Origin of the sequence: Streptomyces sp. NPDC005423 (genome assembly GCF_040606415.1) — a bacterium.
GTDB lineage: Bacteria > Actinomycetota > Actinomycetes > Streptomycetales > Streptomycetaceae > Streptomyces.
Genome location: NZ_JBEXET010000022.1, coordinates 55,013 through 111,751, shown reverse-complemented (window position 1 = coordinate 111,751; position 56,739 = coordinate 55,013). Strand labels below are relative to the sequence as shown.

The window sequence follows — 56,739 nt, the reverse complement described above, 5'->3', positions numbered from 1 at the left end:
GTCTGCGCCTGGGCCGGCGTACCACTGGACGAGGCCGACGCCGAGCCGATGGCCCGCGACCTGGTCGCCATGGTCGACGGGTTCGCCACCCTCGGCCCGCGCCACTGGCGCGCCCGGCGGGCCCGCGGCAGGCAGGAGGACCGGCTGGCGCTCCTTGTGGAGGACGTGCGTTCCGGCCGCACAGCGGCTCCGCGGGACTCGGTGCTCGACCGCGTGACCAGGCATCGCGACGCCGACGGCAGCCTGCTCGACGCCAGGACGGCCGCCGTGGAACTGCTCAACGTCATCCGCCCCACAGTCGCCGTGACCTGGTTCGCCGCGTTCTCCGCGCACGCCATGCACCGGTGGCCCGTCAACCGGGAGCGGCTGCGCACCGACGACGCGACCTTCGCCGCCGCGTTCGTGCACGAGGTACGCCGCTTCTATCCGTTCGCCCCGTTCCTCGGCGGCCTGGCCGCCCGCGACCTGTCCTGGCGCGGCGAGACGCTCCCGGCCGGCGGCATGGTCCTGCTGGACGTCTACGGCCAGAACCATGACGCGGAGCTGTGGGGTGACCCGTACGCCTTCCGTCCGCAGCGGTTCCTCGACCGCCCCGTCGAGCGCGACGAGCTGATCCCCCAGGGCGGCGGCGTACCGCAGACCGGCCACAGGTGTCCCGGGGAGGGTCTCACCATCGGGCTGCTGGAGGCACTGGCCGTACGGCTGGCGCGGCTGGAATACAGGGTGCCGCCGCAGGATCTGAGTATCCCGCTCGGGCGTGTACCGACGCGACCGCGCAGCGGCTTCGTCCTGAGCGACGTACGGGAGACGGCCGACTCCATCCCCGCGACAACGGCCACCGCCACCACCACGGCGACCGCGCACCGGTGAGGGCCGCCCCCGGCCCGACCGCAGCAGACAGAGGAGTTGAGCGACATGACGAACCCGCGTGAGCACGAGACGTCCCTGCTGGAAGAGGTCACCGGCGAGCGGGACGTCCATCCGGAGGAGGACGCCACGCGAGACCAGGAGCGGCCCCGGACGTCCGACAGCGAGGGTCAGCAGGACACACAGTCCGCGCACGACGCCGCGTCCGCGTCCTCGTCCTCGGAGGAGCGAGAGAAGGGAGGCGCATGACCACGTCGATCGCGGACCAGCATGCCGCCGCGCTGGGCGGTGGCGGCAGCATCCTGGTGCGACAGCGACGCGATCACGCGGAGCTCGACCGGTTGATGAACCGCTTCCTCGCCGCCGATACACGGCAGCCGGAACGCGACGCTGCCTGGCAGGACATCGTGCAACTGGTGTTCAGCCACGCCTTCGCGGAGGAGGCCGTCCTCTGGCCCGTTCTGCGACGGATCTCGTCCGACGGCGAGCAGCTCACCGGGCAGGTCGAAGAGGAACACCAGGCGATCAACGAGCTGGTCGCCCGGATCGAGAAGACCTCTCCGGACGATTCCCGGCACGTGGAGTGGACCGAGCAGGCCTTCTCGCTCATCCGTGAGGACATCCGCGACGAGGAGGACGCGCTGCTGCCCCGCATGCGCGAGGCCCTGAGCGACCGTCAGTTGAGGCTGGTCGGCGCCGTCTGGGAGGCGGTGCGGATCAGCGCCCCCACCCATCCGCACCCCGGTGTCTCACGCCGTCCGCCCGGCAACGCCCTGAGCGGACTCCCGCTCAGCGCCTTCGACCGCCTCCGCGACCTGGCCCCCTTCGCCAGTCCCCGCGCGCGCCGCGTCGGCGTGGCCGTCACCGGGGTACTCGCGGCGGCGGGCACCTTCGTTCTCGTACTCCGTGCGGCACGTCGAGGAGCCACCGGCTGAGCACACGCCTTCTGCGCGCCGGCCACCGCGTGTCCCGTCGGCGCACAGCCGAAGCCGGGGAACGCTGAACTCCCTTGTGGATCGGCCTACTTGCTCTCCAGCTTCCCCAGCGGGTCGGGGCTCTGCTCCAGCTCCGTGGCCGCCGCCTTCCAACTGGTGTCATCGGCCTGGAAGGCGTCCCGCAGGAAGGCAGAGCTGAGTCGCTGGATGAGTGCGACACGCGCGGGGTTCTCGTCCGTCGTCTCGGTGGCCGAGTATCCGGTGATGCCTCCGAGCGAGTGCTCCGCCCCGAACAGCGTGAGCAGGCTCTTGTCCCCGGGGCTGTAGGTGTAGGGGTCGGTGAACCAGTCCGGCCCGCGCGTGGAGAGCATCGACTGGTCGTGGTCGCCCGCGACGATGAGAGCCGGCGGAGTCATGGTGTCGAAGGACGGCTTCATGAAGGGGAAGTGTTCTTCGGCGAAGGGGCTGAGGGCGTCGCCGAGGCCGGTCAGGGCGAGCAGGACACCCGCGCCGACTCGGCTGTCGGACAGGTCCTCACCGGGGACGCCGTCGGAGTCCAGGACGCGCGCGCCCAGCAGCGCGCTCGCGGTCTGGGCGCCCCAGGAGTGGCCGGCCACCGCGATGTGGTCGCGGTCGAGCCGCCCGCGCAGACCGGGCACGGAGGCTTCCAGCACGTGGAGTCCGTCGAGAACGCGCGTGAGGTCCTCGATGCGGATCCGCCAGATCCGCGGGGTGCGGGGGTCCTCGGCGGGAATGCCCAGGGTCCGGGAGTCGAGGTGGGTGGGCTGGAGGACGACGAAGCCCTGAGCGGCCCAGAAGTCCACCAGGGGAGCGTAGTCGTTCATCGAGCAACCGAAGCCGTGCGAGAAGACGATGACGGGCAGCCCGCTGCCGGTCGCCGGGGCGGAGACGCGGACCTGGAGGTCCTCGCCGCGGCCCGGTGCGGCCAGCACGACCGGCCGCGCGGACACCACCATGGTGGGCGCGCCGGCGCTCTCTTGTGCTTGTGCGGCTGTGGAGTGGGACATGGAGGTGCCTTTCACGCGGCTTCGAAGGATTCAAAGGGCTCGGTCGTTTCGGTTCGTGCGGCGCGGAGGCCGACGCGACGAAACGGAACCTCGCTCCGCTTACGATACGGAACGCAGTTCCGTTTCGCAACGCGCGATGGCCGCATCCGGTGACCGGAGGGTCGGGGGCGGTCTGCGGCTTGATTCCGGGCCCGGCGTGCCGGACTCGTCCGCGGCGGGATGTGCGGCCGGCCGTGGGCTGTTCGAGGTATATCCGTTCGCTTCGCCCGTGTCTCTCAGCAATTTCTGACGATTCGTGACATTGATTACGTGCTTGGCCGATAAGTACGAAAATCATCCCGGCTCGAAGGAGTTCCGCATGACCATCTCCTCGTCCCTCCGCTCCCGCGGCGTCCGTGGGGGCGCTGCGGTGGCCGTCGCCGTCATCGGCGTCACCCTCGCCGGAGGGGGAGCCGCTCACGCCGCCCCCGGCGACAGCGGCGACATCGACATCCGCTCGATCGACTGGCACTCGCGCGGCGGCGACGGTGTCGAGGTCTGTGAGTTCGTCCTCGCCGCCAGCAACTTCGAGTCGCTCCCGGCGGTTCCGTGGACGATCACCGCGCAGCCCCCGACGGTTCCGCCCGGTGACACGCTGCAGAGCACGCTGCCGCTGATCAACGGCGCGGCGCGCAGCGCGAAGTACCTGCTGCCGCAGGGCACGTACCAACTGGTGTGGACCACCCCGTCGGGCCCCAAGCAGAAGAGGTTCCTGGTCGACTGCCACCGGCAGGCCCATCACCACCGGGAGTCGGCGGAGACCGGCCCGGGCAGGGATTCCCAGGCCAACGGCGAGCACCGCCGGGACTCCGAGTCCCAGGCCAACGGCGAGCACCGTAGGGACTCCACGGAGATCGCCCCGAGCCGGGAGTACCAGCCCACCGGCGCGGTCCCGGCGGGCGGCGGCGGTGTCCCGGAGATGCAGAACGTCAGCTCCGAAAGTCACTCGAACATCGGCCCCGCCGCCGCGCTGACCGCAGGCGGGGTCGGCATCGCGGCGCTGGTCATGGCCCGCCGGATCGCGCGCCGCCGTGCCCGCAACGAGGCGTGACGCAGCAAGCCGGCGGCCCAGACGACGACGGGGACCCAGTCGTGCGTGCCGTTTGTCGATGACGTTGTGCGCGACCTTCTCGCTGGTGGCCGGCGTCGTCTGGGCGAGTTCGGACTCGTCCGAAGGCCCGTCGGCCACCGCTGTCCGCAGCGCCGACGCCGCGGGGGGCGGCGTCCGGCCGTCCCGCCAGGTCACCCACGCACCGCTGGCCCGCTCCCGGCCGGTGAAGGTCACCATTCCCGCGATCTTCATCGAGGCCCCGGTCATCGGCCTGGACCTCGACGGGAAAAGGCAGTTGGGCGCTCCGCCGCTGAACAGGCCGAAGGTGGTGGGCTGGTTCCGTAACGGCTCGTCACCCGGTGAGAAGGGAACCTCCCTGCTCGTCGGCCATCGCGACACGAGGACCGGACCGGCGATCTTCCTCAACCTCAACGCCCTGCACCGGGGCGATACGGTGCAGGTCACCCGGGCCGACCAGACGGTCGCCGTCTTCACGGTCGACGAGGTGGAGAAGTACGCGAAGGACAAGTTCCCGAACGACAAGGTGTACGGCACCTCCGGCCGCCCCGAGCTCCGCCTCATGACGTGCGGCGGAAGCTTCGACAAGAAGCACGGCTACTCGGCCAACGTCGTGGTCTTCGCCCACCTCTCCTCGCTCAAGAAAGGCGTGGCCTGAGCACGAACGGTGATGCGCGAGCGGCCGGCACCTCAGAGACGAGGCAACCGGCCGCCCGGCGAACCCAAGACGAGCCCGCACACCTCGGCCCCGCCCGTGACGGCCACCGTCCGCGGGCCACACGCTGCGGGATGCCCCTCCGCGACCCGCCGGACCCCGCTGGTCGCTCCCAGGCACCGCGGGCGCGGCGGAGTCTGTCGGCGCCACGGTCCAGACTCCCGATCACGAGTCCGGGTCCGGGTCCGGGTCCGTGGAGAGAAAGCCCTTGCGTCCATGAGCGTCCACCTGCATTTTCGAGCCGCTCCCGCAGAGGCGATCGTCGAGGACCATGCCTGGCTGACGCGGTTCATGCTCGCGGCCTGGGAGCGGCACAGCGAAGAGTTCGACGCCGGCATCGCGACCTCGATCAACAAGGACTTCGACCATGTGCACCTCCTCTACACCGGTGCATCGGAAGGCGCCTGCGGGGAGCCCGACTCCCTCCCGATCGAGGGCGGTCACGTGGTCCGCGACCCCACCGACGCCAACCCGCCCTTCCTGATCCTCGGCCCGGCCCAAGTCCGTGCGACGGCGGCTTTCCTCCGGACGGTCTCCTTCGACACACGCTGGAACGTCGGCGTCCCCGAACTCTCCTCGGCGATCCCCGCATGGAACGAAGCGCGGGAGCGAAACCTCTACCGCGACTACCATCATGACCTGCGCGACTTCTACCAGACGGCGGCTTCCGCCGACAAGCGGTGATCAAGGGCCTCTGGCTCTGACGACCCGGCACCCGACCGAGGAGCAACGCCGCTCGCGAGCCTCCGGGCGCCGGGCCGACATCAGAAGCGCCGACGGCGGACGCGGTTCCGCCGAGTCGAAGGTGGAGCGGCCTCTGTCGCCTCTGCCTTGTGTCTCCGGCAGCGGGGCGGGAAGATCACTGCGCCGCCGGATCACGAGGGACAGGCGGCCGGGCGGTGGGGGAGTGCTGTGACAAAGACGACGCGTCTGCTGGGGGAACCCGACCCGGCGGCGAGACGCCAGGTGATGGCGGTGCTGGTGACCCTCGTGGTCGTCATGTCGGTGGGCCGGGCGATCCAGTGGTACACGGAACGGGACGTGGTCACCGGCAGCCGAGGTCCCTTCCCCGCGGCCCTGGGGACCGAGGCTCCGATCGCGCCGTCCCGTGTCGCACACCATCCCCAGCGCCCGGCTGCGCTCGTCCACGGCCTGTTCATCGACCCTACGGGCTCCGGCGTACGCGCCCTGAACTACCGTACGGGCAAAGAGTATTGGCGCTACGAGCGGCACGACGAGGGCGCCGACGATCCCGCCGTCGAGGCATCGGCCGACACGGTGGTGGCCTGGTTCGGCGACGGCACACTGGTCGGCATCGACCTGCGCACGGGGAACGTGCGGTGGCGTGCGGACTCCGCGCCCGACGGCTTCCAGCAGGTGCACGTGGGCGCGGGCCGGGTCGTCGCACAGAGCCCCGGCGGTGTCACCGCCTTCTCGGAGCGCAGCGGGGCGGAACTGTGGCAGCTCAAGCCTCCCCGGTCCTGCGGGGACCCCACACCCTGGACCGTCGTCGATCTGCCCCAGCACCTGACCGCGGTCGAACTCGGCTGCGCGTCCCCGGACGATCAGGACGGCGTAGTGGTCGGTGTCGACAACCGCACGGGCACCCAGCTGTGGAAACGCGGCGTGCGGCAGGAGCTCCACCGGGCCGACGACCACACACTGGTCGCCGTCGCCCCGCACACCTCGGGCGAGCGGGGAGAGAAGGACCGCGTCCAAGTGCTGGACGTCGACCGGAAGGGCGCCACCGTGCGCACCGCATTCACCAGCGGCTCCTGGTCCCCGGACGACGCGGGAGACGGCGTCATCGTCTCCAGCGCGAACCCCGGGGCGCCGGAAAGCGGGGACGCCACCGTCCTGACCGGCTACGACACCCGGGTCGGCAAGCGGGTCTGGGAGCGCCGGGTCCTGGCCGGCTGTTCGTTCGGCACGGCCAAGCTCGCCGACGGCCGGGTCTACGTCGTCCAGAACGCGACGATCCCCGGGGGGAACACCGGCCGGGTGCTCGATGCCGACCTGCTGGTCCTGGACGGCCGCAGCGGACGCCTGCTGCACACGCTGCGTCTGCCGGACCTGACGGTGCCACGCGACGTCGACCTGCCCGACCTCTCGGTCCACCGGGTGAGTGACGGCGTCGTCGACCTCGGGTGGCCCGAGGCCGACGACGTACTCACGGTGACCTGAACGCGGGAATCCGGGTGCCCGTGTTTTCGGCGGGACCGGCGCAGGGCACGCGCAGAGGGTGTCACCGACCTGGACCGGCTGGGCGAGACAGTCTCTTTCGGCCGCCCCGCCACTCAGGGACCGGACCGGTCAAGGAGGCCGTCCGCAGGCTGCTGCTGGACTGACCGTCCACCCGCATGGTCCGGGCGCGGCGTGCCGCGGCGGCTGTGCCGTCCGTCGAGAGGGCCCAAACCCACCAGCGGTCCAGGAGGGCCGGTGAGAGTCGTTCGGCGCCGAGGAGCGCGGGCCAGCGCAGGACGTGTGCCTGGGCCGACACCTTGGCACCGCCGCGTACCGGATCGACGGCGATGACCGGCGTGCCGGCCCGCAGGGCGAGCACCAGGCCGTGCAGCCGTGTGGTCACCACCAGGTCGAACCCGCCGACCAGAGCCATGAACTGGTCCGCCGTGGCGCAGAGCCGCCAGTCGTCCACGGCCAGCCGGGTGTCGGTCTCCACCCGGGCGCAGTCCTTCTCCCCGATCCAGCCGGTCACCGCCGCTGCCACCTCGCCGTGGCGGCGCCGGGTGCCGTACTCGCCCCGGCCGTACGTCAGTGCCGGACCGACCACCGGCGGGACCGCCCCGAGATCCAGGCTGGGCACGATCCCGCGGCCGTCCCGCGCGAGCACCTGGTCGAAGCCCGTGACAGCGGGGTCGGCAGGGTCGACGACGCTGACACCCACGGCGATCCGACGGCACCGCGCGAACCGGGTGTGCAGGTCGGTGAGCTGTCTCCCGTGCAGCGGCCCGCACGCGAAGACAAAGGTGTCGTACTCCGCGGGCTCGGCCGCCTCCAGCGAAAGGCTCTCGGGGCGGAAGTGGGGACGCCAGGCGGTGTCGTGGGCCAGGCCCGCCCGGGTGAGCGACGCGGACACCTGGCGCTCGGCCAGCGCGTCCCCCGCGGTCACCTCCCCGTCGACGAAACTGAACCAGCCCGTCAGCAGAGTGCGGCCGGGGCGCTTCTCCCGCGCTCCGAGAGCCTTTGTCAGTACGGCGGAGAGATCGGGCATGTTCCCGCTGCTTTCTTCGGTCCGGGCGACCCACTTCTCCCGTGGCCCGCGTGGAGGGGTACCCCATCGGGCGCGAGCAAAAGAATCCGAGCCGCCTCCTCCCGAGGTGTTGGCGCGGTGCGCTTCTCGTGTGCCGCGCCGTGGGTACTCGCGAGGCGCGGCCCCGGCGGGGTGCGAGTGGAGGGAGGCGGGCATGGAGTGGATCGAGCGCGCGGCCTGCGTGGGAGAGGACCCGGAGCTGTTCTTCCCGGTGGGAAGAAGCGGGCCCGCGCTGCGGGATGTCCGTGAGGCGAAAGCGGTGTGCGCAGGCTGTCCGGTCGTGGCCGAGTGCCTGTCCTGGGCCGTGGCCACCGGCCAGACGAACGGGGTGTGGGGCGGTCTGACGGAAGTTGAGCGGGCCGAACTGTGCCGCGCCCGGAGCGCGTTGGGCGCGGGGCGGGCGCGGCTCGATGACGGGGGAGGCCCCTGACCGTCCGGATCGGGCACGCGCTGGGGCACGCGCCCCGGCGCGGTCGGACAGGACCGGTTCCGGGCACCGTCTCGCAGCCGTCGGCCCCGAACGGGCCGTCCGTGCGCAGGAGTTACGGCGGCACCCGGTCCGGCGGATCGCGGCCCGTACATGAAGAGCCGCGATCCGCCGGGGAGTTGCTGTGACCGGCCCGGCTTCTACTTGCCGTATCCCGCCGCCGTGATGTTCGCCTGTACGGCGTTCTCGGTGGCGTCCGACGGATAACCGGACGTCATCACACCCTCGTAGAAGGTGCCGGTCGCCCCGTGGCTGTTGTCGCCGCCGATGCCGAGGATGATGGCTCCTTCCTTCTTCATCGGGTTGTAGCCCGAGACGTTGGGGCGGACGCCGTTGTAGAAGGTGGACAGGCCACCGGACTGGGCGTTGCCGCCGCGGATGGCCCAGGTGTTGGCGCCGCCCTTGATGACGGCGGTGAGGTAACGGGAGCTGATCGACGGATCGTTGGCGTTGTAGTGCTGGTTGACACCGGAGAACAGTCCGTTCTCGAGGTCGGCCATGATCCAGGGGCCGTTGCCCGAGCCGTAGCCCCAGACCTTGATGTTGCCGAAGTAGATCGCCTCCATCGTGCCGTTGCCGTTGTCCCGGCTGTTGGTCTCGGCGTTGCCGTAGTCGAAGCAGCAGCCGCCGTTGTAGTGCGTGCCGTCGAGGACGGCGTACATCCCTTCCGGCTGGTCGCCCTTGGCGACACCGTTGGTGGCGTTGTTCCGGTAGCCGGTGCCGGCGGCCACGTAGACGCCGTACGCCTTGTGACCTGCGACCGTGGTGGGCGCGGCGGTCGCGTTGGCGAGGTTGTCGTAGCCGCCCGCGGCCGGGCCCGAGAAGCCGCCGGGCGGTGCCTGGGTGAGACGGTTGTTGCGGCCGGACTGGTCGTAGATGACGGTGATGACGCAGTTGGTGCCGGAACAGAACGAGTCCTGGGTGGCGGCGTTGGCGGCCCCGCCCGCGCTGAGCACACCGATGTCCCGGGTGGCGTTGTCCGAGGAGCGGCGGACCTGGTACAGCGGGCCGTTGTAGGAGGAGTACAGGGCGCGGGTCGTGCTGTGCGCGGCGACGCAGGGGGTGCCGCCCGCGGCGTAGAGGTCACAGGGCTGCGAGGTGGCGGCGGCCGCGGCGGGCGCGCCGGGAGCGGTGCCGGTGAGCAGGCCGACGCTGAGCGCGGCGGCCGCTCCGGTGGCGAGCAGCGTGGTTCGCAGGAGCCGGGGCCGTGGGGTGCCGGACATGGATGAACTCCCTTGCAGGTGGGGGGTGTTGTCGAGACCGTGGCGTCGGAGGAGCCAGGACCGTGCTGGGCGGAACGGTTGGGTGAGGACGGGCGGAGCGGGTGCGCACGCGGACAGCTTTGGAATGACGTGCGCATGACAGTTGAGGGCATGCGGAACTCCGGGCGTGGGACCGTCATCGGCTTGTCACCGGCTTCGGTGCAGGCCGGTCTCCGACCTTGCTGTCCGAAATTCCGAACGCCACTCGGGGTGTCGGACACTCTGGATGATAGGAATCCCACCGCGATCGTCAATGCCTGCCGCGCGATTTGCGCAATCCGGGCCGGGGAGCGCCTACCGGACAGGGCGGCCGAGAGGACGGGAGGGGGAGGTGTCGGTCACTCCGGTGGCTCGTCCCCGCTGCCCGGCCGGGCCGTGTGGTCGGGATGGCCGGTGGTGCGTCGCGCCTCTTTCATCCGAGCCTCGTGCAGATGCCTGCGGCCGGCGGCCAGCTCATGGACGGCTTCCTGTTCCAGCGAAGTGAACGGCTGATGGTAAGTGGTGTCGTACGCCTCGATGATCTGGAAGGTCCAGTGCCCAGGTATGACGTTGCGGCCCACCAGTTCCGACTGCACTTTGTCGGCCCACTCGGGGTGGCCCGCTTCCCGCAGCAATTCGACCGCTCGTTCCACTTGGAAGTCCGCCGTGCCGGTCAGCTGATGAAAGCTGTAGAGGTGGCCTCGGGCCCGTTCGGTGGTCTCCAGTGCCTTCGAGAGCGCCCCCAGCGCCTGCACGGTCTCCTCGCTGACACCGTCCGGGCGCTGGTGGGCTCCGTCCGGTCCGTGGGGATTGCTGTCCATGGCTCTCTCCGTGTGCGACGTCGGTGAGAAGTGCCGGTCCCGAATCCGGTACCGATGCCCGGCGAGTGCCCAGTCGGAGGCGCGCTTATCACGTGAAGTGCGCATCCGGTGGGCCCCCGCCCCCGAGCCGGGCGAGACGTACGACAAGAGCGTCACCATCACCAATACCGGCACCGAGGCCGCGCACGACGCGGGGGTGACCGGCGTACCCGTGGGAGCACCTCCGCTGCCACAGGGTGCTGCCGGTGGCAAGAACCTCGTCGTCCTGGTGTCCGTCAGCTGGCCCGCAGTTCGAACCAGTCGAAGGCGGCGCTGCCCCGGGTGGCGTACATACCGAAGACGCGGCCGGTGAAGCCGCCGGCGACCTCGGTGGTCAGGTAGCGCCCGTCGAGTTCGGCGAGGATCTCGAAGTCGCCGTCCTCCGTCTCGTACCCCAGGCGGAGGGTGTCGGGACCGCCCACCCGGAGGCCGGAGGCGGGGTCCCGCTCCGGGTCCGTGCTGCGGGCGGTGACCGTGGGCGGCAGGACGTCGGAGGTCGTGACGTCGATCCGCAGGGTCAACGGGCCGTCCCCTACGGCTCGTTCGGCGAGCGCGTGACACAGCGGGCCGATCCGCGCGATCGCGCGGACCGTACCGTCGGCCACCTCGACCTCGTAGTGGTGCGCCTCGTCCAGCCGTACCGCGATCCCGCCCCGGCCGCCGTCGGCGACGTCGGCCAGCGCGCGTGCGACGCAGTCGGGGTCGCGCTGACGCCGCCCGACGAAGAGCGCGCCCGGTCTGTCCAGACTCTCCGCGCGGGCATGCAGCACCAGGTGGCCGGGGCGCTCGTCGAGGCGGACGGCCTCGGGGTCCTGCCGCCGCGGTGTCACCCAGTCGAGGGCGAGAGCGGGGGAGTCGAAGTCGTCACGGTCCGCCTCCCGAGGCCAGGGGTGCGGTGTCAACTCGGGTGCTGTGGCCCGCAGGTCGAGCGGACCGGGCAGTGGCCACCCGTCCTCCCAGCGCACCGGAACCAGGAACGTCTCCCGGCCCATGCCGTGGTACATCGGTGTGTCGCCGCGGGGCCTGGTGCCCAGCAGGACCATCCACCAGGTGCCGTCGTGCGCCTGCACCAGGTCGCCGTGGCCGGTGTTCTGCACCGGATGGCCGGTACTGCGGTGGGACAGCACCGGATTGGCCGGGTGCGGTTCGAACGGCCCCGGCAGGGTGCGGGCCCGGGCGAGGGACAACGCGTGGCCGCGTTCGGTGCCGCCCTCGGAGAGCAGCAGGTACCACCACTCGCCGACCCGGTACAGGTGTGGGCCCTCGGGATACTGCAGTCCGCTCCCGGACCACATCGGCACCGGCTCGCCCAGCAGTTCGCCGGTGTTCGGGTCGATGCGCACGGCGCGGATCCCGTCCGCCGAGAAGACGCACCAGCAGGTGCCGTCCTCCTCCCAGGAGAGGGAGGGGTCGATACCGGGGATGTCGATCGGCAGCGGTTCCGACCACGGCCCGGCGGGATCCTCGGCCGTCACCAGGATGTTGCCCGCCCCGGCGACCACGGTCGTGATCAGCCAGAACCGGCCGTCGTGGTGGCGCAGCGTGGGCGCGTACACGCCGGTCGAGGACGGCGCCGTGTCGGGCAGCGCCAGCTGCGAGGGCCGGTCCAGCGCGTGCCCGATCAGCCGCCAGTGCACGAGGTCTCGGCTGTGCCGGATCGGCACACCGGGTACGTACTCGAAGCTGGAGGTGGCCACGTAGTAGTCGTCACCGACGCGGCAGATGCTCGGGTCCGGGCTGAAACCGGGGATGACGGGATTGTCGAAGTACGCCATGTCCGTCCTGGCAGTCGATGGCAGTCGGCGGCGACCGGGCGCGGCACCGTGGAAGCGGGCCGCGTGACCTGGTTCGTTGAAGCGCTTCGACCGTCGCATGCGAGTGCCTGACCTGTCAACGGATGGTGCGGGAGCGGGCCTTGGTGCACAACGCAACCCGCCCCAAGGACATGACTTCCTCACTGCCCGCTCCTCGTGACCCGCAGGATCGTCGCGGTGTCAGCCGCGAACATCGAAGCGCTTCAACCCCAGCAGGCGACCGGGCATCACGACCCTGAACGGAACCGCACCACCTTCGTCAGCGGCCACCACCCCTCCACCACCGCCACCGACGCGGCAGCGCTCTCACCGCCACTGACCGCGGGCGGCGGGGCGGGATCACACGGGTCGGCCGCCGACGACTCCGTGGGCCCAGTTCAGGGAGTCCGCGAAGATGTTCTCCAGCTGGTCGTCCGGCAGCCCGTGCCAGACGTGGTCGGCGCCCGGCAGCAGGCGGAGTTCGGTGGGGACGCCCGCCTCCGTCAGCCGTTCGGCGAGGCGCCTGGAGTGGGCGGCGTCCACCATGGAGTCGGCCTCCCCGTGTGCCACGAAGAACGGCGGCGCTCCGCGTCGCACCTGCCGCAAAGGGCTTGCCTGTACGGCGAGTCGGGGCACGTCGGCCGGTGCGGCGCCGAGCAGCAGGGCGTCGGGGGTGTGCGGGTTCTCCGCGTTCAGGGTGAGATCGCTGGGCGCGTACCAGACGACGGCGCCGGTGATGCCCGGCAGGTCGTCCGCCAGGGCCAGCAGCGCGGCGAGGTGGCCGCCGGCCGATTCGCCCCACACCACGGTGCGGGTGGTGTCGAGGCCGAGTTCGGCGGAGCGCCGCCCGAGCCAGCCGAGGGCGTCGCGCAGGTCTTCGATCTGGGCGGGGAAGACGGCTTCACCGCTCAGCCGGTAGTCGACGGACGCGACGGCGAAACCGGAGGCGGCGATGCGGGCCAACGGGCCGGGGTGCCAGGAGCGCAGGCGGTAGCCCATCTCGTCACGGCGCCCCCTGCGCCAGGCCCCGCCGTGGACGAGAAGCAGCAGGGGCAGCGGGCGCGTGCCGGTCTCGGTCGGGAGCCAGAGGTCGAGTTCGAGGGGACGCGCTCCGGGCACCTCCGCGTAGGGGACGCCGCGCAGCAGCCGTACGCCGTCCCCGACGGGCGCCGCGGGTGGCAGCGGAGCGAGGTCCGGGTGCGGAGCCGTGATGAGGGATCGCAGGTCCTGGGGCGCGGCCATCAGTCCCGCCACTGGTGGTGGGGCAGGAACTGGATGTCGTACTGCTCGGGCAGCGTGCCGAATTTGTGCGGCTCGGGTACGTACGGTGCCTGGGGGAGTCCGAGCGCTTCCGTGGGGGTGCCCAGGTTCTCGAAGAAGCGCTCGAACGTGCCCGTGGGGCCGGAGGCGACGCCGACGATGCGGCTGCCGTTGCGTTCGATGCGGTAGGCGTGGGCGCAGTTCTTGGGGACGAAACCGAAGTCCCCGGAGGTGAGCAGCTTGGAGTGCTGCGTCCCGCTGCCGTCCTCGACGAAGAGCCGTACCGCACCGTCCGTCACGAAGAAGACCTCGTACGTGTTCGCGTGGCTGTGCGCGGGGATGGTGTCGCCCTTCGGGCCCTCGCAGGTGAAGAAGTTGAAGCTGTTCTCGGTCTGCTCGCCGCCGGCGTACACCGTGAACAGGTCGGTGAAGAGGTGGGCGCGGTCGCCCATGCCCTTCTCGATGAAGTAGGGCGTTCCGGGGTCGGGCGGGATGTGGGAGGCGCGGCGGTAGCGGGTGGCGTACTCGATGGTCACGGGTTCTCCTCGGTGCCGGGCGTTGAACGTCAGGCTGCCTGACGTAAACCGTCAGGTAGCCTGACATGAAGGGATCACGCGGGGCAAGACCTATGCTCTGCTCCCGTCGGGAGAGGGGGAGCGCATGAGTGCCGGACGCCACAATCTGCCGCAGCTGCTGGGGGGAGCCCGCCGGTGGTTCGACGAGGGTCTGCTCGCCGCTCTGGAGGCGGAGGGGGCGGAGCCCGTCTCGGTGGCCCAGCTGCACGTCTTCACCGTTCTCGACGAACCGGGGACGACCGTCGCCGACCTGGCCCGGCGCATGGGGGTGGCCCGGCAGACGGCGCACCAGGCGGTGCACGGCCTCGTCGCCGCGGGCCTGCTCGAACAGGTACCGGACCCGCACTCCGCGCGCCGGCGGCTGATCCGGCGGACGGCCAAGGGGCGACGCGTGCACGAGCGGGCGGAAGCCGCGATCGAGAACCTGGAACGCGCGCTGGTCTCGCGTATCGGCGCTGACGGCGTGCTCGCCCTGCGGGAGATTCTGGAGCGGCCCTGGGGGCAACCACCCCGCGGCCGCCACCCGGGCACCTGACGTCGACCGACCGGGAGTCGAGGCGCGGGCCCCTCTCGAATTGAACGTTTCAATTGCCGTCGTGATGTGGGTAGTTCGGAGATGCGAGGCTCAGGCGGCTGGCGCCATCGGCGTTTCTCGGCTCAAATGGCGTGCCCCACCAGGGAATTCGCTTCAATCGTCCGGCCTGCCTCGATCAATTCCTGTGCAAGGCCTTGACGTTCACCATGACCGACCCTAGCGTCTGCGCCTGCGAGATAAAACGATTCAATGCGGTGCGGTACGGCGCTGACGACGCTTCGTCCCTCGGTGGTGAAGCGGCGGCTGTCCGTGCCGCGTGCCCTCAGCCCGTGCTGAATCCGCTGAGTCCTCCGCGCTCTCCGTCCCCTCCGTGGAAGGAAGTCCGCACGTTGCCCGCCCCACGCGACACCGTCGGCCCGTCCCGCCGCCAGATCCTGTTCACCGCCACCACAGCGGTCGCCGTCACGGCGGCCGGCCCCGGCGCGGTCGCCCGCGCCGCCTCGCCCGCCGAGCCGTCAACCGACCCGCTCCCCGGACTCCGGCCCACCGGCGCGGGCGGACCCGCACTCGCCGCCTTCGGCCTGTCCGAGGTGCGGCTCCTGGACAGTCCCTTCCTCGCCAACATGGGCCGTACCTGCGCCTATCTGCTCTATGTGGACGGCGACCGGCTCCTGCACACCTTCCGTACGACCGTGGGACTGCCCTCCGGCGCGGAACCCTGCGGCGGCTGGGAGGCCCCGGACGTCCAGCTGCGCGGCCACACCACGGGCCATCTGCTCAGCGGTCTCGCCCAGGCCCACGCCGGCACCGGGGACGCCGCCTACGCGGAGAAGGGCCGCGCGATCGTCTCGGCTCTCGCCGAGTGCCAGCGGGCGGCGCCGGGCGCGGGCTTCCACGCCGGCTACCTCTCCGCGTTCCCCGAGACGGTCTTCGACCAGCTGGAGGCGGGGGGCAGGCCCTGGGCGCCGTACTACACCCTGCACAAGATCATGGCCGGTCTGCTCGACCAGTACCAGCTCTCCGGCAACGACGAAGCCCTGGACGTGCTGCGGGCCATGGCCGCGTGGGCAGACACCCGCACCGCGCCGCTCTCGTACGCGATCATGCAGAACCTCCTCAAGGTGGAGTTCGGCGGCATGAACGACGTGCTGACGCGGCTCCATCTGGTGACCGGCGACCCGGCGCACCTGCGTACCGCCCGGCGCTTCGACCACGAGGACCTGTACGCCCCGCTCGCCGCCGGGCGCGACGAACTCGCCGGGCGGCACGCCAACACCGAGATCGCCAAGGTCGTCGGCGCGGTGCCGTCCTTCGAGGCGACGGGGGAGCGGCGCTACCTGGACATCGCCGACACCTTCTGGACCACCGTCGTACGCCACCACTCCTACGCCATCGGCGGCAACTCCAACCAGGAGCTGTTCGGGCCGCCCGACGAGATCGTCAGCCGGCTCTCCGAGGTCACCTGCGAGAACTGCAACAGCTACAACATGCTGAAGCTGGGACGCCGGCTCTTCCTGCACCGCCCCGACCGCACGCGGTACATGGACCACTACGAGTGGACGCTCTACAACCAGATGCTCGGCGAGCAGGACCCCGACTCCGAGCACGGGTTCGTCACGTACTACACCGGTCTGTGGGCCGGCTCCCGGCGTGAACCCAAGGGCGGTCTCGGCTCGGCCCCCGGCAGTTACAGCGGCGACTACGACAACTTCTCCTGCGACCACGGCACGGGCCTGGAGACCCACACCAAATTCGCCGACTCCATCTACTTCCGCTCCAGCGGTCCGACCGCGCCCACGCTCTATGTGAACCTCTTCATCCCCTCCGAAGTCCGCTGGCAGCAAGGTGGCGTGACGGTTCGTCAGGAGACGAGGTACCCGGAGGAGGGCAGCACCCGGCTGACCGTCACGGCGGGCGGGGGACGCTTCGCGCTGCGGATCCGGATCCCCTCCTGGGTCGCCGGCACCGGGCAGTCCGCGGTGCTGAAGGTGGGGGGCCGTCCGGTCACCACGCGACCGCGTCCGGGCACCTACGCCACGGTGGAGCGGACCTGGCGCACCGGTGACACCGTCGAACTCACCCTGCCCAGACGGCCGGTGTGGACCGCGGCGCCCGACAACCCCCAGGTGCGATCGGTGTCGTACGGCCCGTTGGTGCTGGCCGGCGAGTACGCCGAGACCGGGCCGGACACGCTGCCCACGATCCGCCCCCGGTCGCTGCGGGCCCTCCCCGGAACCGACACCCGCTTCACCGTGTCGGCCGACGGCCGGTCCGTCGGTCTGCGCCCCTTCCACCAGGTGCAGCACCAGCGCTACAACGTCTACTGGGCCGTGCCCCCGGACCCCGGCCGCGAACGGGACACCGCCCGTTACCCGTTGGACGAGGGAACGGGGAACCCGGCCGACCGGACCGGTCACTTCGGCCCGGCCACCCTCGCCACGGGCGCGGTCTGGGCCGACGACGGCACGGGCCCCGCCGTGTCACTGGACGGGACCGGCGGTCATGTCGCCCTGCCCGCCGGGATGTTGACGGCTCTGGACCAGCTGACGATCAGTGTCCGGGTCCGCGTCGACACGCTCGCCGCCTCCGCCCGCGTCTTCGACTTCGGCTACCACAAGGACACCTATCTCTTCCTCGCCGCCACCACGGGCGCGGGACGGGCCCGCGCCGCGCTGAAGATCGCCGGTATGGAGCGGGAGGACTTCATCGACGCGAACGGCCCACTGCCCGTAGCCCGTTGGACCCACGTGGCGCTGACCCTGGGCGGCAACACCGGCGTGGTCTACCTCGACGGCGTCGAGTCCGGACGCAACCCCGCCATGGTCGCGAGCCCCTTGCTGCTCGGCGTGACCACCCGCTCCTACCTCGGCCGCTCCCAGAACAGCACCCATCCCCGTCTGCACGGCGCCGTCCGTGATCTGCGGGTGCACAACCGGGCGTTGACGGCTGCCGAGATCGCCCGGCTGGCCGCCGGCTGACCCGTCCGGTCCCTCTTCCCCGCCCCGCTCCCGCGCTCTCTTTTCCCGCGCCCCTTTTCCGCGCCACCTTTCCGTTCCGCACAGCTCTGCCCGCACAGGCACAGGAGTTCCCGCATGTCCGACAGCACTCCCCAAAGCCCCCTGTCCAGACGGGGGTTCGTGGCCGCGGCCGGCGTCGGCACCGCCGTGGCCGCCGGTCTGCCCGGCCTCGGCCTCGCCGTCCCCCCGGCCGCCGCCGCGCCCCGGAACGCGCCGCGACCCGGCTTCACCGACCCGCCCAAGGACAGCCGCCCCACCGTCTACTGGTACTGGAACGGCCCCGTCACCCCCGAACTCGTCGACCGGCAACTCGCCGACCTGCGGGACAAGGGCATGTACGAGGTGGTCCTGTTCTCCTTCGACAACGACGCGATGCGGCCCGTCTTCTTCACCGAGGAGTGGTTCGACATCGTCGGGCACGTGCTGCGCACCGCCGAGGCGACCGGCATGCGGGTATGGCTGTTCAACGACGACCACTTCCCCAGCGGCCGGGCGGGCGAGTACATCGTCAAGGGCGGCACGGTCGGCTCCCGCACCTACGCACCCCGCCCCGATCTGCGGCTCAAGGCACTGTGGCGCTCCACCACGGTGGTCCAGGGGCCCGCCCGCGTCGACCTGCGCCGCAGCACCGGCGTGGGCGTGGAGGCCGCTCACCTGGTCGCCGACGCCGCCGTCCTCGACGGCGCGACCGTCCTGCGCGGCGGCGAGGCGTGGACCGACTACACCGTCACCGCCTCCGCCAAGGCGGAGCACACCGCCGCCGGTCTCGTCGTACGGGCCTCCGCCGACGGCCTCGACGGCTACGCGGTCGCCTTCGACCAGACCGGCGTCGTCACCGTGCTGCGCCTCTCCCGCGACGCGGACCCGGTCCAACTCGCCCGCAGCACACGCACCGACGGCTTCAACAAGACCAAGTACCACACCGTCGTGGTGACCGTCCGCGGAGCCTCCCTCTCGGTGACGCTCGACGGGCGGGACAAGGGCACCGTGACCGACGACCGGTACGCCGCCGGAGGCGTCGGGGTGCGGGCCGTGGGCGACGAGCGCGGCCTGTGGGACAGCCTCGCCGTCACCGCGGCCGACGGGGGCAGCCTCTACACGACCACCTTCGCCGACGGCGCCGCCGCCGGAGACTTTCCCGATCGGGCCTCGCCGGCCGCCCGGGCCGTGGCCGGAGCCGCGCGCCCCGTCGGCACCACCGAAGCGACCGACGTCGTCGACCTCACCGCACGACTGTCGGACGACGGCAACTGGCAAGTGCCGGAAGGCCGTTGGCAGATCGACCTGTTCGGCGGCACCCCGCTCGTCGACGACACCCAGGGCTACAGCCGCAGTTACGTCGATCTCCTCGACGACGAGCCCGTACGGCTCTTCCTGGACATCGTCCCGGGCGAGTACCACCGCCGCTTCCGCCGCTACTTCGGCACCGTCGTCCCCGGCTTCTGGGACGACGAGCCGTTCTTCGCCTCAGCCGAAGCCCACTTCAACCGGCTGCCCTGGTCGCCGACGCTGGACGGGGCGCTGCGCGCGGTGGGCGTCGAGCCCGGCGTGGCCTACGCCGCCGCCTTCGACGACCTCGGCCGCAGCGGCCGTATCTCCCGCGGCCTGTTCTGGCAGGCCGTCTCCAACCGCTTCGCCCGCTACTTCCGCGCCCAGGCCGGCTGGTGCGAGCAGCACGGCGTCAAACTGATCACCAACCCGCTCTACGACGAGACGTCCCCCGCCAAGCGGGTCCGCAGCACCGGCGACCTGCACAAGGTCAACCAGTGGGCGCAGGTGCCCGGCGGTGACATCATCACCGCCGAGTACGTGCCGGGGGAGCAGACCATGCTGCCCCGCAACCCCGTCTCCGTCTCCCATCAGATGGGCCGGGAACGGACGTTGATGGAGATGTTCGGCAACATGGGCTGGCAGGTCACGCCCGGTTTCGTGCACGCGACGGTCGGCGCGCAGGCCGCCCGCGGGGTCAACCTGACGGTCCTGCACGCTCTGTGGACCGACGAGAACGTCGTCTACTTCCCGCCGCCGTTCGGCCCTCGCGCGCCCTGGTGGTGGTCGATGCGACCGCTCGCCGAGTGGATCGGCCGGGTCATGGAGGCGGGGCGCGGCACCTCCGCCGCGCGGACCGCGCTGCTCCAGCCCCAGCGGGCGGCCGAACAGTGGGCCGGCACCGACCGGCAGAGCGAGGTCGACGGCGCCCTCAGCGACGCCGCCTACGCGCTGGAGCGCGCCCAGGTCGACTTCGACCTCCTCCACGAGGGCGCCCTGAGCGGCGACCCGGACCTGCTCGCCCACGCTTCGGTGCGCTCCGGCCGGCTGACCGTGGGCGCCGCCCGCTACGACCTGGTCGTCGTGCCGGTGACCCCGACCCTGGACACGGCGTCCGTGCGTGCCCTGGACACGTTCGTCCGGGCGGGCGGCACCGTCGTCGCCGTGGGCGCGCTGCCCGCCGACGAGGCCGACGGCAACGACCGCTCCCTGGCCCGCACCCTGCACGACCTGTTCGGTGACGCTCTGCCGGGCAGGCGTGCCCTGGGCAGCGGGCTCGCGCTGCGCGTCGCCGACGTGAGCGCCCTCGGTGCCGCCGCCCACGAGGCCGGAGCCGCGGCCGCCGTCCTCGAACCGGCACGCGACACGATCCGGGTGCTGAGGGTCACCCGGGGCACGGACACCGCGTTCCTCCTCAACAACGAGGGCGCCACCGCCGTCGCGACCACGGCCGTCCTGCCCGCCGAGGGCGTGCCGCACCTGTGGCAGCCGGCCACCGGCGCGACCGCACCGGCATCCGTCTACCGCGTCAGCAAGCGCGGCCTGCACCTCCCCCTCATCTTCGAGGCGTACGAGACCCGCATCGTCATCGTCCGCCGGAGCGCCGAGACCGGGCCCCACCTCACGGACGCCTCCGTCGACGTCCTCTCCGTCGAACGGCACGGTGCTTCCCTGCGCGCCACGGTCGAGGTCTCGCAGCCCGGCAGCTACCCGCTGACCGGCACCGACTCGGGCCGCACCTACCTGGGCACGGTCCACGTCGACGACGCGCTCGCCCCGGTGCCCGTCACCGGCGACTGGACCCTGTCCCTGGACCGCGACGGCGACACACCGGTCAGCGGCCCCCTCGGCAGCTGGACCACGTACGCCCCGCTGTACTCCGGCACCGGCACCTACACCACCGACATCGACGTCGACCGCTCCGTCCTGGACGGCAGGCGTGTGCTGCTCGATCTCGGTGAGGTGCGGGACGTGGCCGGCGTGACCGTCAACGGCCATGCCCAACCCCCGTCGCTGTGGGCGCCGTTCGTCACCGACGTCACCGAGAGTCTCGTCCCCGGCCGTAACCGCCTCGTCGTGCGGGTCTCCAACACCCTCTCCAACGAGCGCAACAAGCCGCTGCCCTCCGGTCTGCTCGGCCCGGTCAGCCTGCGCTTCCGGCGCCGGACCATCGCCACGCTGCACCGCGTCTGACGGACGACCCGCGCCCGCGATCCGACCTCCCGAGGACTGCCATGCCCCAACTCCCGTCCACGCGACGGAACAAGCCCCGCCCGCGTCGCCTCGCCCTCCTGCCGGCCGCCGTGCTGACCGCCCTCCTCACCGCCGTCTCCTCCACCGTCCCGGCCGCCGCTTCGACCACCGGCGTGCTCACCCCGGCGCATCCGCGCACCCAGCACCTCGACGAGGCGCTCGGCATCGACGACACCACCCCCGACCTCAGTTGGCAGACCATCGCCCGCACCACCGGTGTCCTGCAGAGCGCCTACCGCGTCCAGGCGGCCACCTCGCCCGAACGGCTGCGCTCCGCCCGTCCCGACCTGTGGGACTCCGGCAAGGTCGCCTCCGCCGTCCCGCAGACCACGTACGCGGGCCGCACACTCGGCTCCCGGACCCGCGTGTACTGGCGCGTGATGCTCTGGTCCGACTCCCGCCAGAAGTCCGGCTGGAGCGACACGGCCGTCTTCGAGACCGGCCTGACCAAGGCGTCCGACTGGCAGGCGCAGTGGATCACCCACCCCCAATGGCGGCTCAGTGAACGGGAGATCGAGCCGGTCGTCGTCAACTTGCCCCGCACGACGGCCCGTTACGTCCGTCTCGACGTCACCCGCCTGGGACTGCCGCTCAAGGAGAGCGTCGACGCGCGCACCTGGCGACTCCAGCTCGGCGAGATCGACGTGCGCGACACGCAGACGTCGGCGACCGGTCTGGCTCATGGCGCGGCGGTCACCGCCTCCGAGACCAACACGATCCGCAAGACCTACGAGCCCGCGCTCGCCGTCGACGGTCTGACCAACAGCGCCCTGCAGACCGCCGCCGGATACTCCAGCGCGGCCCACACCTCCGCCGACACCTCGGCGGCTCCCGTCACGCTCACCCTCGACCTGAGGACGACGAAGACGTTCGACCAGGTGGCCCTCTACCCGCGTGCCGACGTCCTCACCGACGTCGGCCAGGTGCCCGGCTTCCCCACCGACTACGCCCTGTCGGCCTCCGACGACCCGGCCGGCCCCTACACCACGCTCTCCCACGTCACCGGCCAGCAGCCGCCGAAGCCCTACCTGCCCGCCGGACTGCCCCTGCTCACCGACGACTTCACCCTGCCCCACGGCGTCCGCAGCGCCCGGCTCCACATCGCCGGACTCGGCGTCTACGACGCCAGCCTCAACGGCCGCCCGGTCGGCGACGCGGTCCTGGAGCCCGCCAACACCGACTACCGCGACCGGGTGCAGTACGCCACCTACGACGTCACCGACCGGCTGCGGGCCGGCGCCAACACCATCGGCGTCGCCCTCGGCAACGGCATGTCCAACGTGATCAGCACCGCCGACCGCTACCGCAAGCTGTACGGCGACATCAGCGACCCCAAGCTGATCGCCCAGCTGGAGATCACCCTCGCCGACGGCAGCGTCCGCACCGTCCGCAGCGGCGACGACTGGCGCACCGCACTGGGCCCCACCACCTCCAGCAACTGGTACGGCGGCGAGGACTACGACGCCCGCCGCGAGCTCCCGCACTGGAACGACCCCCAGGGCGACCGCGGTTCATGGCAGCACGCGGTCCCGGTCGCCGCCCCCGGCAGCACGGACGCGCCCGCCACGCTCAGCGCCCGCGAGACCGAGCCGATCCGCGTCGTCCAGACCCTCGTCGGCAAGCAGGTCGACGGCGCCGACGGCAGCCGCGTCTTCGACCTCGGCCGCACCATCGCGGGCTGGCCGGAGATCACCGTCAGCGCGCCCGCCGGAACCGAGGTCCGCGTCTACCCGGCCGAGAGCCTCAAGGACGGCCACGCCTTCCAGTCCATCAGCAACGTCGGCGCCCCGCTGTGGGACAGCTACACCACCCGCGACACCGAAACCGCCACCTGGCACCCCGAGTTCAGCTACCACGGCTTCCGCTACCTGGAGCTGAAGGGGCTGCCCGCGGGCGCGAAGGTCACCGTACGGGGCGAGGTCCTGCGCACCGACAACACCTCGGCCGGCACCTTCACCAGCTCCGACCCCCTGATCAACGGGATCCACGGGCTGATCCGCGGGGCCGTCGAGGGCAACATGATGAGCATCCTGACCGACTGCCCGAGCCGCGAGAAGCTCGGCTGGCTCGAACAGGACCAACTGGTCTTCCCCGCCCTCGCCGCCAACTACGACATGCAGTCCCAACTCCGCAAGATCGTGCGGGACATGGCGGACGCGCAGACCGCGGACGGGCTGATCCCCAGTACGGTCCCGGAGTACACCAGCCTGCCGGGCGCCTACCGCAACGACTCCAACTGGGGCGGCGCCTTCGTCCTGGTGCCCTGGCAGCTGTACACCACCTACGGCGACCGTTCCACCCTGAGCACGTACTACCCGCGGATGCGCCAGTACGCCGCCTTCCTCCAGACCCAGGTCAGCGGCGGCATCCTTGACTACGGCCTCGGTGACTGGTTCACCCCGGACCGGACCTTCCCGCGCGCGGTCGCCAGTACCTACGGCTACTGGCGCGTCGTGGACGCCCTCGCCCGGATCGCCACCGTCCTCGGCGACGACACGGCCGCCCAGGAGTACCGGGCGAAGGCCGACACCGCCGTCCACGCCCTGACAGCCACGTACTACGACTCGGCGACCGGCACCTTCGGAGGCGGCGGCCAGGGCGCCGAGGCACTCGCCCTGGACATGGGCGCCTACCCGGCGGGGGAGAAGGACCGGCTGCTGGCCCACTTCACCGGCTCCGTCGAGAGCGCCGGCTACCACCTGCTGCTCGGTGAGATCTCCCTCCCGGCCGCCTTCCGCGTGCTGTCCGCCGCCGGCCGCGACGACATCGTCCAGCACATCGCCACCCAGACCACCAGCCCCAGCTACGGCTACCAGGTGGTCGCCGGCAACACCACGCTCGGCGAGTCCTGGGACGGCGGCCCCGGGCAGTCGCAGAACCACTTCATGCTCGGTGCCATCGACTCCTGGTTCACCAGCCGCCTCGCCGGTATCGCCCAGACACCGGACTCCGTGGGCTACGCCGAACTGCTCATCGACCCCGCCGTCGAGGGCGGCCCGACCTCCGCGTCGGCCTCGTACCGCACGCCCTACGGGCGCGCCCGTACCGACTGGACCCGTAGCGGCGACCGGTTCCGCCTCACCGTCGACGTCCCGGCCGGCAGCACCGCCGAGATCCACGTACCCGCCGACGGCGGCCGTGCCACCGCGCCCCCCGGCGCCCGGCTCCGCGGCGCCACGGCCACCGAGGCCGTGTACGCGGTCGGCTCCGGGGACTGGAACTTCGGTTCGGTACTGACGAGATAACCACCAGCGCACGACGCGGCCGGCAGATGCGACAGCCGGCCGGGCCCGGACCGTCTCCACGGTCCGGGCCTTCGTGCTGAGCAGGTGACAGCGCCGGCGGCCCGCCGTCGTACCGAGGCGGTCGCACTTCCCGCCGCCGATGATTGTCCAACAATCGAAAGCACGGGACGGCCCTCGTCCCTCCCTCAGAGGTTTTTCTTGCAGGCATCTTGCCAGCACATGTCCCACGAGTTACGTTCGCTGCAGTTCTTGTCGGACAATCCAGGTTCGGAAGCTGTTCAACTGAGCCTGCCGACAGGTGACTTCAGCCGTACGCGCGCCCCCTGAGCCCTCCCCGCGGGGCCCGGGGCCGACCGCGCCCGGCGTATCCATCCACCGCACGCACGATGGGCCAGGCCGCCTTTTCGAGGAGTAGGCCGAGGAGACGAAGATGTCGACCAAACAGCGCGCCCCGCAGACGGAAGCCCTCCGCTTCGAGAACGTGACCCTGGAGTTCCCGGGCAGCCACCGGCCGGCGATCAGGGACGTGTCCTTCCAGATCGACCGCGGCAAGTGCGTCGCCGTGATCGGGCCCAGTGGGTGCGGGAAGAGCACCCTTCTCAACCTGGCCGCCGGCCTGCTCGCCCCGACCAGGGGCCGGGTCTACTTCGGCGGCGAGGAGGTCAGCGCCGTCAACGCGGAGGCGGCCTACGTGACCCAGCAGACGGACCTGCTGCCGTGGCTGAGCGTGAAGGCCAACATCGGCCTGGCCCTCAAGTTCCGCAAGGTGCCCAAGGCGGAGCGCGAGGAACGTATCGCGCACTGGGTCGGCGTCGTAGGGCTCACCGGGTTCGAGAACCACTACCCCCGCGAGCTGTCCGGCGGTATGCGCAAACGCTGCGCGATCGCCCGGGCCCTGATCTACGAGCCCTCCATCGTGCTGATGGACGAGCCCTTCGGACCGCTGGACGCCATCACCCGGCTCAAGCTCCAGCAGGAACTCCTCAACCTGTGGCAGGAGCAGAAGGGCACCCTCGTCTTCGTCACCCACGACCTCAACGAGGCCCTCTACCTCGCCGACGAGGTGGTCGTGATGTCCGAGGGTCCGGGCGTCGTCCGCCGCATCCTCCCCGTCCCCTTCGGACGCCCCCGCACCATCGGCTCCCTCATCGAGTCACCCGAGTTCGCCGAGCTCTACAACGACCTGTGGAGCCTTTTCAAGTCCGACGCGAAGGCGACCGACGCCGCCCAGCGTTCCTGAAGCGAGGTCCCCACCTTGATATCCATCGCTGAGAAGATAGCCGTGCCGAGCCCGCCGGACCGGGTCTGGGAGATCATCTCCGATCCCTCGGCCGTCGTGTCCTGCATCGGCGGCGCGGAGCTGGGCCAGTCCCACGACGACGGTTCCTTCGACGGCGTCCTCGTCGTCAAGTTCGGCGGCATCCGGGTCAGGTTCGCCGCCCGCATCACCCTGGAACTGGACGAGGCCGAGCGGGAGGGCCGTCTCACCGCACGCGGCCGGGACGGGCAGGGCGCCACCCGGTTCAGCGGCGGAGCCGTCTTCCGGGTGAGCGACGACCCCGCCGCCGACGGCACGCAGGTGGCCGTGACCGGAGAGATGAACCTCTCCGGGAAGCTCGCCCCGCTCATCGAATCGGGCGCCGGTGTCGTGGTGACCCGGATGACCCGGGAGTTCTCCGCGGCGCTCATCGAACGCTGCGCCCTCCCGGACCCCACCGCCCCCCTCGCCACCGTTCCCCTCTCCGACATCTCCGGCTCCACCGCCCCCGCCCCCACCGCCGACGGGTCGCACACCGCCGCCGTCCCCGCCGCGCGCCCCGGCCTCTGGCGCCGGATCCGCGACCGGCTGACCCGTCTGTTCGGCCGCGACCGCTCCCTCCCGGCGGCCGGCGCCCAGCCCGTGTCCGAGTCCGTGTCCACCCCGTACCGAGGAGAACGTCCGTGACAGCCCGGCTCAACAAGGTCATCGCCCGACTCGCCGCGGGACGGCACGTCTTCGCGTCGTTCTCCCCGGCCGACCCCGCTGCCGCGCTCGACTTCGCCACCACCTCCTACGACGCGCTCGTCTTCGAGACGGAGCACAAGCCGTGGGATGCCATCGCACTGCGCGACAGCTTCCAGTACCTGCTCGACCGGCGTCAGATCCGCACCTCGGACGAGCCGGGTCCGGCCCTCACCCCGATCGTGCGGATCCCCGTCAACGGGGCCGAGAAAGCCCAGTGGCACGCCAAACAGGCCCTGGATCTCGGTGCGTTCGGCATCGTGTGGCCGCACATCACCACCGTGGAGGAGGCCCGCAACGCGGTGGCCGCCTGCCGCTATCCGTCGCTGCCGGACCAGTCCCGCCACGAGCCGGCCGGTCTGCGGGGCGACAGCCCGAGCGCCGCCGCCCGCTTCTGGGGCATCTCCAACCAGGAGTACTACGAGCGCAGCGACGTCTGGCCGCTGGACCCGGACGGAGAGGTCCTGGTGGCCCTCATGATCGAGGACCAGCGGGGCATCGCGAACCTCCCGCGCATGCTCGACGAGGTGCCGGGCATCGGTCTCGTCATCATCGGCGAGGGCGACATGAGCCAGGAGCTCGGCATCCCGCGCCAGTACGACCACCCCGAGATGCTCGCCTGCAAGCGGCGCGTGCTCGACGCCTGCGACGCGCGGGGCGTCCCGGTGGGCCACCCCCACGTCACCGCGGACAACGTCAAGCGGGTCCTCGACGACGGCTACCGCTTCCTCATGACCGCCCCCGTGCGCACCTACCCGGGCCTGGAGCTGGGCCGTTCCCTCGTCGGCCACGCCTGACCACCGCCCCGGTCGCGTGCCCGCCGCCCCTGCCGTGCCCCTCCCCGCCCCCACCCGCAAGGAGCCACCATGCTCATCGACTGTCACGGTCACTTCACCACCGCACCTCCCGCACTCGGCCGATGGCGGGAGAAACAGATCCGGGCCTACGAGGAGTCGGGCGCCCGAGTCTCCGCCGACGAACTGACCATCGGCGACGAGGAGATCCGGTCCGCGATCGAACAGGGCCAGCTCAAGCTCCAGAACGAACGCGGCACCGACCTGACGCTGTTCTCGCCCGGCGCCGGGAAGATGGCGCACCACTACGGCGACGAGCGGACCAGCCTGGACTGGTCCCGGGTCGCCAACGACCTGATCGCCCGGGTGTGCGGGCTGTTCCCGGGCAAGTTCATCGGCGTCTGTCAGCTCCCGCAGTCGCCAGGTGACGCGCTGGAGGCGTCCGTGCGCCACAGCGTCGCCGAACTGGAGCGCTGCGTAACGGAGTTGGGCTTCGTAGGCGCTCTGCTGAACCCGGACCCGTCCGACGGCAACTGGCAGGCACCGCCGGTCACCGACAAGGTGTACTACCCGCTGTACGAGAAGATGGTGGAGCTGGACGTCCCGGCCATGCTGCACGTGGCGATGTCCCGCAACCCCGCCATGCAGGGCACCTGCGCCCACTACCTCGCGGGTGACACCGCCGTCTTCATGCAGCTGTGCATGTCGGACCTGTTCAAGGACTTCCCGACCCTGAAAGTGATCATCCCGCACGGCGGCGGCGCCGTCCCCTACCACTGGGGCCGCTACCGGGGCGTCATGCAGGACCAGGGCCGGCCCCCGCTGGAGGAACTGGTCCTGCGCAACGTCTACTTCGACACCTGTGTGTACCACCCGCGCGGCATGCAGCTGCTGGTGGACGTGGTCCCCGCGGCCAACGTGCTGTTCGCCTCCGAGATGATCGGCGCCGTCCGCGGCGTCGACCCCGAGACCGGACACCACTTCGACGACACGAAGAGCATCCTCGACTCCGTCACCGGCCTCGCCGACGAGGACCGCCGGCTCATCGAGTACGGCAACGCACTGCGGGTGTTCCCGCGCCTGCTCCACGACAAGCACCTGGCGAGTTCGGAGGCGACGGCCCGATGAAGGTCTACGAAGCGATGGCCGAGGCGTTCGTCCAAGAAGGCACCCGGGACGTGTTCGGGATGATGGGCGACGCCAACATGCACTGGATGAACGCCCTCGCCGAGCGCGGCGTACGGCTGCTGGAGGTGCGGCACGAAGGCTCCGGCCTCGGCATGGCCGACGGCTGGGCGCGAGCGGCCGACCAGCCCGGAGTGATCACCACCACCAGCGGTCCGGGTGTCGCACAGCTCGCCACCTCGATGATCGTCGCGGCCCGGGCCCGCACCCCGCTGATCGCCTTCTGCGGAGAGACCGCCTGGGGCGACAGGGCCGCCGCCCAGTACCTCGACCAGGGCCGCTTCGCCGCCGCCATCGAGTGCGCCTACCTCCACCTCGACCGGGCGGACCAGGCGCAGGAGGTCGTCCAGCGCGCGTTCCACCTGGCCCGTACCGAGTCGCGGCCGGTCATGATCAGCGCGCCGATGGACATCCAGACGCACGAGTTCGACGAAGCCCTGGATTTGCCGTACGTGCCGTCGACCCAACTGATCGACCACCAGCGGCCGTTGCCCGACCCCGGGCGGATCGCGCGCGCCGCCGACGTGGTGCAGGCGAGCAAGCGGGTCGTGATCATCGCGGGGCGCGGCGCGCGCCAGGCCGACGCCGGCGAGGGCGTGCTGCGGCTCCAGGAGCGCACCGGCGCGCTGCTCGCCACCACGCTCCAGGCGAAGAACTGGCTGCGCGAGCGGACCGAGCACCACGTCGGCATCTCCGGGCTGTTCGGCAACCGGGTGGCGATGGAACTGCTCCAGGAGGCCGACTGTGTGATCGCGGTCGGGGCCAGCCTCAACCACTACACCACCGAGGCCGGTTACCTCTTCCCCGAGGCGAAGTACGTCCAGATCGACACCGCCGAACACCTGGTGATGGGGAACGGCGCCGCCGCCGACGTCTATGTGCGTGCCGACGCGGTGACCGCGCTGGACGCGCTGGAGGCGGAACTCGCCCGCCGTTCCGTGCGCATCGAGGGCTTCCACACCGCCGAGATCCGCGGCCGGCTCGCCGCCCCGCTCATCGACCCCGCCGACTTCGTGCGGGAGCCGGGCCGGATCGACCCGCGCGAGGCGATCACGGTGCTGGACGAGGAGCTTCCCGGCGAGATCGACCTGGTGCTCGGCAGCGGCCACCAGACGGACTTCGGGACCATGCTCTTCCAGCGGTCCCGCGAGATCGTCTCCAACTACGGGATGTTCGGCGCGATCGGACAGGCCCCGCTGCTGACCATCGGCAAGATCGTCGCGGACGGCGGCCGGCCCTCCTTCGTGGTCGAGGGCGACGCCAGCTTCCTGATGCACCTGCCGGAGTTCGAGACCGCCTGCCGCTACGGACTGCCGCTGCTGGCCGTCGTCATGAACGACGAGGCCCTGGGCGCCGAGTACCACAAGTCGGCGGCCAAGGGACTCGACCCGGAGCTCGCCGTCATCCCGACGCCGGAGCTGGGCGCGGTGGCGGTGGCCCTCGGCGGGGCCGGCGCGACCGTCCGTACCACCGCCGAACTGCGCGCGGCCCTCGCCGAGTACCTCCGCGAACCCCGCCCGACCGTCATCGACGTCCGCATCACCCGCAAGGTGCTCAGCCCGCCCTACCGGCGCCTCTGGTACGGCGAGGACGTGTGAGCGGGGCGAGGAGGCAGGAGTCCGTGACCGTGAACACCCCATCCCCGCAAGGCGGGACGCTGGACGTCCTGCTCGGTGAGTACCCGCACACCCGCCCGCTGCGGGACGGCACGATCCCCGTCGAGGGTGTCGAGTGCCGCTTCCTGTCGGCCTCCCCGCTGCACTCCGCGTTCCCGCGGATGGTCGGCGGCCTGGAGTTCGACGTCTGCGAGATGCCCGTCGCCACCTATCTGCTGGCCCGTGAAGCGGGTGTGCCGGTCACCCTCCTTCCCGTCGTCCTGATCGGTGCCTCGCACCACCACTCGCTGACCCGGCTGCCCGACGGCCCCGAGCTGGACCCGCGCCGGCTCGCCGGCCGGCGGATCGGGGTGCGGTCGTACGGACAGACCACCGGGCTGTGGGTACGGGGCATCCTGCGCGAGGACTACGGCGTCGAGGCCTCGGACGTCACCTGGGTCACGACCGAGGACGCGCATGTCGCCAGTTATGTGAACCCCCCGAACGTGGAACGGTCGGCGAGCGGCGGTGTCGCGGCCCTGCTGCGGGCCGGTGACGTGGACGCGGCGGTGCTCGGCCCGCGGGCCATCGGCGTCCAGGGCGTCCCCCTGGTGCCGGTGATCAAGGACGCCGAGGCAGCGGCCGAGGCGTGGATGGAGCGGCACGGGACCGTACCGGCCAACCACCTGCTGGTCGTCCGCGACGACGTCCTGCGCACCCGGCCCGACGCGGTCACCGCCCTGTACCGGGCGCTCGCCCGGAGCATCGACGAGACCGCGGACGAGCGGGACCTCGCCACCCCGGCGGGCCGGGCGGTGACCGCCGGCTGGAGCGACCCGCTCGACCGCTGCCTGGAGATCGCGGCCCGTTACGCCCTGGAGCAGGGACTGGTCCGCACCCCCGTCGACCTGGCCCGCATCCACCAGGACACGGCGTTCCTCGGCGGCTGAGCGGTCCACCCACCCACCACCAGAAAGGAGGAGAGGCGATGGAAGGCAAGGACGACTCGGAGCTGCGGGTACGGCCCTCGGCCCCCACCCGCGAACCGGAACTGTGGACGCCGCAACTTCAGGCCAAGGTCGACTGGCGCCGTGACGCGGCCGACGAGCCGCTGCGCGGCGTGGTCACGTCCGACGGACCGGTGCCGGACCTCTACCCGCTGACCGCGACAGGCGTCGACACCACCGGGATCCGCGAGGCGACGGCCACCTACCTGCGCGCACTCACCCCCAACGAACTGCACGACGCGCGTTTCCCGATGCGCGACGTGACCTGGCGCCACTGGAACAACGGCGCCCGCTACTTCCTGCGCCATGGCCTCTGCCTGGAGGAACTGGACGACGCCAAAAGGCAGTTCGCCCTGGACATCCTCCGCGCATGCCTCAGCGAGGCCGGATACCGCCAGGTCCTCGACCTGATGCACCTCAACCTCACCATCGGCGAGATCCGCGGCGAGACCGACAAGCTCAACGAGTGGCTGTACTGGTTCAGCGTCTACGGCGACCCGCTCGGCGACGGCCCGTTCGGCTGGCAGCTCGACGGCCACCACGTGAACGTCAACTGCGCACTCGTAGGCGACCAGTTGGTGCTCACACCGACGTTCCTGGGCGCCGAACCCGCGACCGCCCACGGCGGCAGGTACGCCGGGACGACCGCGTTCCGTGCCGAAGAGGCGGCCGGAGCCGCGCTGTTCGCCGGCCTGTCGGCACCGCAGCGGCAGCGGGCGACGATCGCCGCCGACCTGCCGGAGGAACTGTTCGTCGGCGCGTTCCGCGACAACTTCGAGCTGAACTACGCGGGCATCCCGCTCGGCGCGCTCACCGCCGACCAGCGGCGGGCGGCCCGGGAGCTGATCGCCCTCTACACGGACCGGGCCGCCCCCGGCCACGCCAAGGTCCGGCTGGACGAAGTGCTGGCCCACGAGGGCGACACCTGGTTCGGGTGGGCCGGCGACCCGGACGGCGTCTTCTACTACCGCCTGCACAGCCCGGTGATCCTCGTCGAGTTCGAGCACATGGCCGGCGTGATGTACGCCAACGACCATCCGACCCGCCGGCACATCCACACCATCGTGCGCACCCCCAACGGGGGCGACTACGGCGCCGACCTGCTGCGCCGGCATCACGAACGTTTCCATCTCCTGAGGAGTCAGTCATGAAGGTGGTTCTGGGCCGCGACGACCTGGCCGCAGCGGCCGAGACGGCCGTCAAGGAGACCGGGACGCCGTTCGAGCGGCTGGACATCCGGCCGGTCCACAAGGCCTCACGCGGTTTCCTCGACGGCGCCGGCGCCGATCTGTGCGAACTCGCCATCGTCACCCTGCTCCAGGCGGTCGCCCAGGGCCGGAAGGTACTGCTGCTGCCGGTCACCGCCCTCGGCCGCGACCAGCACCAGACGCTGGTCACCCTGGGCCGGCTCACGGTCCACGACGTCGAGGGCCACACCGTCGGAGTCCGCGCCTGGAGCCAGACCACCGGCGTATGGGTGCGCGGCTTCCTCACCGAGCAGTACGGCGTCGACCTGCGCACGATCGACTGGCGGACCTACGAAGGCGCCCACGTCGACGGCTACGACGACCCGTCCTGGGTCACGCGGGCCCCCCAGGGCGCCAAGCTGCCAGCCGACTTCCTGCAAGGACGCGTCGACTTCGGCATCATGGGCAACGAGCTGCCGGCGGACGACCGTATCCGTACCGCCATCGACGACGCCCGCGCGGTGGCCGCCCAGTGGGCGGCGAGCACCGGATTCACCCCCGTCAACCACGTCGTCGGCATGACCGAGACAGCCGCCCGCGAGCACGCGCCGGCCCTCCTCGCCGCGTTCGACGCGATGCGTACGGCGGCGGCAGCGGCGCCGACCGCCGCGGTCGACCCGGTCGGCTTCGCGGCCCTGCGCGCCCCGTTCACCAGGGCCGCCGCCTACGCCCTGGAGCAGGAAGTCATCCCGCGGGCCGTGGAGTTCGACGAGATCGTCGACCGCACCTGCGCCGCACTGGGTGTCCCGGCGTCCCGCCTCGGCGGCTGACCCCCGCGCCGGAACGCGCCGCAGCGCCCGCTCCCCCCACCGCATGAGAGAAAAGGCAGGAAACGCAGGAAATGCAGCAGACGCAGAAGCTCTCCCTGGTTCTCGGAGACTACGCGCACGCACGTGACATCCCCGCCCCCGTGACCGACGCGGCCACGTACACGGTCGAGGAGGTGGAGGTCAGGCCGGTCATCGGCGCCTACCGCCGCATGATCCGCGACCTGGAGTTCGACGTGTGCGAACTGGCCCCCGTCTCCTACCTGATGGCCCGCCAGGCCGGTGTCCCCCTCACCGCGGTCCCGGTGTTCCTCAACCGCCGCTTCCACCACGGCGACATCCAGTGCGGCGCCCGGTCCGGCATCCAGGTGCCGCGCGACCTCGAAGGCCGGCGGGTGGGCGTGCGCGCCTACTCCGTCAGCACCGGCGTCTGGGCACGCGGCGTCCTCACCGAGGAGTACGGCGTCGACATCGACAAGATCACCTGGGTGGTGGACGACGACGACCACGTCGAGGGCCGCGTCCCCTCCAACGTGGAACGCGTCACCGACGGCCGCTCGCTCGGCGAACTGCTGCGCGCCGGCGAGATCGACGCGGCGTTCACCGGCAACGCCGGCACCGGCCGGGCGGGCGCCCCGCGCACCGGCTGGAGCGCCGCACCCGAGCCGGGGACGACCGACGGCGACACCCCCTACCCGCTGTTCCCCGAGGCGGACCTCCTCGCCCGCGATCACTACCTGCGCACCGGCGTCTACCCGCTGCACTCCCTGATCGCGCTGCGCGCCGACCTCGTCGACCGCGACCCCTCCCTGCCCACCGCGCTGTACGCGGCACTCACCGAGGCCAAGCAACGGCGGGTGGCGGCGGACCCCGACTGGACCCAACTGCCCCGGTTCGCCCGCCAGGGCGCCCAGATCGGCGGCGACCCGGTGCCCTACGGCGTCGCCGCCAACGAACCCAGCCTCGCCGCCCTCGTGCGCTACTCGCGCGACCAGGGCCTGCTGGACGCCGACTTCCCCGACGACCCGCACACGCTGTTCGCCGACGGCGACTACCCCGACGCCTGACAGGAGCGAGACGCCCATGAACAGCACCGACACCACCGACAGCACTCACGTCACCGACATCATCGACACGCACTGCCACGTCATAGCCGAGGACCAGGGCCGGTACCCCTGGTCACCCATCGGCGGCAAGGCGTCCGCCTGGGCCACCTCCCGGCCCGTCACCGCCGAGGGCATGGCCGGGCACATGGACGAGGCGGGCGTCCAGCGGTCCGTCCTCGTCCAGGCCACCACCGCCTACGGCTACAACAACTCCTACGTCCTCGACAGCCGCGCCGCCCACCCGGACCGGTTCATCGCGGTCGGCACCTTCGACCCCCTCGCCCCCGACGCCCCGGCCCGCCTCGCCACGGCCGTCACGGAGCAGGGCCTGGCCGGCGTGCGGCTGTTCACCAGCGGCAGCACCGTACCCACCCAGGGCGAGTGGTTCGCCGCACCGGAGTCGTACGCGTTCTGGAGCGCCGCGACCGAACTGGACGTCACCGTCTGCCTCCAGATGCGGCTGGGCCCGGCCACCCGGCAGCTCGCCGAGGTGCTGGAACGGTTCCCCGGTGTCCGGGTCCTCCTCGACCACATCGGCTACCCCGACGTCGCCGGCTCCCCGTCACAGGCCGGCAAGGAGGTCGCCGAACTCGCCGACCACCCCAACCTGTACCTGAAGCTCACCCACCGCAATCTCGAACCGCTGCACGCGGCGGGGGAGGAGGCGATCGAGTTCCTCAGCCCGGTGGTCGACGCGTTCGGCGCCGGACGTATCGCCTGGGGATCGAACCTGCCGGCGGCCGAACAGTCGCTGACCGAACTGGTCGGCCTGGCCCGCACGGTGCTGGCCCCCCTGCCCGCCACCGCCCGGGAGGAGATCTTCGCGGGGACCGCGCGGCGGCTCTACCCCTCCCTGGCCGGATAGGGGCTGACCTGCCATGCACTCGGTTAGGGTTCCCGCCTCGGCTCTCAATCCCAAGGAACGAAAAGGCGGTCAAGGTGGACTACGACGGCGAGGGTGCCGCATCCGAGGCGAGAACGTCCGGTACCCGGCAGAGCCAGGCGTACGAGGGACTGCGAACCCTCCTGCTGTCGGGGAGCATCCCGCCCGGCGCACGGCTGACCGAGGCGGACCTGACCCGCATGTTCAACGTGTCGCGCAGCACCATGCGCTCCGCGCTGGTGCGGTTGGCGCAGGAGGGGTACGTCACCAGCGAGGTCAATCGCGGGGTGCGCACCCGCAGCTTCTCCGTGGAGGAGGCGGCGGACATCCTGGAGGCCCGCGAGACGCTGGAGTCGGCGCTCGCCGGCAAGGCGGCGGAGCGGGCCACCGCCGAGGAGATCGAGGACATGCGCCGCACCCTCCAGGACATGGAGGAGGCGAAGGGACGCGGCGACCAGGACGCCTACTCGCGTGGCAACCGGACCTTCCACCAACAGGTCAAGTACGCCGCACACCAGGCGACCCTCGCCCGCGCCTACGACACGCTGCTCTACCCGCTGGTGATGCGGCAGTACCGCAACCTCTCCGCCCAGCACCCGCGAACCGGGTCGATGGAGGAGCACCAGGCCATCTTCCTCGCCATCCTCACGCGCAACCCCGACGCGGCCCTCGCGGCGATGCGTCATCACGTCGGCTCCGCCCGCAGGGCGCTGCTGCTCGACAAGTCCCTGGCGCCGCCCGTCACTTGACGACCGGCCGGGGCGGGAAGGACGTCATGCGTCATCTCGTGGACACCGAGGCGGGCTCCGTCGAGGGGGTGCCGTGCCGGGACCGCTCCGTCATCGTCTTCCGGGGCATCCCCTACGCCGCACCGCCGGTCGGTGACCTGCGCTGGCAGCCGCCCCAGCCGCCGCCGCGCTGGGAGGGTGTCCGCCGTGCCGACCGGTTCGGGCCCATGTGCCCGCAGCCGCCGGCCGCCGCGGCCGCCACCGGCGTCGACGTCCCCATGAGCGAGGACTGCCTGAACCTCAACATCTGGACGGGCGCACCGTCCCGAGCGGAACCGCGCCCGGTCCTCGTGTGGATCTACGGCGGCGGCTTCAGGGAGGGCACGGGGGCACACCCCCGTTACGACGGTGAGAACCTGAGCCGGCAGGGCCTCGTCGTCGTCACCTTCAACTACCGCCTGGGCGCCTTCGGTTTCCTCGCCACGACCGAGCTGAGCGAGGAGTCGGGACACGGTTCCTCGGGCAACTACGGGGTGCTCGACTGTGTCGCGGCACTGCGCTGGGTCCGCGACAACATCGCGCGCTTCGGCGGCGACCCCGGCAGCGTCACCGTGGCGGGCCAGTCCGCGGGGGCGGGCATGGTCAACTTCCTGGCCATGTCCCCGCTCGCCAAGGGGCTCTTCCACCGGGCCGTGGCGCAGTCCCACGCCCGGTACGCCAGGGACCCCGAACTCCGCTACCTCGCGACTTCCTACCGCCTTCCCGCCGACGCCGTGGAGGCCGGGGAGCGCTACACACGGGCGCACGGCGCGCGGACCGTGCGGGAGCTGCGGAGCCTGCACTGGCGGAAGCTCGTCGACGGGAACCACCCCGTGGACACAGCGGTGGAGACCGGCGGCCCGGCGAAGCCCCCGCTCTTCCGTCCCGTCGTCGACGGCTGGGTGATCCCCGCCGGCTACGCCGAGACGTACGGCCAGGGCAGTCAGAACGACGTCGACTACCTCGCGGGGAACAACCTCGACGAGGGCGGCGCCGTCCCCGAGACGATGGTCGACGCCCTGCGCGCCGACCGCCGGCCGGCCCGCCCCGGAGCACCACCGGTCCAGTTGACGCTGGCCCGGTACACCGAGGCCGCCCGGCACAGGTTCGGCACGCTGGCCGAGGAGTTCCTGCGGCTGTACCCGGCCGCGACGGACGACGAGGCCGTGGCGGCGGGCAGCCGGGCCGCACGCGACAACTCCCGTCTGTCGACCCACCTTTGGGGCACGGACTGGACCCGCCACACCACCCGCTCCCTGCACACCTACTTCTGGACCCACCGCACCCAGGCGCCCGGCGGCGGCCCCCGACAGGCCTCCCACGGCTCCGAGATCGACTACGTCTTCGGCAACCCCCGGGGCACCACCGCGACCTGGACCGAACAGGACCACGAGGTCGCCCGGACCCTCTCCTCCTACTGGACCAACTTCGCCGCCACCGGTGACCCCAACGGCCAAGGTCTGCCCCACTGGCCCGCATTCGCCCCCGACGCCGGCTCCGTCATGGAGATCGGCGCGCGGTTCCGGCCCGTCCCCGTCGCGGACCCGGTCCGCACCGATTTCTGGCTCCGCTTCTTCCGCGCCCAACAGGCCTGGTGAACAGGTGAACAAAGGAGTTCCCATGAGACGCCGTACGACCGCTCGCTGCCTCGCCCCCGCCATCGCCGTGACCCTCGGCGCCGTCCTGCTGACCGCGTGCGGCGGCAACTCGTCCTCGGTCGGCGCGGACGGCAAGACCACCGTCTCGGTGGGTATCAGCGGCAACGTCTTCGACCTGTCCATCCGGCTGGCGGACGCGAACGGATACTTCGACAAACAGAACATCAAGATCAAGTACGTGACGCTGACCGCCTCCACGGGCACCGCCGCCCTGGAGTCGGGCTCGGTGCAGTTCCTCAACTCCAGCCCGACCGGTTTCCTGTCCGCGCTCTCCAAGAAACTCCCGGAGATCTCGATCGCCACGAACGGCGGGGGCAACCCGCTCGGCGTGGTCGTCAGCGACGAGTTCGCCAAGAAGCACCACCTCACCGCCGACACCCCGGCGGACCAGGTGGCCAAGGCCCTGGCGAGTTCGACGGCCGGTGCCAGCTCCGCCAACACCAAGGCCGAGGCGGGCATCTTCCTCAAGGCCCACGGCGTCGACCCGGGCAAGGTGAAGTGGGTCTCCCTGCCCAGCCCGGCCGCCGACAAGGCCGCCCTCACCAAGGGCGAGGTCGACTGGTTCATCACCTCCGAGCCGATCCCGCTCCAGGTGCAGCACCAGGGCGACGGCGTCGTGGTGGCCGACTCCGCCAAGGCGCCCCAGTGGGCCTACGCACAGGCCGGGTACGGCCAGGTCGTCGTGGCGAAGAAGAGCTACGCGAAGTCCGACACGGCCCTCGTGAAGGGGTTCGCCACCGCCGTCCAGCAGGCGACGGCCTACCTCGGCGCGCACAAGTCCAGCGACGGGAAGGTGCTGGCCGCGGCGCGCAAGACCCTGCCGGGCACCCCCGACGACGTACTGACCGCCTCGGTCGACCAGGTGAAGTGGCCCACCAGCGCGAAGCAGGACGCCGCCGGCTGGAAGAAGACCCTCACCTTCGTCAGGGACGGGATCGGCGCGGTGCCCGACGCGTCCATCTCCTCCGACGACTGGACCAACATCTACCTGCCGTGACACGGCCGGAGACCAATGGAAGGGAGCAGACCATGGCAACCCTCACCGACAAGGCCGTGACCGGGCCCGACACCGACACCGCGGCACCGGCCGCGAAGAGGGCGGGCGCCCGTCTGCGGAGCACCGGTTCCGTCATCGTGCTGCGGCTCCTGGTGATCGTCGTCGCCCTCGTGCTGTGGCAGGTGATGAGCGGTTCCGTCGTGCCCGAGTACGCGGTCAGCAAGCCCCTGGACGTGTACGACGCGCTGACTCACATGCTCGGCTCGGCGAGCGGCTGGAACGACATCAGGGTCACCACCGTCGAGGTGCTGGCCGGCTTCGGCCTCGGTGTCGCCGCCGGCACGGTGATGGGCCTGGTGCTGGGCTCCTTCCCGCTCCTGGGAAGGGTGCTCGAACCGCTCGTCGCGGCCGTCAACGGCATACCGAAGATCGCGCTCGCCCCGCTGTTCCTGCTGTTCTTCGGCATCGGCCCCTGGTCGAAGATCACCATCGCCATGACCGGTGTCGCCTTCGTCGTCTTCTACAACATCTATCTCGGTCTCAGGCTGCGCGAGCGCGAACTCGTGGAGGTGGTCCAGGTGATGGGCGGGCGCAGGCACCACGTCCTCGGCTACGTGACCCTGCCGACCCTCGCCGCGCCGTTCTTCGCCGCGCTGAAGACGGGCGGCCCGCTGGCCATCCTCGGTGTCATCGGCGGCGAGTTCATCGCCTCCTCCGAGGGGGTCGGGCACGAGCTGTTCACCGCCGCGCAGAACCTCGACGCGGCCGCCGAGTTCGCCGGCCTGATCGTCCTGGTCGCAATCACCCTCGCCCTCAACGCGGTGCTGAGCGCCCTCGACGGATACGCCCTCAGGCGCCTCGGCCTCGCGGGCCGCCGCCGGGCGCAACCCAAGAGCTGAACTCCCGGCCCGCGCACCAAGAAAGGGACCACCTCGATGAAGGAAGCCCCGCCTCCACCACCGTCCGCCGACCGCGGTGACCGCTCACCGCGGCGGCCCTCCCGCAGGGCCGTGCTCACCGCCCTCACCGCCGTCTCGGCGGCGACGGCCGCACCGCTGCTGTCGGCGACCCCGGCCGCGGCGGCGCGAGCCGGCCGCACCGACGACCTGCTCTACATCGGCACCTGGGGCCGGAACCAGGTGCACGCGGTGCGCTTCGACCCCGTCCGCGGCGCCATGACCCCGCTCGGGTCCGTGGCGGAGGTCAGCTCCAGCTGGGTCGCGGTCCACCCCTCCCGGCCGGTCCTCTACGTCGCCGGAGCCGAACAGGGCGGTCTCATCCGTTCCTTCGGCATCGACGACAGCACTGGCGCCCTGCGGCGGACCGGTGAGATCGGGACGGAGCCCGTACCGACCGGCAGCGGCGGGCTGTCGTACATCGGGCCCACCGGGGACGGCGAGGCACTGCTGGTCGCCGACTTCGCGGCGGGCTCGGCGGCGACCGTCTCGCTCACCGCGGACGGCGGGCTCGGCGCGGTGGCCTCCAGCGTGCGGGACACCGGCTCCGGCCCCAGCCCACGACAGGCGGCCCCGCATCCGCACCACGTGGTCATCGACCCGAGCCGCCGGTTCGCCCTGGTCGCGGACTTCGGCGCGGACCGGGTGTTCGTCTACGACTACGACCGGGCCACGCACCGGCTGTCGGCCGGCTCGACCGGTCCCGGCTCCTTCGCCACGGCACCGGGGTCGGGCCCGCGGCGGCTGGTCTTCCACCCGGACGGGCGGACGGTCCACCTGCTCAGCGAGCTCACCGCGGACCTCCGGGTCCTCAACTGGGACACGCACCAGGGGGTACTGACACAGCGTCAGCTCTTGACGACGAACGCACCGGACCACGCCGGGGCGACGAGCGCCGCCGAACTGGCCGTCAGCCGAGACGGCCGGTACGTCTACGTCTCCAACCGCGGCGACAACGCCCTGGTGGTCTTCGCGGTCGCCCGGGGGACCGGCCTGCTCACCGAGGTCCAGCGCCTGCCCTGCGGGGGTGTCACACCGTGGAGCATGACCCTGCACTCCAGCGGGCGCTGGCTGTTCGTCGCGAACGAGGCGAGCGGCAGCGTCAACCTCTTCCGCGTGCACCCGGGTTCCGGCCGGCTCACGGACACCGGCACCTCCGTGGCCGTACCCAACCCGGACTGCGTCAGCGTCCGCCACCCGCACGTCGGCGACACCGGGCCGACCCGCTCCTGACGTCAAGTCACCGACAGGCGCCGCCGGTTCACCGGTCGGCGCCCGGAGGCAGTGGTGGACGGCTCCTGCCCCGGCGGCGCCGACCGTGTGTCAGGCGTCGTAGTGGATCGTGCCGCGCAGAGCGGGTCCGCCGCCCTCGCAGTGCTGCACGAAGGTGGCGGCGAACGCCCTTGTCGCGCCGTCGTCACCGCGCGCCAGCTTGGTCACCTTGAGTTCTCCGGAGACGGTGTCGCAGCCGCGTCCGTCGCCGGAGACGTCCAGGCCGGCGACTGAGACGGCGTGACCGCGCTGCGCCCGGTAGGTGTGTCCGGCCACGAACTGTTCGCCGTCGGGCGGGGTCAGCAGCGCCGTCCCGTCCTCCCGCTTGCCGGAGACCTCGTACTGGACGCCGTCACCGTACGGGCGGAGCGAGAACGTGCTGGTGGCGCCGTGGTGCGTCCGGGCGGCGCCCTGGCCTACGCAGTCGCCGGGATCACTGGTGTAGGCGTACGAGAGAGGGTGGGCCCGGTATCTGACGACGCCCTTCAGCGTGGGCGCGGCGGCGTTCTCGCAGCGCTGGGTGTACGTGGCGTCCAGGACGGTGATCGCTCCCGACGCGGCGGCTTCGATCTGGTTGACCGAGAACTGCCCGTAGACCTCGTTGCAGCCGCGTCCGTCCCCGGAGACGTCGAGACCGGGTGAGCGCCCGGTCCGCAACGCGGCGCGCTCGGCGTCGCGGTAGACGCCGGGGTGGAGTTGCTCACCGCGCGGAGCGGCCAGGTCGACGTCTCACCACTCGTCGGCCGTCGTCACTCTGAACCGTACGTATCCCGTGTCGCCGCCGACACTGACGGTGGCCGCGGACGGCGTGAACGCGGCGACCGCACCCTGGCCGACGTAGCCACCGGCCTGGCTGGTGTAGCTGTACTTGGTCACGGCCACCGGCGCCCCGGTGGCCGCCGCGGCCGGGCCGGCCAGTCCGGTACCGAGACCGGCCGCCACCGCGAGACTCAGCGACGCGGCTCACAGTGAACGCAGCAGACCTGCGCGCCTGAGCACAGACACATGTCCTCCTTGGTCCGGGCGCCCCCACTGAACGCCCGCGACCCAGTCGTAACAAACGCCACTGACATCGATGCCCGGACTGGCGGTCCAGGGCTTGAACGGGTCGAGGTGAACGCGCCTCGGCGGGCGGCGCCCACGCCAACCCGCCTTCCTGGTAAGCCCGTTCGCTGCCGCTGCGCGTACGAAGGCAGGGGCTGCGCGCGTCACGGCGTCCAGGTGGCCCGGTGCACGAAGGCCGGCGGGAGGTTGGGCCATATCACGGGCGACCGCTCCAACCGGGCGAAGCGGCACGCCAGTTCGGCGGCGAAGTGACGGGCGGGCGGTGTCCGGGCCGCGTGCAGGTAGGCGAAGGTGGTGAACCGTCCGTCAGGGGCGAGGACTTCGGTCACGGCGTCCAGGATGCGGCCGCGCCGTTCCCGCGACATGACCGTCCACGGCAGCCCGGAGACCACCGCGTCGACCGGTCCGCTCACCGTGGGGGCCAGTTCGGCGGCCGAACCCCGCACCACGGTCAGCCGTGCGTCATCCCGGGCGGCCGCCAGCCGTGCCGCGAGCACCGGATTGAGCTCGACCGCGACGAGCCGGGCGTCGGACGGCAGCCGGGCGAGGATGGCGTCCGTGAACACCCCTGTTCCCGGACCCAGTTCGACAACGAGCCGGGCCCGCTCCAGACCGATGCCCTCGGTCATCGCGCGGGCCAGCCGACGTGAACTGGGCGCCACGGCACCGGTCATGAGGGGCCGTCGGAGAAACTCGGTGGTGATCGACATGCGGGCCATGCTGGAAGCGCGCCGGGTGGCCGCACGTCGTATGCCCGGCCGGTGGGCGTACGACCGCGGGAGGACCCCGGGACGCCCCGCAGGATGACGCGGCGCAGCCTGCCGCGGCCATAGCGTGGGCGGGTGCATCACCTGATGGAGACCTTTCCCCGCCTGCGGCGCGGCCACCCGCGGCTGACGGACCTCCTGCTGGTCGTGCTGGTGGCCGTACCGCCGGGGATCCGTTCCGAGCCGGGCTGGCGCCCGGTGTGGGTACAGGCGGGCGTGTACGTCGCCATGGTGCTGCCCCTGCTGTGGCGCCGTCGCCGGCCGGTCCTCGTCGCGGCAGTGGTGACGGCGGCCTTCTGGGCGCAGTACCTCGGACACGTGTGGGGCCTGGAACCGGGGCGCGGCGCCGTCGCCCTGGCCGCGGTCCTGGCCACCCTCACCGTGCGCGGACTGCGCCGCGCCGCCGCCCTGACGGTGGTCGCTGCCGCCGGCTGCGTAGCGCTGTGGATCCCCGCGTGGCAGCGGGAGTACGCGGGTCCGGGCGCCCGCGGTGGCTGGCTCACCCCCCTCGCCGTGGCGCTGCTGCTGGCCGGCGCCTGGGTGTTCGGCGAGTACGTCCGGGCCAGGCGTGCCTACCGCGCCGAGCGGGAGCGGCGGGCCGCTCTCGTCGCATCGGAGCGCCTGGCCCTGGCCCGGGTCGCCGTGGCCGAGGAACGGGCGCGTATCGCCCGCGAGATCCACGACGTCCTCGCGCACAGCGTGAGCGTGATGGTGGTCAACGCCGAGGGCGGCAGGATGATGCGCCATGTCGACCCCGACGCCGTCGACCGCGCCCTCGACGTCATCGGCGCGACCGGCCGCGAGGCACTCGGTGAACTCCGGCGCCTGCTGGCGGTGTTGCGTACGCCCGGGACCGACGCGCCAGCGGACAGAGGTCCGGCCAACGACAGCGGCCCCGCCCCCGGCGCGCTCCCACCGTCCCTCGCGGCCGACCTGGGCCGGTTGATCGACCGCTTCAACACCGGCGGCCCCCGCGCCCGGCTCGACCTCCACGGCGAGCAGGGTGGCCTTCCCGCGGACCTCACCGCGCAGACGTACCGCATCGTGCAGGAGGCGCTCACCAACGTCGTCAAGCACGCGCCGCCGGACGCCACGATCCGCGTCCGGGTCGACATCGGTGCGCGGGGGCCCGGGCGGCTCGTCCGTGTTCAGGTGGACAACTCAGCCGGAGCCGGAGCCGTCGAGGAACGTCCCGTTCCGTTGCCCTCCTCCGGTCGCGGGCTCTCCGGCATGCGCGAACGCACCGCGCTGTACGGCGGGAGCGTCGACGCCGGGCCCACGTGGGAGGGCGGTTACCGGGTGGCCGCCACCCTGCGCGTGGCCGAGCCCGTCACGGCGGCCCCATGACCGGCCCGAGCCCCACCCCGTCGCTGGTCCCCGGCCCGTCCCCGTCGCCGCTCCGGATACTGATCTGCGACGACCAAGAGCTGATCCGGATGGGGCTGCGCATGGTCGTCGACAGCCAGCCCGACCTCACCGTGGTGGGCGAGGCCGCCGACGGCGACGCGGCGATCGCCGGCGCCGCCGCCCTGAAGCCGGACCTGGTCCTGATGGACGTACGCATGCCCGGTCTGGACGGACTCGGCGCGACCGAGCAGCTCTGCGCACAGCCCCACGGGCCCCGGATCCTCGTCGTCACCACTTTCGACCTGGACGAGTACGCCTACGCGGCCCTGCGTGCCGGCGCCAACGGCTTCCTCGTCAAGGACGCCCCGGCGGAGGAGATCCTGGTGACCGTACGGGCGGTGCTGCGGGGCGACGTCATGGTGGCGCCCTCGCTCACCCGACGCCTGGTCGAACGTTTCGTTCTGCACGCGTCCGCCGCCGCCTCAACACCGGCCCAGCGCAGCCGCCTCGCCACACTCACCGAGCGGGAACGAGAGGTCCTCGCCCTGGTCGCCCGGGGCCTGGCCAACGGCGAGATCGCGGCCCGCCTCTTCGTCGGGGAGACGACCGTCAAGACCCACCTGGGCCGCATCCTGACCAAGCTCGGCCTCCGTGACCGTATCCACGCGGTGATCTTCGCCTACGAGAGCGGGCTGGTACGGGTGGGGGACTGACGGGCGAAGGGTGACGGCAGGACGGCGTCCGGTTCCCGACGACGCCCGCCCGACTTCCTGCCCCGCACTGTTCTACGGGCGCCGGGTGAGTACGAGCGGGCCGGTCTCGGTGATGGCGACCGTGTGCTCGGAGTGAGCGGTGCGCGAGCCGTCGGCCGAGCGGATCGTCCAGCCGTCCGGGTCAAAGACGATCTTGTCGGTGCCGGCCGCGAACCAAGGCTCGATCGCGATCGTCAGGCCGGGACGCAGCTTCCAACCCCGGCCTGGGCGACCGTCGTTGGGGATGTGGAGGTCCTCGTGCATCGTGCGGCCGATACCGTGGCCGCCGAACTCCAGGTTGACCGGATAGCCGTACTCGGCGGCGACCGCGCCGATGGCCGCCGAGATGTCCCCGAGCCTGTTGCCCGGCTGGGCGACCTTGATCGCGGCTTCCAGGGCGACCTCGGTGGCCTCGATCAGCCGCAGGTCCTCCTCGGCCGGGGTGCCGACGACCACGGAGTGGGCCGAGTCAGCGGCCCAGCCGTCGATGGCCACCGCCATGTCCATGGACAGCAGGTCCCCGTCGCGCAGCCTGTAGCTGTGCGGCAACCCGTGCAGCACGGCGTCGTTGACCGACAGGCACACCACGTTCCGGAACGGCCCCTTGCCGAACGAGGGTTCGTAGTCCCAGTAGCAGGACTCCGCGCCGCGCTCCTTGATCCGGCGGCGAGCGTGCTGCTCCAGGTCGAGCAGGTTGACACCCACGGCCGCGAGGTCAGCGAGCTCGGCCAGCACCTGGCCGACGAATGCTCCCGTGACGTGCATACGCTCGATGTCTCTGGGGGATTTGTGCTCGATCACTGCGGTTCTCGATTCTCCGGAGCCCTGACAGGTATATTTATACCAGGCGTGGGGGAGGCGGTTGCCGCCAGAGATCGGCCGCCCTAGCATGAGCGCATGGTTCGCCACCCACTCGCCCCAGAACAGATCGAGGCGGGCCGACGTCTCGGAGTTGCGTTGCGCTCCGCCCGGGCCGGACGCAGCCCCGTCGAGGTGGCCCTGGCGGCAGAGATCTCGCCGGAGACCCTCCGCAAGATCGAGACCGGTCGGCTGCCGACGCCCGCGTTCGGCACGATCGTCCGGCTCAGCGAGGTACTCGGCGTACCGCTCTCCGAACTCGCCCTCATCTGGCGCTTCGATCCCGCCCAGTCGGATCCCGCCCTGAGCAAGGCCTCCTAGCCACCGCCCCGAGCAGTATGGGCAGTTGCTGTTCCAGCCGGGGGTGTCAGCCCTGGCGGGCGGGGAGCATGGCCAGCGCCTTCGACCGCTGTGCGACGAGGTCGGCGTAGGTGCCGTCGCGCTCGGCCCAGCGGTGCATGAGAACGCGCTCGACCAGGATCTCGTTCGGCGTGGGTTCCAGTGCGAGCAACCGCATGACCTCGGCGGCGAAGTCGTCGAGCGGCAGCGCGTTGGGGTTCGCCTTCTCCTGTCCCGCCGTGGCGACGGCCGGGGGGACGAGCTCGACCACCTCGACGCCGGTGCCGTCGAGTTGCGCGCGCAGCGCCTCGGAGTAGGCGTGCACGGCGGCCTTCGAGGCGGCATACGTGGGCATGGGCGGGAACGGCAGGAAGGCGATGCCGGAGGTGACGGTCACGAAGGTGCCGGAGCCGCGTGCGACCAGGTGCGGGGTGAAGGCGTCGATGACCCGGATGGTGCCGACCACGTTGGTGTCGAGGGTCGTCCGCGCCGCCTCGAAGTGGGCCGGGTCGCGCAGGTCCTCCAGGAGCATGACGCCCGACATGGTCACGACGGTGTCCAGCTCGGGGTACTGGGCGAGTACGGCGTCGCGGGCACGGGCGACGGAGTCACCATCGGTGACGTCGACGCGGAATGCGGCGATGCCCTCGTCGGCGAGTTCGGCGCGGGTGTCCGCGCTGCGACCGCCCACGGCCACGGTGCTGCCCGCCGCGGCGAAGCGCCGGGCCAGTTCCCGGCCGATGCCGGTTGTGCCGCCGACGATGAGTACGGTGCGGTGGGAGAGGTCCACGAGGTCGCTCCTTGCGGTTCGGGGCACCGACGGCGGTCAGGCCGGCGGCACCGTTCAGCGGTGATCCCTGTCCTCGTCGAACAGCGATACCGCGAGTCTCGGCGGTGTCCACCGACCGTGGCAGTACCCCCCTGCTCCCTGGTCCTGCCAGGGCCCCCTCTGCGACGCGCGCACCGCCTTACGGTGGACGTATGAAGGACGAGGGATCCGACAACCGACTCGGCAGCTATCTCCGCGCCCGACGTGAGCTGGTCTCGCCGGAGCGGGCGGGGCTTCCGCCCGGCGGCAACCGGCGCGTCCCCGGGCTGCGCCGCGAGGAAGTCGCCCTGCTGGCCGGCATCAGCCCCGACTACTATCTGCGCCTGGAGCGGGGCCGCGACAACAATCCCTCGCAGCAGGTCCTCGAAGCACTCGCACGCGTCCTGTGTCTCGACGACGTCGAGCGGACGTATCTGCTCGGCCTCACGGCAGCCCGCCCCAGGGCGCCGCGCCGCAAGCGACCCGAGCACGTACCGGCGAGAGTGCACCACCTCCTCGCCCACCTGCCGATGCCCGCGTTCGTCGAAGGCCGCGCCTTCGACGTCCTGGCCGCCAACTCCCTGGCCGTCGCCTTCTCCCCGCGTCTGCGGCCCGGCCAGAACCGGCTGCGCTCCCTCTTCCTCGATCCCGAGGAGAAAGCCTTCCACCAGGACTGGGCGAAAGCCGCCGCCGGCTTCGTCGCCGCACTGCGCACCACCATCGGGGACGACACCGACAACCCCAGATTCGTCGAACTGGTCGGTGAACTCGCCCTGTCCAGCCAGCACTTCAGGACCCTGTGGGCCCGGCACGACGTCCGCGCCCTCGACGGTGGCACCACCACCGTCCACCACCCCGTCGTCGGTGACCTACGCCTCCACCGCGACAAACTCCCCATCGACGACGTCATCCTCGTCGTCTACTACCCCGACAAGGACAGCGACAGCGACGAGAAACTGCGACTCCTCGCCGCCCTCTCACCCACCCGAGCCACGGAACCGACCGAACACACCGACCAAGCGCACAGCAGGCCGACGCGGACGCCGCACCCGAAGACACCCTGACGACCGCCGGCCGTCCGTCGGCACGGCGGTCGACCGCGTGCCGGCCCGAACGGGCGCACTCCGCCGGGCTCTTGCCGCCCATGCCGCCCATGGGCCGCGGCGATGCCTTCGGGAGAGGACTGCCTACTATGGGCTTCCTCGCCGGTCCCCACGTACCGGCCCGTGGAGCCGGCGTGCACCCACCTCACCCCGCGCGCTGACCCGAGCCTCAAGGACAAATCAGAATCATGCGTGTGCTCCTGGTCGAGGACGAAGAGGACCTTCGGTATGTGATCCAGGCGGGCTTGCGGAACGCCGGTTACGCCGTCGATGCCGTATCCGACTGGCCGGACGCGGACGTCATGCTCGACCTCGCGCCCTACAGCTGTGTGGTGCTCGACCGCATGGTGCCGTCCGGGGACACCCTGTACGCGCTTCAGGAGCGCCGTCGCCGAGGCTGGACCACGCCCGTTCTCTGCCTGACGGCCCTGAACGAGGTCCCGGACCGGGTGGACGGCTTCCGTTCCGGCGCCGACGACTACCTGGCGAAACCCTTCGCCATGGTGGAACTGGTGCTACGCGTCGGCAGCCTCGTCCGCCGGGCGCCCGAGCGGCGGCCCGCCCAACTGCGCCACCAGGACGTCGAGTTGGACGAGGCCCGGCGAGAGGTGCGCCGCGCCGGTGTGCTGCTGTCCCTGACACCCAAGGAGTACGCGGTCCTGCGCCAACTCCTGCTGCACCGGGACGAGGTGGTCACGCGCACCACCCTGATCGACCACTGCTGGGACGAGATGGCCGACCCCGTCTCGAACGTCGTCGACGCGGTCGTCGCCGGCCTGCGCCGCAAACTCGGCGCGCCCGCCCTCATCCAGACCGTGCGCGGTCACGGCTTCCAGCTCACCGCCGGCGCGACCCCGTCATGACGGACGTCCCGGACGCGGAGCGCACAGCGAAACGTGCGCGCCGCGCGTCCCGACGTCCGGTCCTGCGGCGGCTGCTGAGGACCCAGGGTGCCCGAAGTGCCGGCACGCCGCGGAACACGCGGCCCTCCCCGGCCCGCAGGCGCCTGGGCCGTCTCCAGCGGCGGCTCACCGTGGCGTACACGCTGATCACCCTGGCCGGGGTGGGGGCGCTGTCCTGGCTGGTGATCCACACGGACGGACGGTCCTGGCAGTCCGCCGCATACGAGGAGATGCGCCGCCGGGCGGCCGTGACCGCCTCGCTGATCTACTACACCGACGCCGGGATCCAGCTCGACGGTCTGTACGACGACGACGCGACCAGCGGCCGTTCCCAGGTGCTCGTGCTCCAGGCGCGCGGCGACGCACTGCGGCGCGTGTTCACCTCGCGCGGCAAGGTACCGGCTGCCGAGGCGGACACGATCACCCGGGTCGCGCGCACGGCGATGACCCGCGACGACACCGTGCGCACACAGAGCCGTACGAGTGCGGGACGCCTGGAGTACCTGCTGGCACTGCCTTTCTACGACGACTCGACGCAGAAGGTCTCGGGCGCCGTGGTCGTGGTCGGTGACCCCGGGAAAGGACGGGCCGAACACCGTCGGCTGACGCTGGCGGTGCTGTCCGGTTCCGGGCTGCTGGTCCTGCTCGCGGCCGGCACCGGGCATGTGCTGTCCGGGCGGAGCCTGCGCCCGGCATGGGAAGCGCTCGACGCCCAGGAGCGGCTCCTCGCGGACGCGGCACACGAACTGCGTACGCCGGTCGCGGTGATGCGCGGCTCCGTGGACATCGCGGACGCCGACCCGGACGGCCTGCACGCGCACCTGCCGCGCCTGCGGCGGGCCACGGACCGCATGACGGACGTGGTCGACAACATCCTCACCCGCGGCCGGCTCCAGGCGGCGCACACCTTCCGCCCCGTCCCGCTCCGCCTGGACCAGCTGGTGGAGCAGATCTGCGGGGAACTGCCGCCCTCCCAGCACACGGTGACGCCGTACCTCGACCCGTCGGTGGTGACCGCCGATCCGGAGCTGGTGCGGATCGCGGTGCGCAATCTGATCGCCAACGCGCTGCGCCACGGACGGACTCCCGGCGACCCGCGGGACCGGGCCGAGGTCGACATCAGCGTCCGGGGCGCGGCGGTGACGGTCGCCGACCGGGGCGTCGGGGTCGATCCGGACGGCCTGCCCGGTCTGCTGGTCCGGTTCCGTTCCCCCGGCGGCGGTACGGGCATCGGGCTGTCGCTGGTGCGGGAGGTCGCGGTCGCGCACGGGGGAGAGGTCACCGTACAGCGGCGGCCCGGCGGCGGATCGGCCTTCGTGCTCACCCTCGGGCCCACGCAGCGGCCGACGGGACACCGCCGGGCATCAGGGCGTTCCCCGGACCAGGATCCCGCCTCATGAATTCCTCACGGTTCCCGGTCCACGCTGTGCGCACCAGCACATACCTTGCACAGGAGTCCGTGTGTCGAAGCACTCCGCCGTACCCTTCCTCCGCCGCAGAAGCACCGTCGCCGCCGCGGCCGTCGGCGCCGCCGCCGCCCTGGGGACCGGCCTGACGCTGTCCAACGTCTTCGCGACCACCACGGCCGCGCCGAAGGTGGTCCTCCCCACGGCCAACGCCACGTTCGACTACCAGATCGGCGCGGCGTACACCCCGGCAAAGGGCGTGACCGCCGTGTCGCGCGACCGGTCGGCCAAGCCCGCGAAGGGCCTCTACAACGTGTGCTACGTCAACGCGTTCCAGGCGCAGCCCGACGCGCTGAGCTGGTGGGAGAAGAAGTACCCCGACCTGATCCTGCGTGACAAGAACAACCGCCCGGTGATCGACGAGGACTGGGACGAGGCGCTTCTCGACACGTCCACGGCGGACAAGCGCACCCGTCTCGCCAAGGTGGTCGGCGAGTGGGTGGACGGCTGCGCCAAGAGCGGCTTCCAGGCCGTGGAACCGGACAACCTCGACTCCTATGACCGGTCGGGCGGTCGTCTGACCAAAGCGCACAACGCGGCTTTCGCCAAGCTCCTCGCCGACCGGGCGCACGCCGCGGGACTCGCCATCGGGCAGAAGAACACCGCCGACCTGCTGTCGGACCGCACGAAGATCGGCTTCGACTTCGCCGTCGCCGAGGAGTGCGGCCAGTACAACGAGTGCGGCGATTTCGCCAAGGCGTACTCGAACCGTGTCTTCGTGATCGAGTACGAGGACAGCGGCTTCAAACGGGCCTGCGCGGGCTTCGGCACCAAGCTCAGCATCGTCCAGCGCGACCTCGACGTCACCGCCCGCGGCTCCGACGACTACGTCTTCCGCACCTGCTGACACGCGCGCACCGGACCACCGTAGGGCACACGCCGCCTCACTCGTTCTCGTTCCGAGGGCGGGCCGCCTTGGACGTCGGGGCGGCGTCGACGGCTCCCGCCCGATCGATCAGGACGGGACAGCCGAACCCCCCGCGGGCAACCGCCGGGGGTTCTTCCGGCCACGGTAGGCGGCCACGGCAGGTGCCTTGGCGAACAGGCCCGCGAAGGCGAGCGGGACGAGCGAGGAGAGCGCGAAGGATCTACGAACTCCCCGCAATCCAGGGCGGGTTGAGTGCCGCCGCGAGATGTCGTGGCCGGCACGGACGCTTCGCGGTCCGTGCCCCGCCTCGTCGACCGCTGCCCGACCGGCCCCAAACGGGCGACGGCCGGGACAGCCAGGTGGACGGCGACACCGAAGGAAACCCTCGGCCGTCAGGCAGCCGGCCAGCTCCGCAAGGCCATGTCGGCCACCTGCTGGAGGGCGTCGCGGGTGGCACCGCCGGCCGCTTGGACGGCGATGCCGTTCGCCACGGTCATGAGGTAGCGGGCCAGTACTTCGGGATCGGTGCCGGAGGGCAGGTCGCCCTGGTCGACGGCTTGCCGGAACCGGTCGCGGAGGAGGGCGGTGTGCTCGTTGCGCCAGGTGACGAGGGCGTCGCGGGCGCTGCTTCCCAGGTCGCCCGCGGCGAGGGACCCCTGGACACCCAGGCATCCCGTGGGGCAGCCGGGCCGGGTGCTGGCCCGGACGGAACCGACGAGGAACGCGGCGGCCACCTGTCGGGCGGTCGGTTCCAGCAGGGCCCGTGCCCCGTATGAGGCGGGACCCTCGGTGTAGCGCTCCAGGGCCTTGCGGAACAGGTTCTCCTTGTTGCCGAAGGCCGCGTACATGCTGGTGCGGGTGATGCCCATGGCGTGGGTCAGATCGGTGAGGCTGGTGCCTTCGTAGCCCTGCGCCCAGAAGACCCGCATGGCGTGTTCGAGGGCCACGTCGGCGTCGAAACCCCTCGGCCGTCCGATCGGTGCCTTCTGCCGCGTCTCCGTGCGCTCCATGCGAGCCATCCTACCTCTTCCGTACTGATCGGTGCAGATGTGCTACGTTCTCGTTCAGTACCGATCGGTACCGAACTTTGTGGAGGTCATTCATATGGGACAGCTTGAGGGCAAGACCGCCGTCGTCACGGGCGGCGGCACCGGGATCGGCCTGGCCGCCGCTGTCCGGCTGGCGGCCGAGGGCGCGCACGTGTTCATCACCGGCCGGCGCAAGGCCGTGCTGGACGCGGCTGTCGAGGCCATCGGCCCGGCGAGCGCGACCCCGGTGGTGGGTGACATCTCCGACCTGGCCGACCTGGACCGGCTCTACGACACGGTCCGCGCCCGAGGCCGTGGCCTGGACGTGCTGTTCGCCAACGCGGGCATCGCGTCGTTCGCCACCCTGGAGGAGGTCACCGAGGAACACTTCGACGAGACCTTCGGCGTCAACGTCCGAGGCACGTTGTTCACGGTGCAGAAGGCGCTGCCCCTGCTGAACGACGGCGCGTCGGTGATCCTGAACTCCTCGGTGCGCGCCGACGACGGGGTCGCGGCCTTCGGCACCTACGCGGCGTCCAAGGCGGCGATACGGTCCTTCGCCCGGACCTGGGCCAACGAACTCAAGGGCCGCGGCATCCGGGTCAACGCGATCTCCCCGGGCACCATCGACACTCCCGGCCTCGACGCCGTGGTGGAGGGGGACACGCCCGTCACCAAGTCCCAGTTCGCCGCCGGTGTCCCACTGGGCCGGATCGGACGCCCGGAAGAGGTCGCCGAGGTGGTGGCATTCCTCGCTACCGCGCGGAGCGGCTTCATCCTCGGAGCCAACCTGTACGTCGACGGCGGCGAGAACCAGCTCTGACCCACGGATCACAACTCGATTGCCCAACAAAGCAGTTGCCAGACAGAGCGACCGCTGGGACGGAAGCCGCGGACTTTCGCGGATCAATGCGCCCGTCTCCTGGCCCCGTCCCCGTCCCCGTCCCCGGCCCCGGTCCCGGCCCTCAGTCCTTGCCGAAGTGGACCGCGGGGAAGGCGCCCGCTGCTCTGAGGGTCCTGGAGAAGCCACCGGCCAGTTCGGTGAGGCGTGCGGTGGCGGCCGGGCCGAGATGGTCGTACGGGGCGGCGTCGAGGCGGTCGGTGAGTACCTCGGTCTCGCCGCGCAGGGCCGCGCCCGCCCGCGTCAGGTCGCCCGCCCCGTCCAGCAGGCCGCGCTCGCGCAACCGGTCCCGGGCGGTGTCCCATTGCCGCGCGGACCACCCGCGGGTCCGCATGAACAGTGCCGAAGTCGGCGCCGTGCCGGTGGCGTTGTGCAGGACCAGCGCCTCGATGCCGGACAGCCCGGCGACGGCCAGGGCGGCGAGGTGACCGTCCCCGCGGTGCTCGCGCAGCAGCGTCGCGGCGTGCCACAGGGCCAGATGCGGTTCCTCGGGTACGGGCAGCTCGGCGTTGGCGGCGTACAGCGGCCGTGCCTCCCGGCGGCACGCTTCGGTAGCGTGCAGCGCCAGTTCGGCGGCCTCGGTCATTGCCTTGGTCGTGAGGGCCTCCTCCCCGAGCAGCCGCCGCAGCGTCCGGTGCGCGCCGCGCAGTCGGGCCGTGAGCACCGCCTCCGGTGTGGTGACGGCCCACGCGGCGGGGACGTAACGGCGTACGTGCTCGGGGTTGAAGTTGTAGAACGTCGCTGTGACGGTGCCCGCGCCGACGACCCCGAGCGGTGCCGCGCGGCCCGCGAGGTAGGCCATGGGTCCGCGCTCCAGTCCGAGTGCCGTGAGTTCGTCCCCCGGCTCCGCCGCGAAGTACACACATGCGTGCAGCGGGCTGACGGCGTTGTGGCAGTGGCGGCCCGTGCTCGCCTCGAAGGAAGTCATGCTGTGGCTCCGGTGTCAGTGATCAGGTGTGGCCGTGCGGACAGGTGGGCGGGCACTCATCAGGCTTCGTTCGCGGGTCGCTGCTGGGGGCGGTCGGTCAGGCCGGCCGCGGTCTGGGTGAGGTGCTGGGTCAGGACCTCGGCCGCGGTGTCGGCATCGCGGGCGAGTACGGCCTCTTCCAGCCGGCGGTGCTCCAGGGCGCCGTCCCGGTCGGGGTTGCGGTGCGCCGACCAGCGGCGGGCCAGCTCGCTCGCGGTCCACATCCGGTCGAACGTCTCCAGCAGGACGAGGTTGTCGCACGCCTCCAACAGGGTGCGGTGGAAGACCCGATGGGCTTCGGCCCATGCGCCGCTGTAGTGCTCGCCCTCCTCCGGGGTGTACGCCGGGGTGCGGGCCAGACGGTGGTGGGCGGCACGTACGCGGGCTTCCCAGTCCACGTCGCCGCGTTCGACGGCCATGCGCAGCATGACCGGTTCGATGGTCCGGCGGGCCTCCGCGATCTCCTGCCAGCGGCGGTCGGAGAAGGCCGGGACGGCGAAGCCGCGGTTGGGCAGCCGGTCGGCGAGGCCCTCGCCGACCACCCGCACCAGCGCCTCGCGCACGACGGCCAGGCTCACGCCCTGCTCTTTGGCGAGGTCCTGGGGTTTGAGGGCGTCACCCGGGGCGTGATCCCCGCGCATGATCGCGTCCCGCAGGTGTGTGTAGACCTGTTCGGAGAGCATCTGCTTCCCCGCCGAGGGCGAGGGGTGGGTCGTCTGCGTCATGCCTACACAATAGACGATCGAGAAGATAATCGATTATCGATGTTATGGTCGATCTCGGTGACGGACATGAGATGCGACCGCGGTGCCTCCTCGGGCCGCTGCGGCGGCACCTTCGTCGACCGCGTCACCGCCACCCCACAGCACGGCCTGAAAGGAACGACGCCATGAGCTCCAACGACCCCTTCGCCCGCCTCCCCGAGGCGGCCGCCTTCACCGTCGTCAGCACCACCGTCGCCGACGGCGACGCCTGGCCGATCGAGCAGTACTCCGGCCTCTCCGGGGTTCCCGGCGGAAAGGACGTCTCCCCGCAGCTGTCCTGGAGCGGCGCTCCGGAAGGCACCAGGAGCTACGCCGTGACCGTCTACGACCCCGACGCCCCCACCGGCTCCGGGTTCTGGCACTGGGCGGTCGCCGACATCCCCGCCACCGTCACCGAGCTGCCCGAAGGCGTCGGCGACGACACCGGCTCGGGTCTGCCCGAGACCGCCTTCCAGCTGCCCAACGACGCCCGCGCCGCCCGCTTCATCGGCGCCGCCCCGCCGGCCGGACACGGCCCGCACCGCTACTTCACCGTGGTGCACGCCCTCGACGTCGACACCATCGGCGTCCCCGCCGACGCCACACCGGCCGCTCTCGGCTTCACCATGGCCGGCCACATCCTCGGCCGCGCGGTCCTGACCACCACCGCAGAGACCTCCGCCTGACGCGGGCCCTCTTCCTGGTCCACGTTCGGCGGAGGCGTTGACCCCGCAGGCAACTGGCTGACCGCTCACCACGCCTCCGGTCCGCAGCCGGAGGGGTGGGCCGGGTTCGTCCGCTCGTCCGGCCGCGGATGTCTGGGGCCGTCAGTGCTCGGTCCGTTGGCAAGACCGGTGCTGTGCGGGGCAAACCTCGACGAACTCCCTTACTGGGTCAGCCACTTGAGGCGGTGCGGAGGCGGGTGGCGTCAGGGAGTCGTCGGTGAGGGCGTCGGTCCGTCCCTGTGCCCGCACAGCTCTGTTCGTGCTGTGACCCAGGTCTCATCGGATGCGTGCAGCAGATCTTGGGGTGTCTCCGTCGAGGAGGGGTGACAGGAAGGGAGGAGCGTGTGGAGACGGACTTCGACGCTTTCGTCGCCGCCCGGTCGGCCGCGCTGTTCCGGGGTGCCCTGGTTCTGACGGGGAACCGCGACGCTGCCGAGGATCTGGTCCAGGAAACCCTGGAGCGGGCCTGCCGCAAGTGGCGCACGATCTCCGCCAAGGACGCCCCGGAGGCATATGTGCGGCGGATCATGGTCAACCTGGCCAATGACCGCTGGCGCCGCTTCCGCCGTACGACTTCGCAGGCGGACGGCCCCGACCAGGCCGCCCGCGGTGACGAGTACGGACAGGTCGACAGCAGGGACCAGTTGGTGCGCGCGTTGCAGCAACTGCCCATGCGGATGCGGACGGTGGTGGTACTGCGGTACTTCCACGACCTCTCGGACACCGAGATCGCGGCCGACCTGGGCATCTCGCCGAGCACGGTGCGCTCCCAACTCGCCCGGGGGATCGAGAAGCTGAGAAGCCAGTTCCCCGCGCTCTCCGCCCCTTCACCACTGCGGCACACGGAAGGAATCCGATGACTTCGTACGGCGACGCACGACCTTCCGGCCGCACATCTTTCGAAGAGGAACTGATGAACGCCATGAACCAGTACGCCGACTCCGCCGAGGCGCCCGACTTCGACTCGAACCGGATCGTGCGCCGCACCCGGCGCAGGCGGGCCGTCGGCATCGGTGCCGTCGCCGCCGCCCTCCTCGTGGCGGGCGGGGGAACCGCGCTGGCCACCTCGGTCGCGGGCGGCTCGCACACGACGGCGAGCAGCACCGTCAGCAAGAGCGACGCCACCACCCTGCTCTTCGACGACCACGGCGTGACCATCCCGATCGACTTCTCGGGGCAGGACCTGGTGCTCGCCAAGCAGGCGCTCCTGAAGACGCAGACGAAGCTCGGCACCATCACCAAGAAGGCCGTCGAGAACTGCAAGCCCGGTTCGGTGGTAGGTGTGGACCCGCACACCCCGAAGATCGTGGAGTCCGGTGACACGGTCAACCTGACCCTGTGCGCCGGCTGATCCGGGACACCGTTCGCTGATCGGTCACGTGGACGCGGGCCTGGTCGAACCGGG

Annotated in this window: 52 protein-coding genes and 1 pseudogene (1 of these 53 running past the window's edge); 38 read left to right on the top strand and 15 right to left on the bottom strand. The window is 71.5% G+C overall.

Annotated features, from left to right (window positions below; genetic code table 11):
- The 3 genes in view from ABZT12_RS23115 to ABZT12_RS23105 are tightly spaced (at most 45 nt apart) and all read left to right on the top strand, a layout consistent with a single transcriptional unit that may run on beyond the window.
- Positions 1–870 carry the 3' portion of a cytochrome P450 gene (locus tag ABZT12_RS23115; protein WP_356387681.1) on the top strand. The gene continues 429 nt to the left of window position 1, outside the view, so only the last 870 of its 1,299 coding nucleotides appear in the window; its start codon lies off the left edge, out of view; it ends in the stop codon at positions 868–870.
- Between the two features lie 45 nt (positions 871–915).
- Positions 916–1,116: a hypothetical protein gene (locus ABZT12_RS23110; RefSeq protein WP_356387679.1), complete on the top strand. Its 201-nt coding sequence runs from the start codon at positions 916–918 to the stop codon at positions 1,114–1,116.
- Positions 1,113–1,802: a hemerythrin domain-containing protein gene (locus ABZT12_RS23105; RefSeq protein ID WP_356387676.1), complete on the top strand. Its 690-nt coding sequence runs from the start codon at positions 1,113–1,115 to the stop codon at positions 1,800–1,802. Before ABZT12_RS23110 ends, ABZT12_RS23105 begins: the two co-directional genes overlap by 4 nt.
- Positions 1,803–1,888: 86 nt before the next feature.
- Here ABZT12_RS23105 and ABZT12_RS23100 read toward each other — a convergent pair whose 3' ends face one another.
- Entirely contained in the window at positions 1,889–2,830 is a 942-nt protein-coding gene (locus ABZT12_RS23100) for a chlorophyllase (RefSeq protein ID WP_356387673.1), read from the bottom strand.
- A gap of 358 nt (positions 2,831–3,188) precedes the next feature.
- On the opposite strand from ABZT12_RS23100, the gene ABZT12_RS23095 reads away from it, so the two are divergent.
- The 4 genes from ABZT12_RS23095 to ABZT12_RS23080 all read left to right on the top strand — a co-directional run bounded on the left by ABZT12_RS23095 (position 3,189) and on the right by ABZT12_RS23080 (position 6,837).
- Positions 3,189–3,920: a hypothetical protein gene (locus tag ABZT12_RS23095; protein ID WP_356387670.1), complete on the top strand. Its 732-nt coding sequence runs from the start codon at positions 3,189–3,191 to the stop codon at positions 3,918–3,920.
- Between the two features lie 58 nt (positions 3,921–3,978).
- Positions 3,979–4,596 carry a class F sortase gene (locus ABZT12_RS23090; protein WP_356387667.1) on the top strand — a complete coding sequence of 206 codons (618 nt, stop codon included), beginning with the start codon at positions 3,979–3,981 and terminating at the stop codon, positions 4,594–4,596.
- 273 nt (positions 4,597–4,869) lie between these two features.
- The gene (locus ABZT12_RS23085) at positions 4,870–5,337 is read left to right on the top strand and encodes a DUF1877 family protein (RefSeq protein ID WP_356387664.1); all 468 of its coding nucleotides are present in this window, start codon (positions 4,870–4,872) and stop codon (positions 5,335–5,337) included.
- A gap of 228 nt (positions 5,338–5,565) precedes the next feature.
- The gene (locus tag ABZT12_RS23080) at positions 5,566–6,837 is read left to right on the top strand and encodes a PQQ-binding-like beta-propeller repeat protein (protein WP_356387661.1); all 1,272 of its coding nucleotides are present in this window, start codon (positions 5,566–5,568) and stop codon (positions 6,835–6,837) included.
- Positions 6,838–6,898: 61 nt separating this feature from the next.
- Here ABZT12_RS23080 and ABZT12_RS23075 read toward each other — a convergent pair whose 3' ends face one another.
- Positions 6,899–7,885 carry a polysaccharide pyruvyl transferase family protein gene (locus ABZT12_RS23075; RefSeq protein ID WP_356387658.1) on the bottom strand — a complete coding sequence of 329 codons (987 nt, stop codon included), beginning with the start codon at positions 7,883–7,885 and terminating at the stop codon, positions 6,899–6,901.
- A 193-nt stretch (positions 7,886–8,078) separates the two neighbouring features.
- Here ABZT12_RS23075 and ABZT12_RS23070 point away from each other — a divergent pair, with 193 nt between their 5' ends.
- Positions 8,079–8,354: a WhiB family transcriptional regulator gene (locus ABZT12_RS23070; protein WP_356387655.1), complete on the top strand. Its 276-nt coding sequence runs from the start codon at positions 8,079–8,081 to the stop codon at positions 8,352–8,354.
- A gap of 206 nt (positions 8,355–8,560) precedes the next feature.
- On the opposite strand, the pseudogene ABZT12_RS23065 reads toward ABZT12_RS23070, so the two are convergent.
- The 5 genes and pseudogenes from ABZT12_RS23065 to ABZT12_RS23045 all read right to left on the bottom strand — a co-directional run.
- Positions 8,561–9,634 (bottom strand): annotated as a pseudogene (locus ABZT12_RS23065) (arabinofuranosidase catalytic domain-containing protein); the annotation flags it as partial.
- Positions 9,635–10,011: 377 nt separating this feature from the next.
- Entirely contained in the window at positions 10,012–10,473 is a 462-nt protein-coding gene (locus ABZT12_RS23060; protein ID WP_356387653.1) for a hypothetical protein, read from the bottom strand.
- Positions 10,474–10,748: 275 nt separating this feature from the next.
- Positions 10,749–12,287 (bottom strand): glycoside hydrolase family 43 protein, encoded by a 1,539-nt coding sequence (locus ABZT12_RS23055; protein WP_356387650.1) that lies wholly within the window; start codon positions 12,285–12,287, stop codon positions 10,749–10,751.
- 378 nt (positions 12,288–12,665) lie between these two features.
- Positions 12,666–13,547: an alpha/beta hydrolase gene (locus ABZT12_RS23050; RefSeq protein WP_356387647.1), complete on the bottom strand. Its 882-nt coding sequence runs from the start codon at positions 13,545–13,547 to the stop codon at positions 12,666–12,668.
- Positions 13,547–14,101: a quercetin 2,3-dioxygenase gene (locus tag ABZT12_RS23045; protein ID WP_356387644.1), complete on the bottom strand. Its 555-nt coding sequence runs from the start codon at positions 14,099–14,101 to the stop codon at positions 13,547–13,549. The genes ABZT12_RS23050 and ABZT12_RS23045 overlap by 1 nt, the downstream gene beginning before the upstream one ends.
- Positions 14,102–14,225: 124 nt before the next feature.
- On the opposite strand from ABZT12_RS23045, the gene ABZT12_RS23040 reads away from it, so the two are divergent.
- The 19 genes from ABZT12_RS23040 to ABZT12_RS22950 all read left to right on the top strand — a co-directional run bounded on the left by ABZT12_RS23040 (position 14,226) and on the right by ABZT12_RS22950 (position 40,656).
- Entirely contained in the window at positions 14,226–14,675 is a 450-nt protein-coding gene (locus tag ABZT12_RS23040; RefSeq protein WP_356387641.1) for a MarR family winged helix-turn-helix transcriptional regulator, read from the top strand.
- 389 nt (positions 14,676–15,064) lie between these two features.
- Positions 15,065–17,653: a beta-L-arabinofuranosidase domain-containing protein gene (locus ABZT12_RS23035; RefSeq protein WP_356387638.1), complete on the top strand. Its 2,589-nt coding sequence runs from the start codon at positions 15,065–15,067 to the stop codon at positions 17,651–17,653.
- 114 nt (positions 17,654–17,767) lie between these two features.
- The gene (locus tag ABZT12_RS23030) at positions 17,768–21,154 is read left to right on the top strand and encodes a glycosylhydrolase-like jelly roll fold domain-containing protein (protein ID WP_356387635.1); all 3,387 of its coding nucleotides are present in this window, start codon (positions 17,768–17,770) and stop codon (positions 21,152–21,154) included.
- A gap of 41 nt (positions 21,155–21,195) precedes the next feature.
- Complete coding sequence (locus ABZT12_RS23025; RefSeq protein ID WP_356387631.1) at positions 21,196–24,459, top strand: family 78 glycoside hydrolase catalytic domain; 3,264 nt, start codon at positions 21,196–21,198, stop codon at positions 24,457–24,459.
- A 430-nt stretch (positions 24,460–24,889) separates the two neighbouring features.
- A complete protein-coding gene (locus tag ABZT12_RS23020) occupies positions 24,890–25,699 on the top strand; it encodes an ABC transporter ATP-binding protein (protein ID WP_356387628.1) in 810 nt (269 codons plus the stop codon).
- 15 nt (positions 25,700–25,714) lie between these two features.
- Positions 25,715–26,404 (top strand): SRPBCC family protein, encoded by a 690-nt coding sequence (locus ABZT12_RS23015; protein WP_356387625.1) that lies wholly within the window; start codon positions 25,715–25,717, stop codon positions 26,402–26,404.
- Positions 26,401–27,258 carry an aldolase/citrate lyase family protein gene (locus ABZT12_RS23010; protein WP_356387622.1) on the top strand — a complete coding sequence of 286 codons (858 nt, stop codon included), beginning with the start codon at positions 26,401–26,403 and terminating at the stop codon, positions 27,256–27,258. Before ABZT12_RS23015 ends, ABZT12_RS23010 begins: the two co-directional genes overlap by 4 nt.
- 69 nt (positions 27,259–27,327) lie before the next feature.
- Positions 27,328–28,383, top strand: a complete 1,056-nt coding sequence (locus ABZT12_RS23005; protein WP_356387619.1) for an amidohydrolase family protein — start codon at positions 27,328–27,330, stop codon at positions 28,381–28,383.
- Positions 28,380–30,038 (top strand): thiamine pyrophosphate-binding protein, encoded by a 1,659-nt coding sequence (locus tag ABZT12_RS23000; RefSeq protein WP_356387615.1) that lies wholly within the window; start codon positions 28,380–28,382, stop codon positions 30,036–30,038. Before ABZT12_RS23005 ends, ABZT12_RS23000 begins: the two co-directional genes overlap by 4 nt.
- Before the next feature lie 29 nt (positions 30,039–30,067).
- On the top strand, positions 30,068–30,985 hold the full coding sequence (locus ABZT12_RS22995; RefSeq protein WP_356387612.1) for a hypothetical protein: 918 nt from the start codon (positions 30,068–30,070) through the stop codon (positions 30,983–30,985).
- Positions 30,986–31,023: 38 nt separating this feature from the next.
- Positions 31,024–32,193, top strand: coding sequence for a DUF3500 domain-containing protein (locus tag ABZT12_RS22990; protein WP_356387609.1), 1,170 nt, complete (start codon positions 31,024–31,026; stop codon positions 32,191–32,193).
- Positions 32,190–33,059: a hypothetical protein gene (locus ABZT12_RS22985; protein ID WP_356387606.1), complete on the top strand. Its 870-nt coding sequence runs from the start codon at positions 32,190–32,192 to the stop codon at positions 33,057–33,059. The genes ABZT12_RS22990 and ABZT12_RS22985 overlap by 4 nt, the downstream gene beginning before the upstream one ends.
- 71 nt (positions 33,060–33,130) lie before the next feature.
- Positions 33,131–34,123: an ABC transporter substrate-binding protein gene (locus ABZT12_RS22980; protein ID WP_356387603.1), complete on the top strand. Its 993-nt coding sequence runs from the start codon at positions 33,131–33,133 to the stop codon at positions 34,121–34,123.
- A 16-nt stretch (positions 34,124–34,139) separates the two neighbouring features.
- The gene (locus ABZT12_RS22975) at positions 34,140–35,027 is read left to right on the top strand and encodes an amidohydrolase family protein (protein ID WP_356387600.1); all 888 of its coding nucleotides are present in this window, start codon (positions 34,140–34,142) and stop codon (positions 35,025–35,027) included.
- Positions 35,028–35,101: 74 nt separating this feature from the next.
- Positions 35,102–35,794, top strand: a complete 693-nt coding sequence (locus ABZT12_RS22970; RefSeq protein WP_356387597.1) for a GntR family transcriptional regulator — start codon at positions 35,102–35,104, stop codon at positions 35,792–35,794.
- 26 nt (positions 35,795–35,820) lie between these two features.
- Positions 35,821–37,410, top strand: a complete 1,590-nt coding sequence (locus tag ABZT12_RS22965; RefSeq protein WP_356387594.1) for a carboxylesterase family protein — start codon at positions 35,821–35,823, stop codon at positions 37,408–37,410.
- A 22-nt stretch (positions 37,411–37,432) separates the two neighbouring features.
- Positions 37,433–38,467: an ABC transporter substrate-binding protein gene (locus tag ABZT12_RS22960; RefSeq protein ID WP_356387591.1), complete on the top strand. Its 1,035-nt coding sequence runs from the start codon at positions 37,433–37,435 to the stop codon at positions 38,465–38,467.
- A 32-nt stretch (positions 38,468–38,499) separates the two neighbouring features.
- Positions 38,500–39,366, top strand: a complete 867-nt coding sequence (locus ABZT12_RS22955; protein WP_356387588.1) for an ABC transporter permease — start codon at positions 38,500–38,502, stop codon at positions 39,364–39,366.
- Between the two features lie 36 nt (positions 39,367–39,402).
- Positions 39,403–40,656 (top strand): lactonase family protein, encoded by a 1,254-nt coding sequence (locus ABZT12_RS22950; RefSeq protein ID WP_356387585.1) that lies wholly within the window; start codon positions 39,403–39,405, stop codon positions 40,654–40,656.
- Between the two features lie 90 nt (positions 40,657–40,746).
- Here ABZT12_RS22950 and ABZT12_RS22945 read toward each other — a convergent pair whose 3' ends face one another.
- From ABZT12_RS22945 to ABZT12_RS22935, 3 genes are all read right to left on the bottom strand, one after another.
- Positions 40,747–41,352 carry a hypothetical protein gene (locus tag ABZT12_RS22945; protein ID WP_356387582.1) on the bottom strand — a complete coding sequence of 202 codons (606 nt, stop codon included), beginning with the start codon at positions 41,350–41,352 and terminating at the stop codon, positions 40,747–40,749.
- A 72-nt stretch (positions 41,353–41,424) separates the two neighbouring features.
- Positions 41,425–41,637, bottom strand: a complete 213-nt coding sequence (locus tag ABZT12_RS22940) for a hypothetical protein (protein WP_356387579.1) — start codon at positions 41,635–41,637, stop codon at positions 41,425–41,427.
- A 266-nt stretch (positions 41,638–41,903) separates the two neighbouring features.
- A complete protein-coding gene (locus ABZT12_RS22935; protein ID WP_356387576.1) occupies positions 41,904–42,470 on the bottom strand; it encodes a methyltransferase domain-containing protein in 567 nt (188 codons plus the stop codon).
- 132 nt (positions 42,471–42,602) lie between these two features.
- Here ABZT12_RS22935 and ABZT12_RS22930 point away from each other — a divergent pair, with 132 nt between their 5' ends.
- Together ABZT12_RS22930 and ABZT12_RS22925 are read left to right on the top strand one after the other, a co-directional pair.
- Positions 42,603–43,874: a histidine kinase gene (locus ABZT12_RS22930; RefSeq protein ID WP_356387573.1), complete on the top strand. Its 1,272-nt coding sequence runs from the start codon at positions 42,603–42,605 to the stop codon at positions 43,872–43,874.
- Complete coding sequence (locus ABZT12_RS22925; protein ID WP_356387570.1) at positions 43,871–44,587, top strand: response regulator transcription factor; 717 nt, start codon at positions 43,871–43,873, stop codon at positions 44,585–44,587. Before ABZT12_RS22930 ends, ABZT12_RS22925 begins: the two co-directional genes overlap by 4 nt.
- Positions 44,588–44,659: 72 nt before the next feature.
- Here ABZT12_RS22925 and map read toward each other — a convergent pair whose 3' ends face one another.
- Entirely contained in the window at positions 44,660–45,427 is a 768-nt protein-coding gene (gene map / locus ABZT12_RS22920; protein WP_356387567.1) for a type I methionyl aminopeptidase, read from the bottom strand.
- Positions 45,428–45,523: 96 nt separating this feature from the next.
- Here map and ABZT12_RS22915 point away from each other — a divergent pair, with 96 nt between their 5' ends.
- Complete coding sequence (locus tag ABZT12_RS22915) at positions 45,524–45,805, top strand: helix-turn-helix transcriptional regulator (RefSeq protein WP_356387564.1); 282 nt, start codon at positions 45,524–45,526, stop codon at positions 45,803–45,805.
- Positions 45,806–45,851: 46 nt separating this feature from the next.
- On the opposite strand, the gene ABZT12_RS22910 is transcribed toward ABZT12_RS22915, so the two are convergent.
- Positions 45,852–46,613 carry an SDR family NAD(P)-dependent oxidoreductase gene (locus tag ABZT12_RS22910; protein ID WP_356387561.1) on the bottom strand — a complete coding sequence of 254 codons (762 nt, stop codon included), beginning with the start codon at positions 46,611–46,613 and terminating at the stop codon, positions 45,852–45,854.
- 191 nt (positions 46,614–46,804) lie between these two features.
- Between ABZT12_RS22910 and ABZT12_RS22905 the strand changes: the two genes are divergently transcribed.
- The 4 genes from ABZT12_RS22905 (at position 46,805) to ABZT12_RS22890 (ending at position 50,949) form a co-directional block, all read left to right on the top strand.
- Positions 46,805–47,695 carry a helix-turn-helix transcriptional regulator gene (locus ABZT12_RS22905; RefSeq protein ID WP_356387558.1) on the top strand — a complete coding sequence of 297 codons (891 nt, stop codon included), beginning with the start codon at positions 46,805–46,807 and terminating at the stop codon, positions 47,693–47,695.
- Positions 47,696–47,922: 227 nt separating this feature from the next.
- The gene (locus tag ABZT12_RS22900; RefSeq protein WP_356387555.1) at positions 47,923–48,597 is read left to right on the top strand and encodes a response regulator transcription factor; all 675 of its coding nucleotides are present in this window, start codon (positions 47,923–47,925) and stop codon (positions 48,595–48,597) included.
- A 170-nt stretch (positions 48,598–48,767) separates the two neighbouring features.
- Complete coding sequence (locus tag ABZT12_RS22895) at positions 48,768–50,036, top strand: HAMP domain-containing sensor histidine kinase (RefSeq protein WP_356387552.1); 1,269 nt, start codon at positions 48,768–48,770, stop codon at positions 50,034–50,036.
- A gap of 61 nt (positions 50,037–50,097) precedes the next feature.
- A complete protein-coding gene (locus ABZT12_RS22890) occupies positions 50,098–50,949 on the top strand; it encodes an endo alpha-1,4 polygalactosaminidase (protein ID WP_356387549.1) in 852 nt (283 codons plus the stop codon).
- 413 nt (positions 50,950–51,362) lie between these two features.
- On the opposite strand, the gene ABZT12_RS22885 is transcribed toward ABZT12_RS22890, so the two are convergent.
- Positions 51,363–51,980 (bottom strand): TetR/AcrR family transcriptional regulator, encoded by a 618-nt coding sequence (locus ABZT12_RS22885; RefSeq protein WP_356387546.1) that lies wholly within the window; start codon positions 51,978–51,980, stop codon positions 51,363–51,365.
- A gap of 94 nt (positions 51,981–52,074) precedes the next feature.
- On the opposite strand from ABZT12_RS22885, the gene ABZT12_RS22880 reads away from it, so the two are divergent.
- The gene (locus ABZT12_RS22880) at positions 52,075–52,821 is read left to right on the top strand and encodes an SDR family oxidoreductase (protein ID WP_356387543.1); all 747 of its coding nucleotides are present in this window, start codon (positions 52,075–52,077) and stop codon (positions 52,819–52,821) included.
- 142 nt (positions 52,822–52,963) lie between these two features.
- On the opposite strand, the gene ABZT12_RS22875 is transcribed toward ABZT12_RS22880, so the two are convergent.
- Positions 52,964–53,827, bottom strand: a complete 864-nt coding sequence (locus ABZT12_RS22875) for a hypothetical protein (RefSeq protein WP_356387540.1) — start codon at positions 53,825–53,827, stop codon at positions 52,964–52,966.
- A 59-nt stretch (positions 53,828–53,886) separates the two neighbouring features.
- Positions 53,887–54,591 carry a GntR family transcriptional regulator gene (locus ABZT12_RS22870; protein ID WP_356387537.1) on the bottom strand — a complete coding sequence of 235 codons (705 nt, stop codon included), beginning with the start codon at positions 54,589–54,591 and terminating at the stop codon, positions 53,887–53,889.
- A gap of 164 nt (positions 54,592–54,755) precedes the next feature.
- Here ABZT12_RS22870 and ABZT12_RS22865 point away from each other — a divergent pair, with 164 nt between their 5' ends.
- The 3 genes from ABZT12_RS22865 to ABZT12_RS22855 all read left to right on the top strand — a co-directional run bounded on the left by ABZT12_RS22865 (position 54,756) and on the right by ABZT12_RS22855 (position 56,685).
- Entirely contained in the window at positions 54,756–55,295 is a 540-nt protein-coding gene (locus ABZT12_RS22865) for a YbhB/YbcL family Raf kinase inhibitor-like protein (RefSeq protein ID WP_356387534.1), read from the top strand.
- A gap of 383 nt (positions 55,296–55,678) precedes the next feature.
- Positions 55,679–56,194 carry a SigE family RNA polymerase sigma factor gene (locus ABZT12_RS22860; protein WP_356387531.1) on the top strand — a complete coding sequence of 172 codons (516 nt, stop codon included), beginning with the start codon at positions 55,679–55,681 and terminating at the stop codon, positions 56,192–56,194.
- 53 nt (positions 56,195–56,247) lie between these two features.
- Positions 56,248–56,685 (top strand): hypothetical protein, encoded by a 438-nt coding sequence (locus ABZT12_RS22855; RefSeq protein WP_356387528.1) that lies wholly within the window; start codon positions 56,248–56,250, stop codon positions 56,683–56,685.
- Positions 56,686–56,739: the final 54 nt, after the last annotated feature.

What these genes read in the sequence shown, in the direction of transcription:
- ABZT12_RS22985 (WP_356387606.1), top strand. Translation starts at nt 32,190, where the DNA reads ATGAAGGTGGTTCTGGGCCGCGACGACCTGGCCGCAGCGGCCGAGACG.
- ABZT12_RS22990 (WP_356387609.1), top strand. Translation starts at nt 31,024, where the DNA reads ATGGAAGGCAAGGACGACTCGGAGCTGCGGGTACGGCCCTCGGCCCCC.
- ABZT12_RS22915 (WP_356387564.1), top strand. Translation starts at nt 45,524, where the DNA reads ATGGTTCGCCACCCACTCGCCCCAGAACAGATCGAGGCGGGCCGACGT.
- ABZT12_RS22960 (WP_356387591.1), top strand. Translation starts at nt 37,433, where the DNA reads ATGAGACGCCGTACGACCGCTCGCTGCCTCGCCCCCGCCATCGCCGTG.
- ABZT12_RS23030 (WP_356387635.1), top strand. Translation starts at nt 17,768, where the DNA reads ATGTCCGACAGCACTCCCCAAAGCCCCCTGTCCAGACGGGGGTTCGTG.
- ABZT12_RS22865 (WP_356387534.1), top strand. Translation starts at nt 54,756, where the DNA reads ATGAGCTCCAACGACCCCTTCGCCCGCCTCCCCGAGGCGGCCGCCTTC.
- ABZT12_RS22965 (WP_356387594.1), top strand. Translation starts at nt 35,821, where the DNA reads ATGCGTCATCTCGTGGACACCGAGGCGGGCTCCGTCGAGGGGGTGCCG.
- ABZT12_RS23095 (WP_356387670.1), top strand. Translation starts at nt 3,189, where the DNA reads ATGACCATCTCCTCGTCCCTCCGCTCCCGCGGCGTCCGTGGGGGCGCT.
- ABZT12_RS23050 (WP_356387647.1), bottom strand. Translation starts at nt 13,547, where the DNA reads ATGGCCGCGCCCCAGGACCTGCGATCCCTCATCACGGCTCCGCACCCG.
- ABZT12_RS23100 (WP_356387673.1), bottom strand. Translation starts at nt 2,830, where the DNA reads ATGTCCCACTCCACAGCCGCACAAGCACAAGAGAGCGCCGGCGCGCCC.
- ABZT12_RS22880 (WP_356387543.1), top strand. Translation starts at nt 52,075, where the DNA reads ATGGGACAGCTTGAGGGCAAGACCGCCGTCGTCACGGGCGGCGGCACC.
- ABZT12_RS22855 (WP_356387528.1), top strand. Translation starts at nt 56,248, where the DNA reads ATGAACGCCATGAACCAGTACGCCGACTCCGCCGAGGCGCCCGACTTC.
- ABZT12_RS23110 (WP_356387679.1), top strand. Translation starts at nt 916, where the DNA reads ATGACGAACCCGCGTGAGCACGAGACGTCCCTGCTGGAAGAGGTCACC.
- ABZT12_RS22975 (WP_356387600.1), top strand. Translation starts at nt 34,140, where the DNA reads ATGAACAGCACCGACACCACCGACAGCACTCACGTCACCGACATCATC.
- ABZT12_RS23000 (WP_356387615.1), top strand. Translation starts at nt 28,380, where the DNA reads ATGAAGGTCTACGAAGCGATGGCCGAGGCGTTCGTCCAAGAAGGCACC.
- ABZT12_RS22900 (WP_356387555.1), top strand. Translation starts at nt 47,923, where the DNA reads ATGCGTGTGCTCCTGGTCGAGGACGAAGAGGACCTTCGGTATGTGATC.
- ABZT12_RS23025 (WP_356387631.1), top strand. Translation starts at nt 21,196, where the DNA reads ATGCCCCAACTCCCGTCCACGCGACGGAACAAGCCCCGCCCGCGTCGC.
- ABZT12_RS23105 (WP_356387676.1), top strand. Translation starts at nt 1,113, where the DNA reads ATGACCACGTCGATCGCGGACCAGCATGCCGCCGCGCTGGGCGGTGGC.
- ABZT12_RS22925 (WP_356387570.1), top strand. Translation starts at nt 43,871, where the DNA reads ATGACCGGCCCGAGCCCCACCCCGTCGCTGGTCCCCGGCCCGTCCCCG.
- ABZT12_RS22875 (WP_356387540.1), bottom strand. Translation starts at nt 53,827, where the DNA reads ATGACTTCCTTCGAGGCGAGCACGGGCCGCCACTGCCACAACGCCGTC.
- ABZT12_RS22980 (WP_356387603.1), top strand. Translation starts at nt 33,131, where the DNA reads ATGCAGCAGACGCAGAAGCTCTCCCTGGTTCTCGGAGACTACGCGCAC.
- ABZT12_RS23085 (WP_356387664.1), top strand. Translation starts at nt 4,870, where the DNA reads ATGAGCGTCCACCTGCATTTTCGAGCCGCTCCCGCAGAGGCGATCGTC.
- ABZT12_RS23070 (WP_356387655.1), top strand. Translation starts at nt 8,079, where the DNA reads ATGGAGTGGATCGAGCGCGCGGCCTGCGTGGGAGAGGACCCGGAGCTG.
- ABZT12_RS23005 (WP_356387619.1), top strand. Translation starts at nt 27,328, where the DNA reads ATGCTCATCGACTGTCACGGTCACTTCACCACCGCACCTCCCGCACTC.
- ABZT12_RS23055 (WP_356387650.1), bottom strand. Translation starts at nt 12,287, where the DNA reads ATGGCGTACTTCGACAATCCCGTCATCCCCGGTTTCAGCCCGGACCCG.
- ABZT12_RS22955 (WP_356387588.1), top strand. Translation starts at nt 38,500, where the DNA reads ATGGCAACCCTCACCGACAAGGCCGTGACCGGGCCCGACACCGACACC.
- ABZT12_RS23020 (WP_356387628.1), top strand. Translation starts at nt 24,890, where the DNA reads ATGTCGACCAAACAGCGCGCCCCGCAGACGGAAGCCCTCCGCTTCGAG.
- ABZT12_RS22935 (WP_356387576.1), bottom strand. Translation starts at nt 42,470, where the DNA reads ATGTCGATCACCACCGAGTTTCTCCGACGGCCCCTCATGACCGGTGCC.
- ABZT12_RS23075 (WP_356387658.1), bottom strand. Translation starts at nt 7,885, where the DNA reads ATGCCCGATCTCTCCGCCGTACTGACAAAGGCTCTCGGAGCGCGGGAG.
- ABZT12_RS23040 (WP_356387641.1), top strand. Translation starts at nt 14,226, where the DNA reads ATGAGTGCCGGACGCCACAATCTGCCGCAGCTGCTGGGGGGAGCCCGC.
- ABZT12_RS23090 (WP_356387667.1), top strand. Translation starts at nt 3,979, where the DNA reads ATGACGTTGTGCGCGACCTTCTCGCTGGTGGCCGGCGTCGTCTGGGCG.
- ABZT12_RS22950 (WP_356387585.1), top strand. Translation starts at nt 39,403, where the DNA reads ATGAAGGAAGCCCCGCCTCCACCACCGTCCGCCGACCGCGGTGACCGC.
- ABZT12_RS22885 (WP_356387546.1), bottom strand. Translation starts at nt 51,980, where the DNA reads ATGGAGCGCACGGAGACGCGGCAGAAGGCACCGATCGGACGGCCGAGG.
- ABZT12_RS22905 (WP_356387558.1), top strand. Translation starts at nt 46,805, where the DNA reads ATGAAGGACGAGGGATCCGACAACCGACTCGGCAGCTATCTCCGCGCC.
- ABZT12_RS23060 (WP_356387653.1), bottom strand. Translation starts at nt 10,473, where the DNA reads ATGGACAGCAATCCCCACGGACCGGACGGAGCCCACCAGCGCCCGGAC.
- ABZT12_RS22870 (WP_356387537.1), bottom strand. Translation starts at nt 54,591, where the DNA reads ATGACGCAGACGACCCACCCCTCGCCCTCGGCGGGGAAGCAGATGCTC.